Origin of the sequence: Streptomyces sp. NPDC058045, assembly GCF_042885635.1 — a bacterium.
Taxonomy (GTDB): domain Bacteria; phylum Actinomycetota; class Actinomycetes; order Streptomycetales; family Streptomycetaceae; genus Streptomyces.
Genome location: NZ_JBHVRR010000017.1, coordinates 1 through 56,648 on the forward strand (window position 1 = coordinate 1; position 56,648 = coordinate 56,648).

51 protein-coding genes and 2 pseudogenes (1 of these 53 running past the window's edge) are annotated in these 56,648 nt (G+C 71.1%); 38 read left to right on the plus strand and 15 right to left on the minus strand.

Annotated features, from left to right (window positions below; genetic code table 11):
* The first annotated feature begins 254 nt into the window (after positions 1 to 254).
* The 4 genes from ACFVST_RS13190 to ACFVST_RS13205 all read left to right on the plus strand — a co-directional run bounded on the left by ACFVST_RS13190 (position 255) and on the right by ACFVST_RS13205 (position 3,966).
* The gene (locus ACFVST_RS13190) at positions 255 to 1,253 is read left to right on the plus strand and encodes an ABC transporter ATP-binding protein (RefSeq protein WP_390149891.1); all 999 of its coding nucleotides are present in this window, start codon (positions 255 to 257) and stop codon (positions 1,251 to 1,253) included.
* A complete protein-coding gene (locus tag ACFVST_RS13195; protein ID WP_390149893.1) occupies positions 1,250 to 2,050 on the plus strand; it encodes a hypothetical protein in 801 nt (266 codons plus the stop codon). The genes ACFVST_RS13190 and ACFVST_RS13195 overlap by 4 nt, the downstream gene beginning before the upstream one ends.
* 84 nt (positions 2,051 to 2,134) lie before the next feature.
* On the plus strand, positions 2,135 to 3,358 hold the full coding sequence (locus ACFVST_RS13200) for a histidine kinase (protein WP_390149895.1): 1,224 nt from the start codon (positions 2,135 to 2,137) through the stop codon (positions 3,356 to 3,358).
* A complete protein-coding gene (locus tag ACFVST_RS13205; protein WP_390149896.1) occupies positions 3,355 to 3,966 on the plus strand; it encodes a response regulator in 612 nt (203 codons plus the stop codon). The genes ACFVST_RS13200 and ACFVST_RS13205 overlap by 4 nt, the downstream gene beginning before the upstream one ends.
* Before the next feature lie 31 nt (positions 3,967 to 3,997).
* Here ACFVST_RS13205 and ACFVST_RS13210 read toward each other — a convergent pair whose 3' ends face one another.
* Both ACFVST_RS13210 and ACFVST_RS13215 read right to left on the minus strand, forming a co-directional pair.
* Positions 3,998 to 4,885: an alpha/beta fold hydrolase gene (locus tag ACFVST_RS13210; protein ID WP_390150130.1), complete on the minus strand. Its 888-nt coding sequence runs from the start codon at positions 4,883 to 4,885 to the stop codon at positions 3,998 to 4,000.
* Between the two features lie 85 nt (positions 4,886 to 4,970).
* Complete coding sequence (locus tag ACFVST_RS13215; protein ID WP_390149897.1) at positions 4,971 to 5,237, minus strand: hypothetical protein; 267 nt, start codon at positions 5,235 to 5,237, stop codon at positions 4,971 to 4,973.
* A 248-nt stretch (positions 5,238 to 5,485) separates the two neighbouring features.
* On the opposite strand from ACFVST_RS13215, the gene ACFVST_RS13220 reads away from it, so the two are divergent.
* Together ACFVST_RS13220 and ACFVST_RS13225 are read left to right on the plus strand one after the other, a co-directional pair.
* On the plus strand, positions 5,486 to 6,181 hold the full coding sequence (locus ACFVST_RS13220; RefSeq protein ID WP_390149898.1) for a restriction endonuclease: 696 nt from the start codon (positions 5,486 to 5,488) through the stop codon (positions 6,179 to 6,181).
* 782 nt (positions 6,182 to 6,963) lie between these two features.
* Entirely contained in the window at positions 6,964 to 8,091 is a 1,128-nt protein-coding gene (locus ACFVST_RS13225) for a M23 family peptidase (protein WP_390149899.1), read from the plus strand.
* Positions 8,092 to 8,142: 51 nt separating this feature from the next.
* Here ACFVST_RS13225 and ACFVST_RS13230 read toward each other — a convergent pair whose 3' ends face one another.
* Positions 8,143 to 9,585 carry an amidase gene (locus tag ACFVST_RS13230; protein ID WP_390149900.1) on the minus strand — a complete coding sequence of 481 codons (1,443 nt, stop codon included), beginning with the start codon at positions 9,583 to 9,585 and terminating at the stop codon, positions 8,143 to 8,145.
* 89 nt (positions 9,586 to 9,674) lie between these two features.
* Here ACFVST_RS13230 and ACFVST_RS13235 point away from each other — a divergent pair, with 89 nt between their 5' ends.
* From ACFVST_RS13235 to ACFVST_RS13245, 3 genes are all read left to right on the plus strand, one after another.
* On the plus strand, positions 9,675 to 10,313 hold the full coding sequence (locus ACFVST_RS13235) for a TetR/AcrR family transcriptional regulator (protein WP_390149902.1): 639 nt from the start codon (positions 9,675 to 9,677) through the stop codon (positions 10,311 to 10,313).
* A 133-nt stretch (positions 10,314 to 10,446) separates the two neighbouring features.
* Positions 10,447 to 11,412, plus strand: a complete 966-nt coding sequence (locus tag ACFVST_RS13240; protein ID WP_390149904.1) for a hypothetical protein — start codon at positions 10,447 to 10,449, stop codon at positions 11,410 to 11,412.
* A 44-nt stretch (positions 11,413 to 11,456) separates the two neighbouring features.
* The gene (locus ACFVST_RS13245) at positions 11,457 to 13,748 is read left to right on the plus strand and encodes a heavy metal translocating P-type ATPase (RefSeq protein ID WP_390149906.1); all 2,292 of its coding nucleotides are present in this window, start codon (positions 11,457 to 11,459) and stop codon (positions 13,746 to 13,748) included.
* A gap of 31 nt (positions 13,749 to 13,779) precedes the next feature.
* Here the strand turns inward: ACFVST_RS13245 and ACFVST_RS13250 are convergent, their stop codons facing one another.
* Positions 13,780 to 14,388: a dihydrofolate reductase family protein gene (locus ACFVST_RS13250; protein WP_390149907.1), complete on the minus strand. Its 609-nt coding sequence runs from the start codon at positions 14,386 to 14,388 to the stop codon at positions 13,780 to 13,782.
* A 544-nt stretch (positions 14,389 to 14,932) separates the two neighbouring features.
* On the opposite strand from ACFVST_RS13250, the gene ACFVST_RS13255 reads away from it, so the two are divergent.
* From ACFVST_RS13255 to ACFVST_RS13265, 3 genes and pseudogenes are all read left to right on the plus strand, one after another.
* Positions 14,933 to 16,909 carry a GTP-binding protein gene (locus ACFVST_RS13255; protein WP_390150133.1) on the plus strand — a complete coding sequence of 659 codons (1,977 nt, stop codon included), beginning with the start codon at positions 14,933 to 14,935 and terminating at the stop codon, positions 16,907 to 16,909.
* Positions 16,910 to 16,955: 46 nt separating this feature from the next.
* The gene (locus ACFVST_RS13260; protein WP_390149908.1) at positions 16,956 to 17,375 is read left to right on the plus strand and encodes a hypothetical protein; all 420 of its coding nucleotides are present in this window, start codon (positions 16,956 to 16,958) and stop codon (positions 17,373 to 17,375) included.
* Positions 17,376 to 17,654: 279 nt separating this feature from the next.
* Positions 17,655 to 17,744: pseudogene (locus tag ACFVST_RS13265) on the plus strand (site-specific integrase); the annotation flags it as partial.
* Between the two features lie 20 nt (positions 17,745 to 17,764).
* Here ACFVST_RS13265 and ACFVST_RS13270 read toward each other — a convergent pair.
* The 4 genes from ACFVST_RS13270 to ACFVST_RS13285 are packed head-to-tail and all read right to left on the minus strand — an operon-like array spanning position 17,765 to position 19,840.
* Entirely contained in the window at positions 17,765 to 18,271 is a 507-nt protein-coding gene (locus ACFVST_RS13270) for a GNAT family N-acetyltransferase (RefSeq protein WP_390149910.1), read from the minus strand.
* Positions 18,268 to 18,687, minus strand: coding sequence for an arsenate reductase ArsC (locus ACFVST_RS13275; protein ID WP_390149912.1), 420 nt, complete (start codon positions 18,685 to 18,687; stop codon positions 18,268 to 18,270). Before ACFVST_RS13275 ends, ACFVST_RS13270 begins: the two co-directional genes overlap by 4 nt.
* On the minus strand, positions 18,687 to 19,457 hold the full coding sequence (locus ACFVST_RS13280; protein ID WP_390149914.1) for an aquaporin: 771 nt from the start codon (positions 19,455 to 19,457) through the stop codon (positions 18,687 to 18,689). The genes ACFVST_RS13275 and ACFVST_RS13280 overlap by 1 nt, the downstream gene beginning before the upstream one ends.
* Positions 19,454 to 19,840 (minus strand): ArsR/SmtB family transcription factor, encoded by a 387-nt coding sequence (locus ACFVST_RS13285; RefSeq protein WP_390149916.1) that lies wholly within the window; start codon positions 19,838 to 19,840, stop codon positions 19,454 to 19,456. Before ACFVST_RS13285 ends, ACFVST_RS13280 begins: the two co-directional genes overlap by 4 nt.
* An 82-nt stretch (positions 19,841 to 19,922) precedes the next feature.
* Between ACFVST_RS13285 and ACFVST_RS13290 the strand changes: the two genes are divergently transcribed.
* From ACFVST_RS13290 to ACFVST_RS13300, 3 genes are all read left to right on the plus strand, one after another.
* On the plus strand, positions 19,923 to 20,432 hold the full coding sequence (locus tag ACFVST_RS13290) for an ArsI/CadI family heavy metal resistance metalloenzyme (protein WP_390149918.1): 510 nt from the start codon (positions 19,923 to 19,925) through the stop codon (positions 20,430 to 20,432).
* Between the two features lie 170 nt (positions 20,433 to 20,602).
* A complete protein-coding gene (locus ACFVST_RS13295; protein ID WP_390149920.1) occupies positions 20,603 to 20,938 on the plus strand; it encodes a hypothetical protein in 336 nt (111 codons plus the stop codon).
* Positions 20,939 to 21,205: 267 nt separating this feature from the next.
* A complete protein-coding gene (locus ACFVST_RS13300; RefSeq protein WP_390150141.1) occupies positions 21,206 to 21,571 on the plus strand; it encodes a hypothetical protein in 366 nt (121 codons plus the stop codon).
* Between the two features lie 190 nt (positions 21,572 to 21,761).
* Here ACFVST_RS13300 and ACFVST_RS13305 read toward each other — a convergent pair whose 3' ends face one another.
* From ACFVST_RS13305 to ACFVST_RS13320, 4 genes are all read right to left on the minus strand, one after another.
* Complete coding sequence (locus ACFVST_RS13305) at positions 21,762 to 22,136, minus strand: DUF4158 domain-containing protein (protein ID WP_390149922.1); 375 nt, start codon at positions 22,134 to 22,136, stop codon at positions 21,762 to 21,764.
* A gap of 89 nt (positions 22,137 to 22,225) precedes the next feature.
* Positions 22,226 to 22,375 (minus strand): hypothetical protein, encoded by a 150-nt coding sequence (locus ACFVST_RS13310; protein WP_390149923.1) that lies wholly within the window; start codon positions 22,373 to 22,375, stop codon positions 22,226 to 22,228.
* A gap of 90 nt (positions 22,376 to 22,465) precedes the next feature.
* Positions 22,466 to 23,068: a TetR/AcrR family transcriptional regulator gene (locus ACFVST_RS13315; RefSeq protein ID WP_390149925.1), complete on the minus strand. Its 603-nt coding sequence runs from the start codon at positions 23,066 to 23,068 to the stop codon at positions 22,466 to 22,468.
* A gap of 30 nt (positions 23,069 to 23,098) precedes the next feature.
* Positions 23,099 to 23,536 (minus strand): winged helix-turn-helix transcriptional regulator, encoded by a 438-nt coding sequence (locus ACFVST_RS13320; protein WP_390149927.1) that lies wholly within the window; start codon positions 23,534 to 23,536, stop codon positions 23,099 to 23,101.
* Between the two features lie 25 nt (positions 23,537 to 23,561).
* On the opposite strand from ACFVST_RS13320, the gene ACFVST_RS13325 reads away from it, so the two are divergent.
* Positions 23,562 to 23,984: a YybH family protein gene (locus ACFVST_RS13325; protein ID WP_390149929.1), complete on the plus strand. Its 423-nt coding sequence runs from the start codon at positions 23,562 to 23,564 to the stop codon at positions 23,982 to 23,984.
* A 292-nt stretch (positions 23,985 to 24,276) separates the two neighbouring features.
* Here ACFVST_RS13325 and ACFVST_RS13330 read toward each other — a convergent pair whose 3' ends face one another.
* Positions 24,277 to 25,494, minus strand: a complete 1,218-nt coding sequence (locus ACFVST_RS13330) for an ROK family protein (protein ID WP_390149931.1) — start codon at positions 25,492 to 25,494, stop codon at positions 24,277 to 24,279.
* A gap of 133 nt (positions 25,495 to 25,627) precedes the next feature.
* On the opposite strand from ACFVST_RS13330, the gene ACFVST_RS13335 reads away from it, so the two are divergent.
* Genes ACFVST_RS13335 through ACFVST_RS13355 form a run of 5 tightly spaced genes read left to right on the plus strand, consistent with a single transcriptional unit; the run spans position 25,628 to position 30,067 of the window.
* Complete coding sequence (locus tag ACFVST_RS13335) at positions 25,628 to 26,695, plus strand: substrate-binding domain-containing protein (protein ID WP_390149933.1); 1,068 nt, start codon at positions 25,628 to 25,630, stop codon at positions 26,693 to 26,695.
* A gap of 34 nt (positions 26,696 to 26,729) precedes the next feature.
* A complete protein-coding gene (locus ACFVST_RS13340) occupies positions 26,730 to 27,731 on the plus strand; it encodes an ABC transporter permease (protein ID WP_390149935.1) in 1,002 nt (333 codons plus the stop codon).
* On the plus strand, positions 27,728 to 28,522 hold the full coding sequence (locus ACFVST_RS13345; protein ID WP_390149937.1) for an ATP-binding cassette domain-containing protein: 795 nt from the start codon (positions 27,728 to 27,730) through the stop codon (positions 28,520 to 28,522). Before ACFVST_RS13340 ends, ACFVST_RS13345 begins: the two co-directional genes overlap by 4 nt.
* Before the next feature lie 13 nt (positions 28,523 to 28,535).
* Positions 28,536 to 29,411, plus strand: coding sequence for a sugar phosphate isomerase/epimerase family protein (locus ACFVST_RS13350; protein WP_390149939.1), 876 nt, complete (start codon positions 28,536 to 28,538; stop codon positions 29,409 to 29,411).
* Positions 29,408 to 30,067 carry a nucleoside/nucleotide kinase family protein gene (locus ACFVST_RS13355; protein WP_390149941.1) on the plus strand — a complete coding sequence of 220 codons (660 nt, stop codon included), beginning with the start codon at positions 29,408 to 29,410 and terminating at the stop codon, positions 30,065 to 30,067. The genes ACFVST_RS13350 and ACFVST_RS13355 overlap by 4 nt, the downstream gene beginning before the upstream one ends.
* Positions 30,068 to 30,174: 107 nt before the next feature.
* Here the strand turns inward: ACFVST_RS13355 and ACFVST_RS13360 are convergent, their stop codons facing one another.
* Positions 30,175 to 33,684, minus strand: a complete 3,510-nt coding sequence (locus ACFVST_RS13360; RefSeq protein ID WP_390149943.1) for a S8 family serine peptidase — start codon at positions 33,682 to 33,684, stop codon at positions 30,175 to 30,177.
* A 1,294-nt stretch (positions 33,685 to 34,978) separates the two neighbouring features.
* Here ACFVST_RS13360 and ACFVST_RS13365 point away from each other — a divergent pair.
* From ACFVST_RS13365 to ACFVST_RS13380, 4 genes are read left to right on the plus strand one after another with little or no spacing between them, the layout of a single operon-like run.
* Positions 34,979 to 36,367, plus strand: coding sequence for a nitrate/nitrite transporter (locus tag ACFVST_RS13365; protein WP_390149944.1), 1,389 nt, complete (start codon positions 34,979 to 34,981; stop codon positions 36,365 to 36,367).
* The gene (locus ACFVST_RS13370; RefSeq protein ID WP_390149946.1) at positions 36,357 to 38,465 is read left to right on the plus strand and encodes a molybdopterin oxidoreductase family protein; all 2,109 of its coding nucleotides are present in this window, start codon (positions 36,357 to 36,359) and stop codon (positions 38,463 to 38,465) included. The genes ACFVST_RS13365 and ACFVST_RS13370 overlap by 11 nt, the downstream gene beginning before the upstream one ends.
* Positions 38,462 to 39,856, plus strand: a complete 1,395-nt coding sequence (locus ACFVST_RS13375) for an FAD-dependent oxidoreductase (RefSeq protein ID WP_390149947.1) — start codon at positions 38,462 to 38,464, stop codon at positions 39,854 to 39,856. Before ACFVST_RS13370 ends, ACFVST_RS13375 begins: the two co-directional genes overlap by 4 nt.
* Positions 39,853 to 41,082, plus strand: a complete 1,230-nt coding sequence (locus ACFVST_RS13380) for an NAD(P)/FAD-dependent oxidoreductase (protein ID WP_390149949.1) — start codon at positions 39,853 to 39,855, stop codon at positions 41,080 to 41,082. The genes ACFVST_RS13375 and ACFVST_RS13380 overlap by 4 nt, the downstream gene beginning before the upstream one ends.
* Before the next feature lie 172 nt (positions 41,083 to 41,254).
* On the opposite strand, the gene ACFVST_RS13385 is transcribed toward ACFVST_RS13380, so the two are convergent.
* On the minus strand, positions 41,255 to 41,851 hold the full coding sequence (locus ACFVST_RS13385; RefSeq protein WP_390149951.1) for a hypothetical protein: 597 nt from the start codon (positions 41,849 to 41,851) through the stop codon (positions 41,255 to 41,257).
* A gap of 437 nt (positions 41,852 to 42,288) precedes the next feature.
* Here ACFVST_RS13385 and ACFVST_RS13390 point away from each other — a divergent pair, with 437 nt between their 5' ends.
* The 13 genes and pseudogenes from ACFVST_RS13390 to fxlM (ACFVST_RS13450) form a co-directional block, all read left to right on the plus strand.
* Positions 42,289 to 43,701 carry a family 2B encapsulin nanocompartment shell protein gene (locus ACFVST_RS13390; RefSeq protein ID WP_390149953.1) on the plus strand — a complete coding sequence of 471 codons (1,413 nt, stop codon included), beginning with the start codon at positions 42,289 to 42,291 and terminating at the stop codon, positions 43,699 to 43,701.
* Positions 43,702 to 43,754: 53 nt separating this feature from the next.
* Positions 43,755 to 44,963 (plus strand): family 2 encapsulin nanocompartment cargo protein terpene cyclase, encoded by a 1,209-nt coding sequence (locus ACFVST_RS13395; protein WP_390149955.1) that lies wholly within the window; start codon positions 43,755 to 43,757, stop codon positions 44,961 to 44,963.
* On the plus strand, positions 44,960 to 45,853 hold the full coding sequence (locus tag ACFVST_RS13400) for a geranyl diphosphate 2-C-methyltransferase (RefSeq protein WP_390149956.1): 894 nt from the start codon (positions 44,960 to 44,962) through the stop codon (positions 45,851 to 45,853). The genes ACFVST_RS13395 and ACFVST_RS13400 overlap by 4 nt, the downstream gene beginning before the upstream one ends.
* Positions 45,854 to 46,109: 256 nt before the next feature.
* A complete protein-coding gene (locus tag ACFVST_RS13405) occupies positions 46,110 to 46,469 on the plus strand; it encodes a hypothetical protein (RefSeq protein WP_390149958.1) in 360 nt (119 codons plus the stop codon).
* 80 nt (positions 46,470 to 46,549) lie between these two features.
* A pseudogene (gene fxlM / locus ACFVST_RS13410) lies at positions 46,550 to 48,269 on the plus strand (methyltransferase, FxLD system); the annotation flags it as partial.
* Between the two features lie 113 nt (positions 48,270 to 48,382).
* On the plus strand, positions 48,383 to 49,435 hold the full coding sequence (locus tag ACFVST_RS13415; protein ID WP_390150135.1) for a hypothetical protein: 1,053 nt from the start codon (positions 48,383 to 48,385) through the stop codon (positions 49,433 to 49,435).
* 53 nt (positions 49,436 to 49,488) lie between these two features.
* A complete protein-coding gene (locus tag ACFVST_RS13420; RefSeq protein WP_390149960.1) occupies positions 49,489 to 49,818 on the plus strand; it encodes a hypothetical protein in 330 nt (109 codons plus the stop codon).
* 293 nt (positions 49,819 to 50,111) lie between these two features.
* The gene (locus ACFVST_RS13425; RefSeq protein WP_390149963.1) at positions 50,112 to 50,300 is read left to right on the plus strand and encodes a hypothetical protein; all 189 of its coding nucleotides are present in this window, start codon (positions 50,112 to 50,114) and stop codon (positions 50,298 to 50,300) included.
* Between the two features lie 107 nt (positions 50,301 to 50,407).
* Complete coding sequence (locus tag ACFVST_RS13430) at positions 50,408 to 50,539, plus strand: FxLD family lanthipeptide (RefSeq protein WP_390149965.1); 132 nt, start codon at positions 50,408 to 50,410, stop codon at positions 50,537 to 50,539.
* Positions 50,540 to 50,577: 38 nt separating this feature from the next.
* Positions 50,578 to 50,757, plus strand: coding sequence for an FxLD family lanthipeptide (locus tag ACFVST_RS13435; RefSeq protein WP_390149968.1), 180 nt, complete (start codon positions 50,578 to 50,580; stop codon positions 50,755 to 50,757).
* An 82-nt stretch (positions 50,758 to 50,839) separates the two neighbouring features.
* Entirely contained in the window at positions 50,840 to 53,941 is a 3,102-nt protein-coding gene (locus tag ACFVST_RS13440; protein WP_390149971.1) for a lantibiotic dehydratase, read from the plus strand.
* A complete protein-coding gene (locus tag ACFVST_RS13445; protein ID WP_390149973.1) occupies positions 53,928 to 55,184 on the plus strand; it encodes a lanthionine synthetase C family protein in 1,257 nt (418 codons plus the stop codon). The genes ACFVST_RS13440 and ACFVST_RS13445 overlap by 14 nt, the downstream gene beginning before the upstream one ends.
* A gap of 17 nt (positions 55,185 to 55,201) precedes the next feature.
* On the plus strand, positions 55,202 to 56,648 hold the 5' portion of the coding sequence (gene fxlM / locus ACFVST_RS13450) for a methyltransferase, FxLD system (protein WP_390149976.1). The gene runs 644 nt beyond the window's last position; only the first 1,447 of its 2,091 coding nucleotides appear in the window; the start codon lies at positions 55,202 to 55,204; its stop codon lies off the right edge, out of view.

Genomic DNA, 56,648 nt, shown 5'->3' on the forward strand with positions numbered 1-56,648 from the left:
TGCACAACCTCGCCCTCGCCGGATAGGCAAACGGCCCGCACCACGGCCAACCACGTCCGAGGCGACTCAGAGATCATTTACGGGACAGCCCTTAGGCCCGCTCGGCCTCCTCGATGCCGGGAGCCAGTACCGCGCAGGACGATCGTCGCAGCAGGGCGTACGGCGATGACAGGTGTCAGGCGATGACAGATGTCATGGGGGCTGGTGACAGGTGTGGCTGGCCGGGTCCGGCGCCGCCCGGAGATCGTCGGAGGGTGACTGATCACCTCGCGCGGGCCGGCGTCCCCGATGCCCGCGCCACCCCGCCCGCCGCCGCTGTCGTCGTGGAGGGGGTGTCGTGCGCGTACGGACAGTTCCTCGCCGTCGACGACGTCACCTTCTCCGTGGCGGCGGGGCGGATCCATGCGCTGCTCGGGACGAACGGGGCCGGCAAGACCACGCTGCTGGAGAGCATCCAGGGGTTCCGCCGCCCGACCGAAGGCACCCTGCTGGTGTTCGGCCAGGACCCGTGGCGGCACCGGGCGTCCGTCGCCGGGCGGACCGGCACCATGCTTCAGGAGTCCGGGCTGGTGGACGAGATGACGGTCGGCGGCCAGCTCGGCCTCTGGCAGGGACTCAGCGTCCGCGAGGACTCCGTCGAACGGGTCCTGGAGGTCGTGGGTCTTGACCATCGGCGGCGGACCCCGGTCTCGGTGCTGTCCGGCGGTGAACGCCGGCGGCTCGACTTCGCGATGGCGATCTGGGGCGCCCCGGAACTCATCGTGCTGGACGAGCCGACCACCGGTCTGGACCCGCAGTCCCGCCGGACGATGTGGTCGATCATCCGGGAGCTCAACGCCGCGGGTTCGGCGGTCCTCCTCACCACCCACTATCTGGACGAGGCACAGAACCTGGCCGAGCAGGTGACCATCCTCGACCGCGGCCGGGTCGCGGTCGAAGGCCCGATGACGGAGGTCCTGGCGTCGATCCCCGCCCGGATCGACTTCACGGCCCCGGCGACGGACGAGGCCGTCACCGAGCTCGCCGCCCTGATCCGCGGCGACCTGCACACCACGGACACCGGCGACGGGATCGCGGTGACGATCCGGACCCCGCAGCTCCAGACCGACGTGGGCGCCGTCACGGACTGGTCGCGGGCCCACGAGCTGGCGCTACGGCAGTTCCGCTGCGCACCGGCCTCACTGGAAGAGGTGTTCTTCGGAATGCCGACGGCCGGCACCTCCGCCGCGCCCCGCGGGAGGGCCGTCCGATGACCGATGCGACGCGGAACACGACGCGGAACACACTGACCCGCCCCGCGAGCCCCCTTCGCAAAAGCACAGCGCAGCTCATCCGTGCCCTGGTCGCGGCGGAGATCCGGGTGTTCCTGCGGCAGCCGGTGATGGTCGCGCTCGCGCTGCTGCTCCCGGCCGGGCTGATCGCGATCACCGCGCTCGCCGAGGTGTCCGGCAGCCCGGAGGCGTGGGCGCAGATCGCGGGCCGGAACATGGTCGCCACCCAGTGCATCACCGTCTACTTCGTCGCCCTCAACACGGTCACCGCCCGGCGCCACACCCTCGCCCTGAAGCGCCTGCGCACGACCGCCCTGCCGAGCCTGGGGATCGTCGCGGGGCTGCTCGCGCCGCCGCTGCTGGTGGGCGCGCTCCAGATCGTCGCGGTACTCGCGGGCCTCGTCGCCGTCGGCTCGCCCCCGCCGCAGCACCCCGTGCTCGTCATCGCCTCCGGTGTGCTCGGGATGGCGGTCGCGGCCCTGGCGGGGGTGGCCACGAGCGGGTTCACGGCCACACCGGAGAAGGCCCAGTGGACGATGCTGCCGCTGTTCGTGGCCGCGATGGGCGCCACGGCGATCCTGCCCACGGTCGACGCCGCGGCCGCCGGCGCCGTGCGCACCGTACCGTTGGTGGCCAATGCCCACCTGGCGACGGCAGGATGGCATTCGCGGACGCTGGACGCGGGGCCGGTCACCGTCGACCTGGTCCTCATGGTGGTCTGGATCGCCGTCTTCGCGGTGGTGAGCTGGCGCACCTTCCGATGGGAACGGCGGCACTAAGAGCGTCCGCCACCTACTGGCGGACGCTCTAAGCCGGGGAGCCGATCCACGGGCAGCAGGAAGACCAGGAAGGCAGGAGGGGATGTGAGGGGACGAGGGCCGCAGTCGGGCCGGGACCGTTTCCGCGCCATCGCGGCGTACGTCCACGCGACCCATGTGATCCTCGCGGCCGGGACGGTCATCGCCCCCGCCGTCGCCTTCGCCTTCCGGCCGTCCTCGCCGATCGTCGTCTCCGTGGCGATGCTCGCCGCGGTACTGGTCGGCGTCGGCGCTTCCCTCCTGGTGGCCGCCGAGTTCGCCCCGCACCACCGGCTCACCCGGCGGCTGCGCGGCTCGCGGTCCCGGGCCTGGGCGAGCGGCGGCACCCTGGTCGCCGCGCTGGTCGTCGCCGTGTCGGTCCCGGCCACCGGGCACCCCGTGACGGCGGCGGCGGTCCCGTTGGCCTGGGCGCTGCGGGCCGCGTCCGGCGGGTCGTTCTGGGCGGGCATCATCCGGCTGCTGGCCGCGACACTCGCCGGCGGTGTGGCGGTGTTCGCCGTCGACGCCGGCTGGGAACACGCCCGGGAACCGCTCACCCTGGTCGTCGCGGCCCTGCTCGCCCTGGGCGTCCTCGGCCAGGACTCCATCTACTCCCTGGCGATCGAGCTGGACGACCTGCGGTCCCGCGAGGCGGAGCGGGCCGTCCTCACCGAGCGGAAGCGGTTCGCGGGCGATCTGCACGACATCCAGGGCCAGCACCTCGGACTGATCACCGTCGAGGCCGAACTCGTCCGCAGGCTCATCGCCCGGGCCGACTACGCGGCCGCCACCCGGCACGCCGAACGCATCCAGGCCACCACCCTCGAAGCGCTGGACGAGATGCGCCGAGTCGTCCACGCCAACCGCGAGGTCCGCCTGGACGAGGAGATCGCGAACGCGGTCCGGGTGCTGCGGGCCGCCGGCATCACCGCGGAGCACGACCTGACGGGCCGGTCCGGGACCGACGCCGGGACCGACCGCCTTCTCGGCCTGACGGTGCGGGAGGCGATCACCAACATCCTCAAGCACACCCACGCCGACCGGTGCGCCATCACCACACGGCAGCGGGAACGCGCCGGCCGGGACGGCATCGCCCTGACCGTCACCGATTCCGGCCCGCCCGCCACCGCGCCCCGCGACCCCTCGGGCACCGGACTGAGCACGCTCGCCGAGCGCTATCGCCGACTGGGGGGCGAGCTCCACTTCACCGGCGGCGACGGCGACGGTGGCGGACGGCTCGCCGGCTGGCTCCCGGTGTCCGGCCCGAACGCGAACGGAGACACCGTATGAAGCCCATCCGAGTCGTCCTCGCCGACGACGAGTTGCTGCTGCGCGAGGCCATCGTCACCTTGCTCGGTCTGGAGGACGACCTCGACATCGTCGGCACGGCCCAGGACGGCGAGGAAGCCCTCGCGGTCATCGCACGGACCCGGCCCGATGTGGCCGTGCTCGACCTGGAGATGCCGAAACTCGACGGGCTCGAAGCCACCGCCGCCGTCCGCACCGCGTACGCCGGCACCCGCGTCGTCCTGCTCACCCGGCACGCGCGGCCCGCCGTACTGCGCCGCGCGCTCGACGCCGGCGCGCTGGCCTTCGTCACCAAGGCCACCTCGGTCAAGGAACTCCCGCACATCCTCCGCACCGTCCACGACGGCGGCCGCTACGTCGACGGCTCGGTCGCCACCGCGGCGCTGAGCGAGAGCGACTGCCCGCTCACCGACCGCGAGATCGAGGTCCTCAGGGAAGCCCTGGACGGAGCGACGATCCGCGTCATCGCGGAACGCACCCACCTCGCCCCCGGCACCGTACGGAACTACCTCTCCACCGCCATGACCAAGCTCAACGCCGAAACCCGGGTCGCCGCCGCCAGAACAGCCTGGAACGAAGGCTGGATCTGACGAGGGCTGGAACTGGTGCCGTCAGGAGGTGTCACTGGCCGGTGATGGTCTTCTCAAGGAGGCGGGTGAGGATCGACTCGGCATGAGTCCACAGCAGGGCACCGCCGATCCCCGGCACGACATGATGACGAGCACCGGGCACACGGGCAGCGAGCAGTGCTCCGTCATCGGGCGAGTGGCTGGTGTCCCGCTCGCCGTACCAGATGTCGACGGGGACAGCGATCGCGTCAAGGGCGAACGGCCACCGCCCCATCGCCAGGACCGTGTCACGGGCGTAGCCGGCGCCACCTTGAGTAAATCCCTCGCCCAAGGCCCTGCGGTAACCAGCCGCGAAACCAGGATCCTGGTACACGGCAAGGTCACACCCCGGGCTCCCGGCCATGACCATGTCCCACATCGCATCCGCGGTAAAGCCGGCGAAAAACTCCTCGGCGCCAGCCGGATCGCACTCGGTCCGCTCGACGAGACCACGCAGGTCCGCGTTCAGAGCCGAAGCGAACTCCGGCCTGGCGACCTCGTCCGCACCGGAGACGACCGCCAGTGCCGAGGCGACCCCCTCCGCAGCGCAGGCAAGAGCGAAGGGCGCGCCTTGCGAATTCCCGACCACGACAGGCCGCCCCAGCCCCCGCCGCACACAGAGCTGGCGCATATCTCCGGCGAAGTCGGAGAAGGTCCGCCCAGGGGCGGGCGTCGAGACACCGAGACCCGGACGATCCACAGAGACAAGACGCACGCCGAGCGCCTCGACAACGCCCGCGCCGAATCCGAGCCACCGGCTCGTGGCCGCACCAGGACATAACAGAACAGGCGCCCCGTCCAACGGCCCCCACTCCGCCCAGCCGAGCAGCCGCCCATCAGACAGAGCACTCTCACCCAGCCGGGCGGGAACGTCGGTGTATCCAGTCATGATCACCATCATGGCCATGGACCTGAAGTCCCGCACCCGACTTTCACCATGGCCTCGAACAGGGCGAACAGGGCGAACGCCGTCTGATACGGCCTGGTCACCGGCGGCGCCACTTCGGGATGCCGGCCGCGGTTCGGAACACGAAGTACGCGACCGTCGCGCCCACCACCATCCACCGCCAGCGCTCGGGGACCCGGTCGGGGAAGAGTACGAACACCAGCAGCGCGACCGCGCCGATCTGCGACACCGACGCGAGCAGCTCGCGCGCGGGAGTCGAAGCCGGCCCGACGCCCAACATGTCGACCGCCAGGCTCTGTTCACCCCGAGGTTCACGCGCCTGCTCGTCATCCGCCCATCTCGTCATGTGTGAACCGTCTCAACGCCGGGAGCGCCGGAACAGGCACAAGCGTCACTGGCTGGATGACATCTGTCATCGAACGAATCCCCTGAATCCCCTGAATCCCCCGAATCCCCCTGGCGGTGATCCCGCGGTATCCGGCCATGTCCGATGCCTTCATGCCATTCGCCGCCAACCCGCCCCCGACACCGCTGAGCCGCCGCTACACAGGAAGATCGGGGTGGCGTGCCGCCGCCCCTGGAAGCGGGGGAGCGATGGCAGTACGTCGACGGCGCCGGCGCTTGAAGAAGCGGACGCGCAGGCAACTTCAGGGCTGGGCCGCCGTGTTGGCGGTGGCTGCCGCGGTGTGGGTGACCACGCACTGGGCGGCGGTGTGGCCCGTTCTGGTGGCCGTGCTCGCCGTCGCCGTGGTGGTCGGAGCCGGCTGGGCGCTGCTGCGGAGGCACCGTGTCGCGGTCGCCCAGGACCGCGCGTGGCGGGCCCAAGAGGAGGCCAGAGCACGGGAGTTGTCGATGGCGGAGGTCGACGCCCTGTCGTGGCAGGAGTTCGAGACCTACGTCGCCGAGTTGTGCCGGCGGGACGGCTGCACCAAGGTCGTCGTCAGCGGAAAGAGCGGCGACCTGGGAGCGGATGTCGTCGGCTACCTGGCCGACGGCCGCAAGCTGGTCGTCCAGTGCAAGAAGTACGCGCCGCACCGGAGCGTGTCCTCGCAGGACATGCAGAAGTTCGTCGGCACCGCCCGTCTCGAACACGGCGCCGATGTCGCCCTGTTCGTCGCCACCTGCCGCACCTTCACCAAGGCCGCACAGGGCCTGGCGCTGCGCCAGGACATCGTGGCCCTGCATCGCGACCTGCTGGGCTCCTGGGTCAAGGGCGCCCACCTGGAATCCTTGATCCCGCTGAACGGCAGCGGTACCGGAACCAGAGGGCGCCCTTCTGCCCGACCGTGACAACTCCGGGCCGGGGCCGGGGAGTTCGCCCGGATCGTTCGAAGTTGGGGAAGTCGGCGAAGGGCAGGGCGGCGTCCGTCGCCCGCCGGTCGAACGGGCGGCGCCCCCGTGGTTGACGCGCGTAGCGGAATACCTCATTCTGAGCATCGGCCACCACTGGGTGAGCCGTGGTCGCTCCTTTCGGGCGGTGGTCGGGAGGCCGGAGTGCTCAGAGGTACGGCACGTAGGATCCGCTTAGATGTCATGGGCATGACTTCGCCCTCGCGCGCGGCTGGCCGCCGTCGTCACAACGGCCGTCGCCACACGGACGCGCAAGCTCGTCGCCCGGCACCGGTTGCCGTACCTCACCGCCCGCGCCGGCGCACACATCCCGCTCGTGCGCCCGGACCGCCGAGTCGGCCACGGGGCTGAGTCTCCCCGGCGATCTCTGGAATTCGCCGGGAATCACGCACGTATGGGGCATTCCCCCGGTTTGCTTTTCCTTCCCGGAGGAAACCGCGGTTCGAATTTCGGCGATGTCGTGCGCATAAACGGCAGGTGAATTGCTGACCGGGGTGTGCGGTGAGGGAATTCCGTACGCCTTGACTGCCGTTTGACCTGCGGAACTATCCACGCCAAACCTGCCTGGCGAGGAACCTGCCGGGGCAAATAGGACGTTCTCCCCGGCCGAATTCCCTCTACAATTCCTTTACCTGAGAATCTCGTGTGGCATGGCTTTGTTCTGTCACACTCCCACTATCTGTCCACCTGGCAGATCCTCTTGTACGGAAGGGGTATCACCCGTGCTTTCCAGACTGTCGATAAGAACCGCAGTCGCCGCTCTCGCTGTCACCGGGTTGCTCGCCACCGCGCCCACGGTGATGGCGTCCCCCGAGCAGTCGCCGGCAGCCGCGGCGGCGGCCGCCAAGTCACCGTCCGCCGGTGTCAGCGTGAAGATGGCGGACAAGGTCGCCGACCGCCTCGGTGGCAGTCGCCGAGCGCTGATAGACGCCGTCTCCGCCGACGTCCTCTCCCGCGCCCACGACGCCAAGGGCCTCGCCCCGAAGGCCGCTGTCAGCAAACTCGCCGACCAGGGCCGCAAGGTCGTCGTCGACGTGCGCACCGTCTCGTCCGGCTGGGCCCGCGGTGTCGCGTACGTCGAAGCGTCGCGCAAGCAGCACGGCTCGCCGGAAGGCTGGCTCTACATCGCCCACCGCACGAACGGGCGTTGGGTCGCCGGCCTCGAAGGCGACCGGGAGTTCGCCGGCTTCGTGGACAAGTCCCCGCTGGTCGGCAAGACGGAACGGCCGACGCTGTCCGCCTACGCGCATCACAAGGACACGCAGAAGCAGCCGTTGCCGCAGAACCAGGCGGCGACCGGGCAGAAGCAGGGGGCGCCGATCCGGACCCTGGCCAACACCAACGGGCTGCTGCTGCCGTGGATGCCCGACTACTACATGACCCTGACGGGCGGCCCGCACGCCGACAACGGTGCGACCGGCTACTGGAGCAGCCTCGACTTCGCCGGCGGCAACGCCAGCGGCCGCATCCGTTCCTCCCGTGAAGGTACGGCGACCTCGATGTGCGGTGCCGGCGGCGGCTGGACCCGGGTGATCCACCCGGGCGGCTTCTCGACGGACTACTACCACATGTGGAACGCGACGTACTACAACGGGACTTGGGTCCCCAGCAGCGCCCTGCTCGGCAACATCGGCACCGACACCTGCGCCGGCGGTTCCGCGAGCGGAGCCCATGTGCACTGGAGCCTGCGCACGTACGACGCCAACTACAACGGCCAGTTCACCTGGCTGAACGGCCGCACCATCGGCGGCTGGACCTGGTGGAACGGCAACAGCCAGTACAACGGCTGCGCCACCCGCGCCGGCTACACCGCCTGCCCCGGCACAGCGATCTACAACCGCACAAGCTGACCCCGCCCCACCCCTCCGCACCCGGCCCCCCAGCCGGGTGCGGAGCTGCAACTAGCGTGCGGTGGCCGGGAGTTCGGGGCGAGGGGTGATCGGTGTGAGCACACCGAGGCGGTCCTCGATCCGCTGAGCGGCGGCCAGGCACAGGTCCTCCCGGAACGCGCGCCCGATGATCTGCACACCGGACGGCAGCCCGTCGACGACTCCGGTCGGTACGGCGACCGCGGGTACGCCCACGAAGCTGGTCACCGTGCACAGGCGCATCCCCTGGGCCACTCGTTCCCGTCCCGCCGCGTCGCGTGACTCCAGGCCCGGCTCGACGGGCGGCTCGGTGAACACCGGCCCGAGCAGCAGCGGGTACTCGTCGAGGAACTCCGCCCAGGAGCGGCGGATGCCGAGCCAGATCCCCATCAGCTTCATCAGCTCCGCCGCACTCGCGGCCGGAGTCTTCTCCATGGCGGCCTGAAGATAGCGGTCGCCGCCTTCGCCGAGCAGCTTCCGCACCGCCGGCCAGGTCGGCGCGAATTCGGTCACGGTGATCCGGCCGTATGCCTCGATCGCCTCGTCCAGCCGCGGCACATCCGCCAACTCCCGTACGTCGTACCCCGCTTCGCGCAGCGCGTCCGCCGCCGCCGCGACGGCCCCGCGGACCGTGGGGTGGACGCCGTGGCCACCTGGGTCGGCGACCAGCGCGACCTTGATGGGCCCCGGCAGCGGTTCGCCGTAGCGGGGCACGGGTACCGCTCGCGGGTCCCGCGGATCGGTCCCGGCCAGCGCCTCGTACGCCAGCCGCAGGTCGGCGACCGTACGGGCCAGGGGGCCGTCGGTGACCAGCGTCTGTGCGGCCGGTCCCGGGTCGTCCGGGCCGAGGACGCGGTGGTCGGCGGGGAACCGCCCGGGGGTCGGCTTCAGCCCCGCCACCCCGCAGAACGAGGCCGGGATGCGTACGGATCCGCCGGAGTCGTTGCCGAGTCCGAGTGCGGCCATGCCGGTGGCGACGGCCACTCCGTCACCGCCGCTGCTGCCGCCCGGGGTCCGGCTCCGGTCCCACGGGTTGACGGTGTCGCCGAACAACTCGCTGCGGGTGTGCATCCCGGCCAGGACCAGGGTGGGCATATTGCTGTGGCCGATCGGTACGGCCCCCGCCGCGCGGAGCCGGGCCACCGGGGGCGCGTCGGCCGGGGCCACCAGGTCGCGGAAGCGTGCCGTGCCGAGGGTGGTCGGCACACCTTCGACGGCGGTGGTCTCCTTCACCGTGAAGGGCACCCCGGCCAGCGGCCCGAGCTCTTCGCCCGCTGCCCGCCGCCGGTCCGTGTGCGCGGCGGCCTCGCGGGCTCGCCCGGCCAACAGCTGGGTGACCGCGTTGACTTGTGGGTTGACCTCGGCGATGCGCTCCAGGTGGCTGTCGACCAGCTCGGCCGCCGATATCTCTCCGCCGCGGACCGCCTCCGCCTGGTCGGCGGCCGTCCATGCCCACAGGGCGTTCTGCCTGATCATCGCGCTTCCCCTCCACCTGCCGACGTCCTTGTGGCGGAACCATAGCCCGGAAGCGATACGATCGTATCGGAATAAGGAGCTGACCGATCATGCCCAAACAGGTCGACTACGAGAGCCGCCGCCGCCGGATCGCCGAGGCCGTCTGCCTCCTCGCCGACGCACACGGGCCGGAGGGGGTGAGTATGCGCGACGTCGCCGCCCGCGCGCAGGTCTCCCTGGGTGCCGTTCAGCGCTGCTTCCGCAGCAAGGGGGAGATGCTGCGCTTCGCTGTCGGCCATGTCGGTGACCGCGTCACCGAACGGGTGCGGGCCCGACTGGCCGCGAGCCCGGCGCAGTCGGCTGCCACGGCTCTGGGGTGCGCGGTCGACGAGATCGCGCTGCTCCGTGTGGAACACCGTGCCGAAGCGCGGATCTGGCTGGCGTTCGTCGCCCAGGCCGCCGTCAGCGAGCCACTGGCCGGCCCGCTGAGGAGCGGCTATGCGGCCCTCCAGGATCTCCTGGTGTGTCTCATCTCGGAGGCCGCCGAGGGCAGTTGGGCCGACGTGGGCGCCACGCCGCCCGACCCGCGGCGCGAGGCCCGTACCCTGCTCGCCCTCGCCGACGGACTCACCACTCAGGTACTCATCGGCCACCTGGCCGAAGGGCAAGCTGAGGAAGTCCTGGACGCGCATCTGTCCGGCCTCTGGGAACGCCTCGGCGCCACCACCGATCCCCGAAGGGTCGGCTGACGCTCACCTCGCCACAGCGCTACCCCCGCCGGGTATCCGAGGTGATCGCCGTTGACTAGATACCCCCATGGGGTATAGCTTCAGTTCATCGGTACCCCCAGGGGGTACGTGCGCGAGAGGGGATGCGTGTCTGATGAATGCCGCAGGACGACTGGCGCTCTACGGTGCGGGGCTGGCGATCGCGTTCACCGGAGCGCTCGGTATCTCCGCCGTGGCGGTGCCCGACAGTGTGGTCGCGGACTGGAAGAAGGACAGGGCCGAGGAGAGCCACGGCGGCCACGGTGACACGGCGGACAAGAAGCCGTCGATGCCGATGGGCACGCCCGCCGGGCTGTCGGTGTCCGCCGGCGGCTATGCGCTGACCTCCGTGAGAACGCCCCAAGAGGCAGGCCACAAGGGCGAGTTGAGCTTCCAAATCCAGAACAAGGCGGGTGCCCCGCTGCTCGGGTACGCGATCGCGCACGAGAAGCGGCTGCACCTCATCGTGGTGCGTTCCGACGGCACCCGGTTCCGTCATGTGCACCCCACGCTCGACCAGGCCACCGGCACCTGGTCGATCCCGTGGCAGTGGGACGCGGCGGGGACGTACCGGATCTACGCGGACTTCACCCCCGAGGGCGGCTCCGGCGGGCTGACGCTGACCAGCACGGTCGAGGTCGGCGGCCGGTTCACCCCGGACCCGGCCACGAAGGTGCGGGCGACCGACGAGGTCGACGGGTTCACGGCTTCCGTCGACGGTGAGCTCGTCGCCGGGCGGAGCAGTGAACTGACCGTCAAGATCACCCGCGATGGGAAGCCCGTCACCGCCTTGCAGCCCTACCTCGGGGCGTACGGACATCTGGTCGCGCTGCGTGCGGGGGACCTCGCCTATCTGCATGTACACGCGCAGGGCGAGGAGCCGTCGGCCGGGGAGACGACCGGTCCCGAGATCGCGTTCGGCGCCGAGACGCCCAGCGCGGGCCGCTATCTGCTGTACCTGGACTTCAAGGTGGACGGCAAGGTGCACACCGCCGGGTTCGTCCTCGACGCCACCCGCGGGGACGGCGACGGCGCCCATACCGACACCGGCACCCATGACACGGGCTCCCACGGCCACTGAACCGAACTGGTCTGCGCGCCGGACGAGTTGAGAGAAGGATTGCGATGAGCACAACAGCGCCGCCCGCCGGGGGGCCGAGCGTCGAGCTGGACATCGGTGGGATGACCTGCGCCTCCTGCGCGATGCGTATCGAGAAGAAGCTGAACAAGCTCGACGGCATCGCCGCGACGGTGAACTACGCCACCGAGAAGGCCAAGGTGACCGTCCCCGAGGGCTACGATCCGGCGCTGCTGATCGCCGTGGTCGAGAAGACCGGCTACACGGCCGCCCTGCCCCTCCCTAAGCCGACGCAGGAGCCTGACGTATCGGGCCAGGGCCAAGGCCAAGGCCCGGACGGGGCCGACAACCCCGAGCTGACCTCGCTGCGCAACCGTCTGATCGCCTCGGTCCTGCTGACGGTCCCCGTCATCGCCATGGCCATGATCCCGGCGCTGCAGTTCACCAACTGGCAGTGGGCGTCGCTGACGCTCGCGGCGCCGGTGATCGTATGGGCCGCGCTGCCGTTCCACCGGGCCGCGTGGACGAACCTCAAGCACGCCACCGCGACCATGGACACGCTGATATCCATGGGCACCATCGCGGCGTTCCTGTGGTCGCTGTACGCGCTGTTCTTCGGCACGGCCGGGACGCCGGGGATGAAGCACCCCTTCGAGTTGACGCTCGCGCCCTCCGACGGCGCCTCCAACATCTACCTCGAAGTGGCCGCGGGCGTCACGATGTTCATCCTCGCCGGCCGCTACTTCGAGAAGCGCTCCAAGCGGCAGGCCGGCGCCGCGCTGCGGGCCCTGCTCGAACTCGGCGCGAAGGAGGTGTCGGTGCTGCGCGGCGGCGCCGAGACGAAGATCCCGGTCGAAGACCTCGGCGCGGGCGACGAGTTCGTCGTCCGCCCCGGCGAGAAGATCGCCACCGACGGGATCGTGGTCTCGGGCACCTCCGCGGTCGACGTATCGATGCTCACGGGGGAGTCCGTCCCCGTCGAGGTCGGTGCGGGGGACCCGGTCACCGGCGCCACCGTGAACGCCGGCGGCCGCCTGGTGGTACGCGCCACCCGCGTCGGGGCGGACACCCAACTCGCCCAGATGGCAAGGCTCGTGGAGGACGCGCAGACCGGCAAGGCCGAGGTGCAGCGGCTCGCCGACAAGGTGTCCGGGGTGTTCGTCCCCGTCGTCATCGCCATCGCCGTCGCCGCCCTGGGCGCCTGGCTGGGCGCCGGTTTCCCGGTGACCGCCGCCTTCACCGCCGCCGTCGCGGTACTCGTCGTCGCCTGCCCCTGCGCACTGGGTCTGGCCACCCCGACCGCCCTGCTGGTCGGCACCGGCCGGGGCGCGCAGATGGGCGTCCTGATCAAGGGCCCGGAGGTCCTGGAATCCACCCGCAAGGTCGACACCGTCGTCCTCGACAAGACCGGCACCGTCACCACCGGGAAGATGACCCTGGTCGACGTGGTCGCCGAACAGGGCACCGACCGGGGCGAGTTGCTGCGCCTGGCCGGCGCGCTGGAGAACTCCTCCGAGCACCCCATCGCCCAGGCCGTCGCCCTCGCCGCCACTCAGGAGTCCGGCCCGCTGCCCGTACCGGAGGACTTCGCCAACGTCGAAGGCAACGGCGTGCAGGGCGTCGTGGACGGGCACGCCGTGCTCGTGGGCCGCGTATCACTGCTCGCCGAATGGTCCCTGCACCTCGGCCCGGAGACCGCCGCGGCCAAGACGCGCGCCGAGAACGAGGGCAGGACCGTCGTCGCGGTCGGCTGGGACGGCGAGGCCCGGGGCGTGCTGATGGTCGCCGACACCGTCAAGCCGACCAGCGCCGCGGCCGTCACCCGACTCAAGGACCTCGGTCTGACCCCGGTCCTGCTGACCGGCGACAACGAGGCCGTGGCCCGGCAGATCGCCACCGAGGTGGGCATCGACGAAGTGATCGCCGAGGTCCTCCCCAAGGACAAGGCCGACGTCGTCTCCCGCTTGCAAAGCGAGGGCAGGACCGTGGCGATGGTCGGTGACGGCGTCAACGACGCTCCGGCCCTCGCCCAGGCCGACCTGGGCCTCGCCATGGGAACGGGCACCGATGTGGCGATCGAGGCGTCCGACATCACCCTGGTCCGCGGCGACCTGCTCAGCGCGGTCGACGCGATCCGCCTGTCCCGCCAGACGCTCAGCACCATCAAGTCCAACCTCTTCTGGGCCTTCGCCTACAACGTCGCCGCGATCCCGGTCGCCGCACTCGGCCTGCTGAACCCGATGCTCGCCGGCGCCGCCATGGCCCTGTCCAGCGTCTTCGTCGTCGGCAACAGCCTGCGCCTGCGCCGGTTCAGGACCATCACCACCGAGACCGCCTGACTCCGCTGCGGGACCCGGCCGGGCGCCACGCTCACCCGAGCGTGGCGCCCGCGTCGGCCTCGTAGGTGAGGAAGACCGCGCCACTCTTGAGGACCGTGTGGTCGGTGAGGCTCCAGGCGCGCGGGTCGAAGGCGGCCCGGCGGGAGAACAGCGGGATGCCGTCACCGATGGTCAGCGGGCCGACCTTGAGGATCAGGGTGTCGATCTCGGTGTACAGGGAGCCCGCGAGCTCGGCGCCGCCCACCAGCCAAATGTCCTTGCCCGCTTGCTGCTTGAGCTCGCGCACGGTCGCCACCGGGTCGTCGGCGACCAGTTCGACGGCCGGGTCGGGGGCCTCCGTCAGAGTGCGGGAGAACACCAGGTGACGCAGGTGGGGGAAGGCGTCGGGCACTCCGGCCGCAAGCCCGATCTCATAGCTGCGCCGCCCCTCCAGCACGGTGTCGAAGCGCGTGCCCGCGGAGGTGACGGACAGTGCCTGCCGGGCCTGGACCGGCAGTGTCTCCGGGTACTCGGCCACGAGGTGGCGGATGTAGTCCTCCGGTATGGGCCAGAACCCGTTCGGGCCGGTGGGGTCGGCGCCGTCCGGGCCCGCGATGAAGCCGTCGAGCGTGGTGGCGACGTAGTGGACGAGTCTGCGCATATCGGGTCCTTCCCCTGGTCATGCTGTCGCGGTGCGGCCTCCCAGCCGCCGGACGGCGTGCCGGAGTACGAGGCCACGGAGTGATCATGGCACCCGACCGGCGACGCGAGCACCGTCTCGGGCGAGCTGGTCCTCGCCGAGACGGAGACTCAACCGTCACACCGCCGGACACCGCGAACGAGACGGGCTCGGCGGCCAACCTCTCCCAGAGACCACGGGCACGCACCAGCAACAGATCAACCCCCATGTCCCGAGCCTGCCGCAAGCCTGCCGTAAGAGACCGCGGACGGCGCGTGGTCGGGGGCGGCGTAATTCGATTGCGCCCCGGGGTCGTGTGCTGCATGGTGCGACGAGCAATCCGCGACGAGTAATCCGCAGGCCCCCGCGAGGAGACATCACATGCGCCGACTTTCCGAGTTCCCGAAGGTCCTTCCCACCTCTTCAGAGAACCGGAACGTCAGTGCACACCGAACCGCACACCTCGACGGGCGCCCGCACCCACGCCCGCACCGTCTCCGCGCCGACCGCGGCTGACTCCCTCAACCTGGGCATCCTCGCCCATGTCGACGCCGGCAAGACGAGCCTCACCGAACGGCTTCTGCACTTCGCCGGTGTCGTCGACGAGATCGGCAGCGTCGACGCGGGAAGCACCCGCACCGACAGCCTCGCGCTGGAACGCCGCCGCGGGATCACCATCAAGTCCGCCGTCGTGTCGTTCCCGCTCGGCGGCCGTACGGTCAACCTCATCGACACCCCCGGGCACCCCGACTTCATCGCCGAGGTGGAGCGGGTCCTCGGTGTGCTCGACGGTGCCGTGCTGGTGGTGTCGGCCGTCGAGGGCGTCCAGGCGCAGACCCGTGTCCTGATGCGGGCGCTGCGGCGCCTGCGTATCCCCACCCTGATCTTCGTCAACAAGATCGACCGCAGGGGAGCCGGGGACACCGACCTGCTCCGCTCCCTCGGCGACAAGCTCACCCCCGCCCTCGCCCCCCTGGGAACGGTGACCGACGCCGGCCTGCCCGCCGCCGCGTTCCACCCGTACCCAGACGGAGACGCGTCGCCCGACCGGGACGCGGGCTTCGCCGATCGCCTCGGGCAGTGCCTCGCGGAGCAGGACGACGCCGTGCTGTCGGCGTACCTGGACGCCCTGCCGCACCCCCTGCCCGCCGCCCGGCTGCGACGGGAACTCCTGCGTCAGACCCAACAGGCCCTGATCCACCCGGTGTTCTTCGGTTCCGCCATCACGGGCGCCGGTATCGACGCCCTCGCCCGCGGCGTCGGGGACCTGCTGCCGCGCGCCGGTGGAGACCCGGACGGTCCGGTGTCGGGCACGGTCTTCAAGGTCGAACGGGGCGCCCGCGGGGAACGGACCGCGTACCTCAGACTGTTCGACGGAACGGTGCGCGTACGCGACCAGGTGACCCTCCGGCAGGGTCAGGGGACGACCCGCGAGGGCAGGGTGACCGGGGTGCGGGTGTGCACGGACGGCACGGCCGCCCGCACCGGGAAGGTCGTGGCCGGGCAGATCGGCCGGCTCCACGGCCTCACCGACGTACGGGTGGGAGACACGCTCGGCGAGCCCGGACCGCGTACCACGGCGGGCCTCCACTTCGCCCCGCCCACCCTGGAGACCGTCGTCGAACCGGCCCGCCCCGGCGACCGCTCGGCCCTGCACACCGCGCTCGTCCAACTCGCCGAGCAGGACCCGCTGATCGGGCTGCGGCACGACGACATCCGCCGCGAGATCTCCCTCTCGCTGTACGGGGAGGTGCAGAAGGAGGTCATCGGGACGACGCTCGCCGAGGAATACGGGCTGCCCGTCTCGTTCTCCGCGACGACCACCATCCACCAGGAGCACGTCGACGGCGTCGGACAGGCACACGAAACGATGGGCGAGGACGGCAACCCCTTCTTCGCGACCGTCGGACTGCGCGTGGAACCGGGCCGGGCGGACGGCGGTGTGGACTACCGGCTCGACGTCGAACTCGGCTCGATGCCCTACGCGTTCATGCGCGCGGTGGAGGACACCGTCCGCGACACCCTCCGCCAGGGCCTGTACGGCTGGGAGGTGAGCGACTGCGCCGTCACGATGACGCATTCCGGATTCAACTCCATCCTGAGCACCGCCGGAGACTTCCGCCGCCTCACCCCGCTGGTCCTGATGACCGCCCTGCGCCGGGCCGGGACGACGGTACGGGAGCCGATGCACGACTTCCGCCTCGAAGTCCCCACCCGCGCACTCGGCCAGCTCCTGCCACTCCTGGCCCGACTGGGTGCGGTGCCCACCGCACCCCAGGCCGAGCGGTACGGCTACCTGCTGACCGGGGAGATCCCGGCGGCCTCCGTCCACACCCTGGAACGCCGGCTCCCCGGCCTCACCGGCGGCGAGGGGATGTGGGAATCCTGGTTCGCCCGCCACCGCCCGGTGACCACCACCCACCGCCCCCCGACCCGCCCCCGCACCGACCACAACCCCCTGCACCGCCGTGAGTACCTGCTCCACGTCGTACGCAGGGTGTGACCCCCGGGACCTTCAACTATCGGGCCGGGTCGGCATGGTCGCCGAGTTGGACCCCGACATCCAAGGCGCCCGCCGCCGCCAACACCCCAACGGCGCCGTCGACCTCGTCGAAGCCGTGCTCTGCGTCGCCGATGAGGAACTGACCATGATCCAGCGCCGGTACGCCACCTACCTCGGCCGGCCGGCACGGCCGCGGGGACCGGCCCGCGTCTTCGACCTCGACGGTGCCGCCCTGACCCTGGTCCCCGCGTCCGATCTCACCGCCCTCCTGCCAGGGGAGCGGCCCACCGCACTCCCGGCGCTCGTCGGCTACACCGTCGCGGTCCAACACCTCGCCCGCACACGGGACTTGCTGCACCGCAACGGCCTCCCGGCACAGGACACACCCACCGGCGACATCTTCGTACCGGCCGAAGCCGCACTCGGCACCGCCGTCGTCTTCCGCCAGGCGGTCCTTCCGTCTTGAGAGGCGCGTCAACTCCTGTGTAGCTGGCGGATCTTGGTGGTGTGGTCACTCGCGATGTCGGGTCGGCGTAGATGTGCACCGCGCTGATCCGGGTGCCTCGGAAGGTGAAGACGTTGCAGACACGGCCGGTGGAGGTCTGGCCGTCGGGCCAGGGGGTGCCGGGGGTTGAGGAACATCCGTGTCAGATCGTGCGCTAAGCCTTCGTCGGCCCTGGTGGGAGGCTGACGGGGCGTCGGTCCCGCGACGGGGGCTTTCCCACGGATAACACCCCAATATCTGCCTGAGAACGTCCGCCGGTACTTCAAGCCCTCCCCGGAGGCCATCGCTGAGCTGACCAGTCTGCTCGCCCCAGGGGATGCCCGGCGCTGATCTGGCCACGGGACAGCAGGTTAGGTGATGGTGGGGCTGCGGCGTTCGACGAGGACGACGTCGCGCCATGTTCCGTGGAGGCGGCCGATTCGTTCGCGGGTGCCGATGACGCGGAACCCGGCACGCTGGTGCAGGGCGAGGCTGGCGGTGTTCTCCGGGAAGATGCCGGACTGCACCGTCCATATCCCGGCGGCGTCGGTGGAGGCCAGCAAGGCGGTCAGCAGAGCCAGGCCCACCCCGCGGCCGCGGGCGTCAGGGTGGACGTAGACGGAGTGTTCGACGACTCCGGCGTACGCGCACCGGTCGGAGACCGGCACGGCGGCGGCCCACCCCAGCACCCGGCCGCCGTCGAGTGCGACCAGGCGGTGGTCCGGCAGCTTGGTGGTGTCGAACGCCTGCCAGGTCGGGGCGGTGGTCTCGAAGGTGGCGTTGCCCTCGTCGATGCCGAGCTGGTAGATCGCCAGGATCTGCTCGGAGTGCTCCGGCCGCAGGGGCGCGATGCGCACGCCGGTCTCGGTGGGCGTCATGCCGCGGCCTTGATGCCGAGTTCGGTGAGCAGGCCGCGGATGCGGCGTTCGATCTCGTCGCGGATCGGCCTGACCGCCGCGACGCCCTGTCCGGCGGGGTCTTCGAGCTGCCAGTCCAGGTACCGCTTGCCGGGGAAGTAGGGGCAGGCGTCGCCGCAGCCCATGGTGATCACCACGTCCGAGGATTGCACCGCCTCGGTGGTGAGGACCTTCGGGGTCTCTGCCGAGATGTCGATGCCGACCTCGCTCATGGCCTCCATAACGGCCGGGTTCACCGTGTGGGCGGGGGCGGAGCCGGCCGAGCGGACCTGGACGTGGCCCGCTCCGAGGTGGGTGAGGAAGGCGGCGGCCATCTGGGACCGGCCTGCGTTGTGCACGCAGACGAACAGGACGGAGGGAACGGAGGAGGGGCTCATCAGGCCAGGGCGCTTTCTTCGGTGGAACGGTCGGCGGCGGGCTGCTGCCTGTCGCGGGAGACGGTGGCTCCGCCCTCGCCCGCGGCAGCCGGGCGGCCGAAGCAGACGACGACCAGGCAGAGACCGGCAGCCGCGCCGAGCAGCTGCGCAGCGAGGAACGGCAGCACGGAGGTGGGGGCGATGCCAGCGAAGGTGTCGGTGAACGCCCGGCCGATGGTGACGGCCGGGTTGGCGAAGGACGTGGAGGAGGTGAACCAGTACGCCGAGCCGATGTAGGCGGCGACCAGCAGCGGCGCCAGGTGCGCGCGGCCGGCGCGGGCCAGGCCGAAGACGAGCCAGACCAGCCCGGCGGTGGCCACGACCTCCGCCAGCCACAGGTGCCCGGCCCACCGCTCGTGGGTGGAGAAGGCGACCAGCGGCCTGCCGAACATGGCGTCGGCCAGCACCGCGCCGGTGATCGCCCCGGCCACCTGGGCCGGTACGTACGCGGCGACGTCGCGCAGGGATGGGCCGTCGCCGGTGCGGCGGCCGGTAAACCAGGCGGCCAGGGTGACCGCCGGGTTGAAGTGCGCCCCGGACGCCGGGCCCAGGAAGGCGATGAGCACACCGAGGCCGAAGACCGTGGCCAGGGAGTTGGCCAGTAGCTGCGTCCCGACGTCGTGGGTCAGCTCGGTGGCCTGGATCCCGGAGCCGACCACCACCGCGACCAGCGCGGCCGTCCCCAGCCCCTCGACCGCCGCCCGCCGCATCAACGGCGCTGGCGCGCTCACGTCAGGGCCTTCGCAGACACGGCGGGAATCTCCAGCAGCGCGGACAGCTTCGTCAGGGCCTCGGGAAGCGCCCAGTAGTACACCCAGGTCCCGCGCCGTTCGGAGCCGACCAGCCCGGCCTCCCGCAGCACCTTCAGGTGGTGGGAGATCGTCGGCTGGGACACGTCGAAGGGGCCGATGAGGTCGCACACGCACGCCTCACCGCCCTCGTGCGAGGCGATCAGCGACAGCAGCCGCAGACGGACCGGGTCTGACAGCGACTTGAACATCCGCGACAGCTCCGCCGCGGCCTCCTCGCCCAGCGGCTCGCGGACCATCGGCGCGCAGCACGCCGCCGCTTCGTCGTCCTGTCCCAGCACCGGCAGACCAGCTTGTTTCGACATTTCTCTATGTTGACAGCCATCTAATCCGGTGGCAAGGTCGACTACATCGACAGACGTCGATACAAGTCGTTGGGAGACCGCCATGTCCCGTGTCCAGCTCGCCCTGCGCGTCGCAGACCTCGACGCCTCGATCGCCTTCTACTCCAAGCTGTTCAACGCCGAGCCGGCCAAGCGCCGCGAGGGCTACGCCAACTTCGCCATCACCGAGCCCCCGCTCAAGCTCGTCCTCATCGAGGGCGAGCCCGGCGAGGACACCCGCCTGGACCACCTCGGCGTCGAGGTTGCCTCCACCGAGCAGGTCAACACTGCCACCACCCGGTTGAAGGACGCCGGGCTGGCGACCTTCGAGGAGGACGACACCTCCTGCTGCTACGCCCTCCAGGGCAAGGTGTGGGTGACCGGCCCCGGCCAGGAGCCGTGGGAGGTCTACGTCGTCAAGGCCGACGCCGACACCCTCGGCAAGAGCGCCGGCAGCGCGCCGGATGCCTGCTGTGGCACCACCGCCTGCTGCACCCCCGAGGAGCAGACCGTCGCCCCGGCCCAGACCCCGGCCGAGGCCAAGGCGGCCGCCGGATGCGCCTGTGGCGGCTGACCCCTTCCCGGCCCGTCTCGGCCGCGGCTGCCGCCTTGGTGTGGTCCCTGCCGGCGGCCCGCCAACCATCAGTCAGTCGAGCACCCAGGCGCTTGCATCCGGTATCTAGGTACAGGTTTACCGTCGGAGGTGTCCCCACCACCGGGGACGTGACGACGGGAGTGAGCGCGATGAGTGATCTTGCGTGGGTGCCGCAGTCCTGCGCCCTGCCCACCGAGGAGCGGCCCCTGCGGGTCGCCGAGTGGGACGCGCTGTTCGCCGAGCGGCTGGCCTCGGTGTCCCGCCCGCAGCCGCTTCTCCTGCGCCTGGACCTGGCTGGCGGCGAGGGCGTGGAGGACCGGGTGCGTGACCTGGTGGAGCGCGAGAGCGGCTGCTGCTCGTTCTTCACCTTCACCACCACCCCCGGCCAGGACGCGATCCGGCTGGACATCTCGGTGGACCAGGCGCACGGGCCGGTCCTGGACGCCCTCGCCGCACGCACCTCTGCCGCCCGGGGGCAGCGGTGAGCACGGGTCTGCGCAGCGGGCAGGTCGCCGAGGCGGCCGGGGTGAATGTCCAGACGCTGCGCTACTACGAGCGGCGCGGACAGCACCAGCCGCCGCCACGAGCCGATCAGGAGGCCGGTGTCGATCTCATCGGGGCCAACCTTCTTGCGGCCCATCAGCTCCGGCAGCGAGCGCAGCGCGTTCAGAACCGGCAGTCCCTCCGGGGTGGCGCCGAAGTCGACCACGGTCACCAGCAGCTTCAGGAACGGCCGCACGACGGCGAACCGGGTGACCAGCTGGCTCCGCCATGCCTCGCCCGCGTCCGAGTCGAGCGGCGGGGTCAGCTCGAACAGCGCGGCGATCGCGGCCGCCAGCTCGTGCCGCGGCACCACCTGCTCGATCCGTGCCCACATCGCCTCCAGCGTCTCCACTTCGGGCGGGGTGATCTCCCCGGTGTCGGTGTCGACCTGCTCGCTCGTGGTGTCGAACACGATCTGGAACGCGGTGGCCAGCTTCGCCGAGGCCCGCTCCGCCCGCGGCAGGGTCTTCAGCTTCTCCTTCATCGTCTCCCGTTCGGCCCTGGCCAGCAGCTTCGTGGCGATGAGCACTTCGAGCAGGTCCAGGGCGTCATCGACCGCGCGGGACGTCAGATAGACGGCGGTGGCCAGCAGCGTGGCTAGGCGCCGGGAGTCGCCGTGCCGCCTGAGCAGCGACGCCTTGCCGTCGATCCCGTACCGCGACAGTTCCGCGAGGCGCCGCGGCGGTATCGCGGACACGTCCACCTCACCCATCCCGAAGGCCGTGATCTCCTCCGCCCGCTCCAGCGCCCCGTCCAGCCACTCGCTCAGCTCGTCCCGCACCTCGGCGAAGTCCCGCCAGCCCCCGGCCTCCTGGATCTCCCCGTCGTGCGTACGGGCCGTCCCGTCCCGCTCGCCGTACTCCTACAGACCGACGCATCGGCGATCCCCAGATGCTCGGCCAGGTACTCGGCCACCTCCGCCGGCACCTGCCGCGGGTCCGGCATGAACCGGCCCAGGCACCGCACACTCGTCAGCTGGACCGCGAACCCGAGCCGGTTGTGCGCACGCCGCTTGGCCTGCACCTTCTCCAGATCCGAGTCATCCAGGAAGGAGTACCGCTCCAGCTCCGCGCGAGACGGCGCTCCGTTGAACGCCGCGTACTGGGCCGCCTGTTGATCCGACAAGAACTCGACTGCCACCAGGGCCTCCGAAGATCGAAAACATCGACCCACGAAGGCTCCGCCGTACGATCAACCCAGGTCAAAGCGCCGATCAGAGCTGCGAAGGCTTAGCGCACGATCTGACACGGATGTTCCTCAACCCCCGTGCCGTCCGCGGTGGTGCCCCACTGCCCCGGGTCACCGTCGTCGACCATCTTGAAGTAGGTGCGGACGATCTCAACTCGCCGCGCGTCAAGGTCGATTCGAGTGTCAGTCATGGTCTTGTCACTCCTGTTCTTTCTGGACTTGAATATCCAAAATGAGGGCATGGGGAGGCAGCCGGTCGCCACTGCGCGTGGGTCGAGCGATCAGTGCAGGAGGGCTTGCAGTCCGGTGAGGGCGATCCTCCGGAGGGTCTCGGTGTCCGCCCTGGCCTGTGCGGTGACGCGCAGGCCGGAGATCACGGTGCTGACGAGCAGTGCCCCGTCGTCCGGGTCCGTGCCCTCGGTGATCGACCCGTCGACCCGGCCGGCCCGGATGGCTCCCGCCAGGAGGGACGTCCGCTCCCGCAGGTCGCGTTCGAGGATCCGGGTGACGCGCTCGTCGCGCTCGCGCAGATCAGGGCTCATCAAGCTGTTGACGACCATGCAGCCGGCGCCATGACCGTGCCCGGCTGCCTGCCGCTCTTCGTCCACGACCACGTCGATCAGGGCGCGCAGCCGCTGCGCGCCCGTCAGCGAGTCGTTGGTGAGGATCGACTTCTGGCGTGCCCCGGTGGTCGCGACGTAGTGCTCCAGCGCGCGCACGAACAACTCGTCCTTGGAGACGAAGGCGTTGTAGAGGCTGCTGCGCCGCACCCCGGCCGCCTCGCAGAGCTGCTCGGTCGTGGTCTCGGCGAAGCCGTGGACGCGGAACCGGGCGGCGACGGCATCGAGCACTGCGGTCTCGTCGAACATGCGCGGCCTTGCCATGGGAGCGACCCCACAGCATTCTGGATTCTGTTATCCAATACGTCCGGGCCGCCCGGACTCCCCGCGCCCGCCCTGTCGATCCGCTGCCCCGTGGCCCTGGAGCGCCAGGCCGGTGCGGTACAACTCGATGAGCAGGGGGCGCAGTTCGCGGCCGCGGTCGGTGATCCGGTACTCGGTCCGCCGGGGGAACCCCCGGGTGACGGTGCGTGCCACGAGGCCGGCGGAGACGAGCTGGCCGAGGCGGTCGGTCAGCACCTTGTCGCTGAGCTGCGGCAGCGACTCGGCCAGCTCGGTGTAGGAGCGGGCGTCGCCCGGCATGAGGTCGCGCAGTACGAGCGTCGTCCAGCGCCCCGCGATCGCCGTCAGGGACACCTCGACCGGGCAGTCCGGAGACGGGGCCCGCGTGCGTCCGCTGGGAGTCGGCACCAGTACCTCGTCCCAGCCGCCGCTTACCGCTTGGTGAGCCACGGGGCCTCCTGCTTCGGTGGACTACATGAGCGACCGCATTCTCCCAGCCACCAGCCCCGAGCAGCAGCCGCACGTCTTCGCCGCCGCCTTCAACACCGGCGACCCCGACGCCATCGAGCGCGTCTACGAGCAGGCGGGCGTCCTCGTCAGCAGCCCCGGCGTCCCGACGACCGGAGCGGACCGACGCGAGGCCAACGCCCGTATGGCAGCGCTCGGTCTGCCCATCGAGGTCGAGCCCCGCCACGTCTACGTCGCCGACGACATCGCCCTCCTCATCGTCGACTGGACCATCGCGGGCACCACCCCGGACGGCGAGGAGGTCGACATCCGGGGAACCGCCACCGACGTGGCCCGCCGCGGCGCGGACGGCACCTGGCACTACGTCATCGACAACCCGTTCGGGACCGCGACACAGGGGGCCGATTCGCCTGCGGCGTCATCTGGTTGAGACGCCTCCCCACCTCTTTCCGAAATGATCAGCCGGCTCTGCCACGAGGAGCAGGAGCGTCCCGGCTCGTTCGCGGCGCCCGGCGGCTCCGTCCCGTCCCCGGCCCTTCAGGAGCGCGGGGAGGCTTCGTCCCGATCGACTGCGGTTCCGGTGACCACCGGGCCGGAGCCCGACGCGGCACCCTGGGAATCCTGCGCCTCGCCGGCGAGTCGGCCGGTGGCCCGGGGTGCCGGGCGCCTGACGTGGCGTCAACTGCTGTGACAGGAAAGGCGGAAGAGTCGCGCCAGGCACGTCACGTGAGGGTCCGGCCCGCGTGGTCGATGAGTTGCTGGACCCGATGCGATCCGTAGATCCCGTCGACCAGGAGCTGTGAGAGACCCCTTACGGCGGCGTGCGGGTCGAGGGCGCTGCGGACGATCTGGAGTCTGCGGGTGGCGAGGGGCAGCGAGCGGCGGTAGACGACCTCACGGATACCGGCGAACAACTGCTCGTCGGTGTGGGCGAGTTGGCCGCCGATGACGATGACGCGCGGGTTGAGCATGTTGACCGCGTCGGCGAGGGCGCCTCCGAGTATCCGGGCGGCTCGGCGCGCGAGACGGACCGCGGTGAGGTCGCCGGAGCGGATGAGGCGGACGGCCTCGTCGACGCCGGTGATCTCGTACCCGGCCGCCCGCAGATCGCGGACCAGCGCCCAGCCGCCCGCATACGCCTCCACGCAGCCGGTGTTGCCGCACCGGCACAGCGGCGGCTCCTCGACGTCGTCCACGGTGACCTGGATGTGGCCCACGTCACCTGCCGCACCGTCGGCGCCGCGGTGGACCTTCCCTCCGGCGATCACTCCGGTACCGACACCGGTGCCGATCTTCACCATGAGCAGATGCTCGACGTCCGGGTAGCGCAGGCGGAGTTCACCGTACGCCATGGCGTTGACGTCCTTGTCGACCAGGACCGGGCAGCCGTAGCGGGGGGCGAGGTTGCCGGGGATGTCGTAGCGGTCCCAGCCGGTCATGATCGGTGGGCTCACGACGCGTCCGGTCGCGAAGTCGACGGGCCCGGGGACGTCGATACCGATCCCCAGCACGTCCGCCTCGGTGCGCCCGGCCTGGGCGAGCAGTTCCGCGAAGTGCGCGTCGACCAGGGCGAGTACGTCCGCCGGGCCCGCGGTCACGTCGGAGGCGGCCTCGCGTTCGGCCCGTACCTCGCCGGCCAGGTCGCACAGGGCGGTGCGCAGACCGGTCGCGCCGATGTCGGCGACCAGCAGGACTCCCTTGTCGCGGTTGACGACGAACCTTCCGGCGGGACGGCCCCGGGTGCGGGCGTCCTCGGGGGCGGGCACGAGCAGACCCGCCGTCAGCAGGCCCTCCAGGCGCTGGTTGACCGTCGTGCGGGACAGGCCGGTGTGCCGGACGACGTCGGTCTTGGTGAGGCCCTCGGTGACGTCGCGGAAGAGAGCCAGGACCTCGCCGGGGCCGGTTCCGCCCCGGGGCGAGGCTGCGTTGGTCGTATCCACCCGGGACACTCTAGCTATGACGGTGATCGGTCGGAAGTTAGCTGACTTACGTTAGAAAGAGTCGAAAGAGATATTGTCAGGCGCCATAACGAGGTCGTACTGTCTGCCTATCCAGCGGGAAAGGGACAGTCCCATGCAAATGATTCGCAGAGCCGCGAAGGGCCGTGACGGTGCGCGCGCAACCTCCAGGCGCCGCACCGCCGTCTACGCCATCGCCCTGGCCGTCACCGGCACGCTGGCGCTGAGCGCCTGCGGTTCCGGCGGTTCGGGCTCGGGCGGCGACAAGAACAAGGTCGCCGCCGTCGTCAAGGGGCTGGACAACCCCTTCTTCCAGAGCATGGAGAAGGGCATCCAGGCGCAGGCCAAGTCCGGAGACGTGTCGGTCAAGGTGCAGGCCGCCAACTCCATCACGGACACGACCGGACAGGCGGACAAGCTCACCGGCCTCGCCGGGCGGCCGTACGGCTGCTTCATCGTCAACCCGATCTCCGCCACCAACCTCGTACAGGGTCTGGCCAAGGTCGCCGCGGCGAAGAAGACCATCATCAACATCGACAGCCCGGTCGACCCCAAGGCCGCCAAGGCCGCGAAGGCGACGCCCGCCACGTACATCGGCACCGACAACGTCGACGCGGGCAAGACGGCCGGAGCCCAGATGGCGAAGCTGCTGCCGCAGGGCGGGAACGTCGCCGTGATCGGCGGCATCGCCGGTGGCGTCACCAGCGGCGCCCGTGTCGAGGGTTTCAAGCAGGGCGTCGGTCCGGACGTGAAGGTCGTCCAGACCGTGGCCGCCGACTGGGACCGGCAGACCGCGCTGACCGCGGCGACCGACGTGATGCGCGGCCACCCGGACCTCAAGGGCTTCTTCGTCGCCAACGACGACATGGGACTCGGTGTCTCCCGCGCCATAGCGAACGCGGGCAAGACCGGCAAGGTCAAGGTCATCAGCGTCGACGGCATCAAGGACGCGCTGAGCGCCGTCAAGGCCGGAAGGCTCGACGCGACCGTGGCCCAGTACCCGTACACCATCGGGCAGATGGGCGTGGAGGCTTGCCAGGCCGCCGCCGCAGGCAAGGAACTCCCCAAGAACGTCAAGGCTCCCGTGGAACTGGTCACCAAGGCCGACGCGGACAAGGCGCTGGCCAGTACGCCGAAGCCGTTCGGCAGCTATGACGACCCGTTCAAGAAGCTCGGCAAGTGACCCGGCAGCCGTCCCTCCGGGAGAACGGAACACCATGAGTGAGTCAACGCTCACGGCCAAGGAACCGCAGTCCGGCGCCCCGCGGTCCGGCGCCCGCGCCGTGACAGCCCGCCTGCGCGACGTCGGCTTCTGGGCCGAATGGGCCGCGCTCGCCGGACTCGTCGTCCTTGTGATCGTCTTCCAGAGCGCCGACTCCGCGTTCCTCAGCAGTGGGAACGTGCAGTCGATGCTCGTGGCCGCGGCCATCCTGATCATCCTGGCGGTCGGTCAGACCTTCGTCATCGCGACCGCCGGGATCGACCTCTCGATCGCCTCGACCATGACACTCGGCGCGGTCGCCTTCGGCCAGGCCTACCAGGCGGGTTGGGGCGTCGGACTGTCCTGTCTGCTGGCCGTCGTCGCCTCGGCGGCCGTGGGCGCGGCCAACGGCCTGATCGTGGCGCGCGGCAAGATCACCGACTTCATCGTCACCCTCGGCACCCTGTCGGCGGCGTCCGGGCTCGCCCTGATCCTTTCCAACGGCAAGCCCGTGACCGTCATCGAGCCCACCCTGCTCAACCTGTCCACCGGCGGCATCGGCATCCTCGGCTGGACCTTCCTGATCGCGGTGGGCGTCGCCGTGCTCGCCCATGTGGTGCTCTTCCACTCCCGCTTCGGCACCCACCTCCTCGCCACCGGCGGGGCGCCCGAGTCGGCGACCGCGATGGGCATCAGCACCGCCCGTATCAAGATCGCGGTGTACGTGGTCTCGGGTCTGCTCGCCGGTCTGGGCTCCATCCTGCTGGTGGCGCGGGTGGGTGCCGCCGAACCAGCCGCGAACACCTCGTTCCTGCTCAACTCGGTGGCCGCGGTGGTCCTCGGCGGTGTCAGCCTCTTCGGCGGCCGGGGCACCATCACCGGCCCGGTCATCGGCGCACTGCTGCTGACCGCCCTGGTCAACGGGCTGACCCTGCTCGGCGTCTCGCAGTTCTACCAGCCGCTGTCCGTCGGCATCGTCGTGGTGCTCGCGGCCTTCCTGACGAGGTTCCAGAAATGACGCGACCCCAGCCCTCCGGAAAGTCGTCCAAGCAGTCCGCCGCCGTGGCCGAACCCCTGATCAGCTGCGAGGACGTCTCGCTCTCCTTCGGCAGCGTACGGGCGCTGGTGGACGTGTCGGTCACCCTGCGGCCCGGTGAGATCACCGCCCTCGTGGGCGACAACGGCGCCGGCAAGTCCACCTTGGTGCGCTGCATCTCGGGGATCCACCGGCCGGACAGTGGCCGCATCGTCTTCGGCGGCGCCCCGACCGACTTCCACTCTCCCGAGGACGCCCGCACCTCGGGCATCGAGACGGTGCACCAGAACCTGGCGCTCGTCGAGGACCTGACGGTGTGGCAGAACCTGTTCCTCAACCGGGAGTTGGTGCGCCGTTTCGGGCCGCTGGCCTTCCTGGACCGGCGGGCCATGCGCAAGCGGGCCACGGAGATGGTGTCCACCCTCGCGGTCAACGTCCCCGCGGTCGGCTCCCGGGTGCGCCGGCTGTCCGGCGGACAGCGGCAGGCGGTCGCCATCTGCCGTGCGGCGGGCTTCAGTTCACGCCTGGTCATCATGGACGAGCCCACCGCCGCCCTCGGTGTCCAGGAGACCGCCAAGGTCGAGGAGCTGATCCTCAAGCTCCGCGACGACGGCCACACCGTGCTGCTGATCAGCCACAACTTCGCGCAGGTCATGCGGCTCAGCGACCAGGTGTGGATCATGCGCGCCGGCCGCTGTGTGGCCGGCCGGCGCACCGCCGAGACCAACGGCGACGAAATCGTCTCCCTCATCACGGGGGCCCGGAGTGACTGAGGAGTTCCGTTCCATGACCGTCGCGAACCCGATCGGTGTGCACGCTCTCGTCTGGGCGGGCGACACCTCGCCCGCCTCAGTGAGACACGCGATCGACCGCACCGCGGCAGCCGGATACGACCTGCTGGAACTGTCCCTGCACGACTCCGTCAGCCTCGACGTCGACGCGGCCCGCGCCCAACTCGCCGACGCCGGGCTGAAGGTGGCGTGCTCACGGGGCCTCGCCTTCGACGCCGACGTCTCCAGCAGCGACCCCGCCGTGGTCGAACGCGGCGAGAGACTCCTGCACGACTCGCTCGCCGTCACCCACGGCCTCGGCGGCACCCACTTCACCGGCGCCCTCTACAGCGCGCTCGGCAAGTACGGCGCACCGCTCGGCAGCGAGGGCCGGCGCAACGCGGTCTCCGTCATCCGAGGGCTCGCCCAGAAGGCCGGTGCCCTCGGTATGACCCTCGGCCTGGAGGTCTGCAACCGCTACGAGACCCATGTCATCAACACCGCCCGCGACGCCCTGCGCCTCGCGGACGACATCGGCGAGGACAACGTCCTGATCCACCTGGACACTTACCACATGAACATCGAGGAGGACGACCTGGTACGGCCGGTCCACGAGGTCGGCGACCGGCTCGGCTACGTCCACATAGGCGAGAACCACCGCGGCTACCTCGGCTCCGGCCACCTGGACTTCACGTCCTTCTTCCACGCCCTCGCCGACATCGGCTACCGCGGCCCGATCACCTTCGAGTCCTTCTCCTCCGCGGTGGTGGCGCCCGGCCTCTCCGCCGACCTCGCCATCTGGCGCAACCTCTGGTCCGACGGCGAGGACCTGGCCCGCCACGCGCGCGGCTTCATCGACCAGCACCTGACCGCGAGCAGCGTCCGCCCATGACCTTCGACGACCTCCTCAGGCGGGCCTCGTCCCTCACCCGTGCCGGACGCCGGGCGATCCTCGGCATCACCGGCAGCCCGGGGGCCGGCAAGACCACCCTCGCCGAACACCTGGTACGGGAACTCAACGGCGACGGCCCTCCCTGGGCCGCACACGTACCGATGGACGGCTTCCACCTCGCCGACGCCGAACTCGACCGGCTCGGCCTCAGCAGCCGCAAGGGCGCCCCGGACACCTTCGACGCGGCGGGCTACGCGGCACTCCTGCGGCGACTGCGCGCGCAGGAGCCCGGCAGCGACGAGACCGTGTACGCGCCCGGCTTCGAACGCACCCTGGAACAGCCCCTCGCGGGCGCCGTTCCGGTGGCGCCGACGGCCCGACTGATCGTGACCGAGGGCAACTACCTCCTGCTGGAGACAGGCGCCTGGCCCCGCGTCCGCCGTGAACTCGACGAGGTGTGGTTCTGCGACCTCGACCAAGCCGAGCGCAACCGCCGACTCGTCGCCCGCCACAAGGAATTCGGCAAGAACCACGACGCCGCGGTGGCCTGGGTACACGGCACCGACCAGCGGAACGCGGACCTCGTCGCGGCGTCGCGGGGGCGGGCGGATCTGGTGGTGTACGAGGCGCCACCGCGGCTGACCGGGGTTCGCTGAGCAGGAATCAGCCACCTCACCCGCACCAGCGACTTCGCAGCACTTCGCCCCGCCGGGCACCAGCTCGGCGGGGCGAAGTGATCACGGGCTCGAATCGACCAGCGGCGTCAGCCGGTCAGGTCGGGTCGGTGGGACACCCGCACCGCGTTGACCAGCGTCTTGCCGGTGATGTCGGACAGCCGGAGGTTGAGCTGGCCGTCCGTGACCCGCACGGTGAAGGTCTTGGTCAGCGCCGCGTAACCGCCCACGTCAGCGGCGATGTCCAGGTGCGGGACCTTCTCGACGCCCTCCGCGAGCACGGTGAAGACCCGCTGCGACGGCGACGCGCCGGTGAGCTCGGCGAAGCCCAACTCGACCTGGTAGACCCCGTCCGGCAGGCCGTCGAACCGGTACTCGTACGCCCCGGTGCGCGCGGTGCTGAACAGCGCCTGTTCCTCGGTGCCGGTCACCGTCTTGGTCGTCTGCTGGTGACCGGTGGTGCCCAGGTAGCCGTAGGAGCCGGTCCGGTACGCCTGGTCCGGGCCCCAGGTGTCTTCCAGCCGGTCGGTGTGCGACTTCTGCGCGCCGGCGTTCAGCGCCGTCTGGTAGGCGGGCACCGCCACCGTCACCGGGATCTCCAGCACCGGCTTGCGGCCGCTGCCCGACGCCACCTCGACGGTGCCGCGCAGCACCGTGCCCGGCTCCGCGCCGGTGGTGTCGAAGGTCAGCTTCACCTGTTTCCTGCCGTCCTTCTCCAGCGTGCCGGCGGCCGGTTGTGCGGTCAGCCAGCCCGCGCCGTCCTGCTCCTTGACCGTGAAGTCAGTGGCGCTGCCCGAGTTGGCGAGTTCGAGCGTGCGGTGCCTGGTCTGCTTCGCGGGGATCACCAGTTCCCAGCCCGCGTCCGGCGCCGCCTTCACCAGGCCGGTCCTCAGCGCTGTGCCGGCACGGGAGACGGAGCCCGCCGCCATCGTCGCGGTGCGGGTGGCCGTGCCGTAGTGCGTCTTGGTGATCTCGACCTGGTAGTCGGCGGAGGCGTCCGCCGGCACCTGGACGAGGTAGTGCCCGTCAGCCGTGGTGGTGGAGCGGCCCACCTCGGCGCCGTCGCGGCGGACGGTCACGGTCGCGCCCTCCACCGCGAGCCCGTCGTTCTCGTCGGTCACGGTGCCCGAGACGGTCGCGCTCCTACTGGGACGGAACGCCAGGGACAGGCCGTCCTTGACCGCCCCGGCGGTGTTGTAGGAGTACTGCAGCGCGTCCAGCCCGGTGTGGTTCTCGGCGCCGATGGTGGCGCCGGAGCCCTGCTCGTACGCGCCGTCGCCGATGTCCTTGTAGTGGAAGGAGTAGCCGCCGTCCTCACTGATCACCGCGGCGAAGCTGAGCCGTTGGCTCGTCGCGGCGGTCACGATCATGTCGCGCCACTCGACGATGTACTCGCGGTGCGGTGCCGTGCCCCGCGTCGCGGTGTAGACGCCGGAGTCGGCGTCCATCTGGAGGTTGTCCCAGAAGGGGTACAGCGCGCCGTTGGGCGCGCTCGTGGACGGCAGCGGGCCGTTGACGCTGGAGGTGCTGGAGGCGCCGAAGGCCATGACGCCCTCGACGGTCACGTTGGCCCGGTTGTACGTCTCGCCGTAGAAGCCCACGGGGAACGGCAGGTCCACGGTGACGCCGCCTGACGTGCCTTTCAGGGCGGTCTTGGTCTCACCGGCCGGGAACGCCGCGTCGCCGGGCCGGCAGGTGGTGCCGAACGCGTCGGTCCTGCTGGGCAGTTCGACGTCCTTGACGGAGGACCCCTCCGTCACCTCCAGCGCGACCGCGACGGCCGAGGCGCACCGGCTGTCGGGGGTGACCTCCATCTGGTAGCTGCCGACGGGTAGCGACAGCGCGTAGCCGCCGTCGGTGCCGGAGGTGGTGGAGACGTCTGTGCCCTGCACCGCGAGCCGGGCGCCCACCTCGATGCCGGCGCCGGTGCGTACGGTGCCGGTCACTCTGCCGGACGGAGCCGCGGTGAGAGTGAGGTCCTTGGTCGCCGTCTCGTTCTCGATGACGGTGACCGTGCCCTCGCCGGTGAGGTAGCCGAATTTCGTCACGGTGATCCGGTAGTCGCCGGTCATCACCTTGGGCACGGTGTAGGAGCCGTCCGGGCCCGTCCGCACGGTGGCCTCCATCGGGCCGTCGAAGGCGACCGTGGCGTCGGCGAGCGGCTGCCCGCCGGCGGTGACGGTGCCCTTCACGGCGCCCAGCGGGCCGCGCGGGGTGGCGCTCACCGCGTTGTAGGCTTCCAGCTTGCCTTCGCCCCACACGTTGTTCTTCGCCGCGGTGCCGCCGCAGGAGAGGTCGGCGGTGTCGACGGCGCTCTGGTCGAGCAGCGCCTCGGTGGCCGGGATGTCGCCGCGGATGGCGGGCGAGGCCGACCACATGAGCGCCACGGTGGCGGCGGTGTGCGGTGAGGCCATGGAGGTGCCGGACATGGACTGGTAGCCGCCGCCGGGGGCCGCGGAGCGGATGTTCACGCCGGGTGCGGCGAGGTTCGGCTTGATGGTGCCGTCCTCGCCGGTGCCTCGGGAGGAGAAGCTGGCGATGGCGCCGCTGCTGTCGAAGGCGCCGGACGCGTACGAGTTCGAGTAGTCGCCCGGGGAGCCGGCCGTTCTGCAGGCCGGTCCGCTGTTGCCGTTGGAGAACGCGGGGAAGATGCCCGCGTCGCGCCAGGTCTGGACGGTCTCCTTGAACCAGGCGTCGTGGCCGGTCGCGCCCCAGGAGTTGTTGACCACGTCGGGTGCGAGGTCAGGCCGCGGGTTCTGCCCGTTCGCGTCGGTGGGGGCCACGACCCACTGGCCCGACGCCATCAGCGACGTGCGGCTGCAGGAGCCGGACTCGCAGCCCTTGGCGGCGATCCACTGCGCGCCGGGGGCGACGCCGATCTGGTTGGCGGCGTGGTCGTCGCCGACCATGGTGCCCATGGTGTGGGTGCCGTGCCCGTGGTTGTCGCACGGGGCGCCGCCGGTGCAGACCTTCGCCGGGTCGAACCAGTTGTAGGCGTGGTCGTAGCTGCCGTCGGCCTTCAGGCCGCGGTAGCGGCCCATCAGTGCCGGGTGCCGGTAGTCCACGCCGGTGTCGATGTTGGCGACGACGATGCCGTCACCGCGTGCGCCCAGTTCGTTCCAGGCACGGGGCGCGTTGATCCGGTCGACGTTCCACTCGACGGAGTCGACCTTCTCCTCCGTCCTGCCCGGCCGCGGGTCCGGGAGCTTGATCGGGTCGTCCGCCTCGATCGAGGCGACCTCCGGGCGGGCGGCTATCTCCTCGGCCAGTGCCCGGCCGCCGGTCACCTTGAGCGAGTTACTGATCCAGAACGACCGGTACGGGGCGTCGGCCCGCTTCAGCAGGCCGCGCAGCCCCGCCTGGGTGCGTTCGGCGTATCCGGCCTTGGCCTTGAGCACCGCACGGCCTCGGCCGGTCTTGGTCTTCTCCTTCCTCGCCGCCGAGGTGTCGGCTTCCGAGTCCAACTGGACCCAGAACGTGACCTTGTCCTTGGCGGTGAGCTGACGCTGCACCTTGCCGTCGGCCTTCATCGCCAGACCGGTGTTCTCCGGCGGTGGCGCGGCCATGGCGGGCACAGCCGCCACTAGTGGCAGAGACATGACAATCGATCCCAAGCCGGCGAGCACGCCCCGCCATCTCGGGAACCCCGGCTGTCTCAGTCGAGAATGCCCCACTACGAACTCTCCTTCACGGTCGGCGGGGATCGCCCGCCCTGATGAGAAGTGCGGTCACACTCACATCCGGCAGCTCAGACCGCAGATGCCCGTGAGGCTTGTGGGGGTGTGTGGGGGGTGCAGCAGCGTCGACTGGAGCCCGGATGAGGCGAGTATCCAGCAGGCGTGTGGGCGTGGGATAGACAGTGCTGACAGGTTGGCAGAAAACCCACGGAAGAACTATTTTGCACAGCCAGCATCCGGGCTTGGTTGAGGATCTACCGCCCCCCGCCGCGCCGAGTCCGCGAACCCGAGGTATCCATGTGCGCGTCCCTCCCGGAGCTTGTCACACACCCCACAGGACGCCCCGGACAAGGCGCACCTCCGCCGTCACCCCTCCCGTCAGGCGCCACACTGAAACGGCGCTTTCTCGCCAACTTCCCCCACGGGCCGCCCCCGACCCTCCGCCCGGCGCCGGCCACTTCACTCCCGACGTCCCCTTCACGGCACCGAGATCGCCGACTACATTCGCCCTGTCGGCTACGGCCTGGTGCTCCGGTCTCCGAACAGCGCGCTGGAGAAGAACGTCGTGGTCCGCGCCGAGCGGTTCAGGTCGTTCCGCTCCGGGGCCGGCTCCGTCGAACCGCAGCACCTGTAAGCCGTATCGCCCAACCAACACCCGTGCGTGCACAGCTACTTGGTCGAGCACCTCCACCATCCCGGGTTCAACACCATGGGGGCCCCGAACTGTCCGTGAAGAAGTCCGGCGACATCACCACCACCCCGCAGGCCGGCACCGTCCCGGGCGATCCGGCGTTCACCGGGGGCCGGCCCCACGACGAACAGCGCGCGCACGCCGAGCTGTTCACGGACGGGTTCCTCCTGGAGCGGCGGTGCCTCGCCGGGTTCACGCTCAGGGACCCGGCCCCGTTCCGCGCTCCCGCCGACCACACCGGCCGGCCCGAGCCGACCGGGGCATCCGGCCCCCGGCGTCCGGCCGGCTCGGCAGCGACGGCGAGTTCCACACGGCCCCGCGCGGCCTCGGCCCGGACGCCGGAAGCGGCCTGCTCGCGCCGCGTGCGGCCGGCGGCATCGTGTCCCCCGCCGCGCACCTCGCCGCCGGCACCGGCCGCTGGTCCGCCTTCGCGCGGACCACTCGCCGCCGTGTGACCTTCCGGTGCCGCCCCCACTCGCCCGCTGCCCGCGGACAACTGACACCGACACTGAAAGCCGAGGACAGTTGACAACCCCACGCTCCGTCTCCGGACGGTGGATCGAGGACTGGGATCCGGAGAACGAGGAGTACTGGCACCGCACCGGACAGCGCGTGGCGCGCCGCAACCTCGTCCTGTCGATCGCGTCCGAGCACATCGGATTCTCCGTATGGAGCCTGTGGTCCGTCCTGGTGCTGTTCCTGTCACCGGACATCGGCTTCACCTTCGCCCCCGGCGAGAAGTTCCTGCTGGTGATCGTGCCCACGCTGGTCGGCGCGCTGCTGCGGCTCCCGTACACCGCCGCGGTCGCCCGCTTCGGCGGGCGGAACTGGACCGTGTTCGCGTCCGCCGTGCTGCTGGTGCCCGCGTCGCTGGCCGCGGTCTTCGTCCAGCGCCCCGGCACTCCGCTGTGGGCGTTCCTGCTCATCGGCGCCACGGCCGGGATGGGGGGCGCGAACTTCGCCTCGTCGATGACGAACATCACCGCCTTCTACCCTCGCCGCCACCAGGGCTGGGCTCTGGGCCTGAACGCCGGCGGCGGCAACCTGGGCGTGGCCCTGGTCCAGATGCTCGGCCTGCTGGTGATCACGACGGCGGGCGACCTGCATCCCTCGTACGTGGCGGCGTTCTATCTGCCGCTGATCGTGCTGGTGTCCGTCCTGGCAGCCCTGCGCATGGACAACATCGCCGCGGTGCGCACCGAACCGGGAGCACAGCGGGAGGCCGTCGCCGACCCGCACACCTGGTGGATATCCCTGCTGTACATCGGCACGTTCGGCTCGTTCATCGGCTACGGCTTCGCCTTCGGCCTCGTCCTGCAGACCGAGTTCGGCTCGACCCCGCTACAGGCCGCGTCGGTCACCTTCCTCGGGCCACTGCTCGGTTCCGTGGCCCGCCCACTCGGCGGCAGGATGGCGGACAGATGGGGCGGGGCAGGAGTGACCCTGATCGGCTTCAGCGGGCTCGCCCTGGGCACGGCGGCCCTGCTCGTCGCCGCCTCCACCTCCTTCTTCCCCCTGTTCGTCGGCGCGTTCACCTTCCTGTTCGTCCTCAGCGGCATCGGCAACGGATCGACGTACAAGCTGATACCGGCCGTCTTCGCCCGGCAGGCGGAGGAAGCCATCACCTCCGGCCGGGACGCCACCGGGGCCTTCGCCCGGGCCCGCCGCCTGTCCGGCGCGGTCATCGGAATCGCGGGCGCGGTCGGAGCCCTCGGCGGGGTCGCCATCAACGCCGCCTTCCGCGCCTCGTACAGCGGCCCGCACGGCAGCATCACCCCCGCCCTCTACTCCTTCCTCGCCTTCTACGCCCTGTGCTTCGCGGTCACCTGGCGGGTCTATCTGCGCCACGAGAGCCGCACCGCCGCGGCGGCTCCCCGCTCCGCCCACAACGTGGAGGCAGGACATGCCGGCTGACCACCCGGCCGCGGGCCGCTCCGCGGACACGCACTGCCCGTACTGCGCCCTTCAGTGCGCGACCCGCCTGACCTCGACGGCCGGTGAAGTGGCCGTGTCCTCCCGCGACTTCCCCGTCAACCAGGGCGGCCTGTGCCAGAAGGGCTGGACCGCTCCGGCCGTCCTCGCCGCTCCGGACCGGCTGCGCACCCCGCTGGTCCGCGGCACGGACGGCGAACTCGCCCCGGCCGACTGGGACATGGCCCTCGACCTGATCGCCGAGCGGCTCAGCGCGCTGCGCGCGGACCACGGCCCGGACTCCGTGGCGGTGTTCGGCGGCGGCGGCCTCACCAACGAAAAGGCATACGCCCTGGGCAAGTTCGCCCGCACGGTGCTGCGGACCAGCCAAATCGACTACAACGGCCGGTTCTGCATGTCCTCGGCGGCGGCCGCCGCGAGCGCCGCGTTCGGCCTCGACCGGGGGCTGCCCTTCCCGGTGACCGATCTCGGCGAGGCGGACGCCATCCTGCTCGCCGGGGCGAACCCGGCGGAGACCATGCCGCCGCTGATGCGGCACCTGACCCGCACGGCCGAGCTCGTCGTGATCGACCCCCGGCGCACCCCGACCGCCCAGCGAGCCGCCCTGCACCTGCAACCGATGCCGGGCACCGACCTGGCGCTCGCGCTCGGCCTGCTGCACCTGGCGGTCACCGAGGGGTACGCCGACAAGGACTATCTGGAGAACCGCACCAGCGGATTCGACGAGGCGTGGGCGCAGGCCGTCACCTGGTGGCCGGAGCGGGTCGAGCACGTCACCGGGGTGCCCGTGGAGGAACAGCGGGCGGCAGTGAGGACGCTGGGCGAGGCCGGCAACGCGTACGTCCTCACGGGTCGCGGTGCCGAACAGCACAGCAAGGGCACGGACACCGCCGCCGCCTTCATCAACCTCGCCCTCGCCCTCGGCCTGCCGGGCACGAAGGGCAGCGGCTACGGCACTCTGACCGGGCAGGGCAACGGTCAAGGCGGTCGCGAACACGGCCAGAAGGCCGACCAACTGCCCGGCTACCGGTCGATCAGCGACCCCGCGGCCCGGGCGCACCTCGCCGAGGTCTGGGGGGTGGCACCGGACAGCCTGCCCGGCCCCGGCCGTAGCGCCTACGAACTGCTGGCCGCTCTCGGGACGCGGGACGGGCCGCGCGCGCTGCTCGTCTTCGGGTCCAACCCGGTGGTGTCCGCCCCGCACGCCGCCCACGTCACCCGCCGGCTGTCAGCCCTCGACCTGCTGGTCGTCGCGGACTTCGTGCCGTCCGAGACGGCGGCCCTCGCCGATGTGGTCCTGCCGGTGACCCAGTGGGCGGAGGAGGACGGCACGGTCACCAATCTGGAGGGCCGCGTGCTGCGCCGCCGTGCGGCCGTCGACGCACCTGCCGGGGTCCGCACCGACCTGGAGGTCCTGCACGGCCTCGCCGTCCGGGCCGGCACTCCGGCCGGGCGATTCCCGGCCCGGCCGCGCGAGGTCTTCGAGGAGCTGCGCCGCGCCTCCCGGGGTGGACGGGCCGACTACTCGGGCATCTCCTACGACCGGCTCGAAGCGGGCGAGGCCCTGCACTGGCCGTGCCCCGAGGCCCCTGCGGGACAGGAGCGCCACCCGGGCACACCACGGCTCTTCCTCGACCGGTTCGCGTACCCCGACGGCCGCGCCCGCCTCGCCCCCGTCACCCACCGGGCCGCGGACGAGTCGCCGGGCGAGGACTTCCCGTTGTTCGCGACGACCGGGCGGGTGCAGGCCCAGTACCAGTCCGGCGCGCAGACCCGCCGGGTGCCGGAGCTGGTGGCCGCCGCCGGGGAACCACAGGTGGAGATGCACCCGGACACCGCGCGCCGGGCCCGTCTCACCGACGGCGCCATGGCCGTCGTACGGTCGGCGCGTGGCCGGACGCTGGCCCGGGTCAAGGTGACCGACACGGCCCGTATCGACACCGTGTTCCTGCCGTTCCACTTCCAGGGCGCGGGGCGGGCCAACCTGATCACGAACCCGGCGCTCGACCCGGTCAGCCACATGCCCGAGTTCAAGGTCAGCGCGGTGACCGTGACCCCGGCGACGGAGGAACCGACATGACCGCGGTGGTCATCGCCGGCGGGGGACCGGCGGCCCACCGGCTCGCCGAGCGCCTCACCCGTCACGGCCACCGCGGCAGCGTCACGGTGCTCGGAGCGGAGCCGCGGCCCGCGTACCACCGTTCCCTGCTCGGCTCCGTCCTCGACGGCACCCTCGGCGCCGACCGGCTCACCCTGCCGCCGCTGCCGCCGGACGTGGCCGTGCACACCGGTGTGACGGTCACTCACATCGACCGGGAACCGCGCCGTGTCCACACCGGCGACGGCCGCGGATTCCCCTACGACGTCCTGGTCCTGGCCACCGGCGCCCGGCCGGTCCTGCCGGACGTGCCGGGTCTGGCCGGGTCCGGCCGTCCGGCCGCCGGGGTGCGCACCCTGCGCACCCCGGACGACGCGAGGCCGCTGCCGCCCGGCCCGGCAGCCGTACTGGGCGGCGGGGTGCTGGGCGTGGAGACGGCGTTCGCACTGCGCCGAGCGGGACGCGACGCCACCCTGGCGCACCCCGGCCGGTACGTCATGGACGGCTGGCTGGACAGGACCGCGGGCGAGCTGCTCACCGAGCGGCTACGGGCCGCGGGCGTCACGGTCCACACCGGCGTCCGGGCCGTGCGCCGTACCCCGAAAGCCCTGCTGCTCGACGACGGCGCGGAGATCCCGGCCCGGTACGTCCTCGTCGCCACGGGCGCGGTGCCCGACGCCGGTCTCGCGCGGGCCGCGGGTCTGCTCGTCGACCACGGTGTCCTGATCGACGACCGGATGTGTACCAGCGACCCGCACATCCGCGCCATCGGCGACTGCGCCCAGCACCCGGGGCGTCCCCCGGCCACGATCGGCTCCGCCTGGGACCAGGCCGACGCCCTCGCGGCGCTGCTCACCGGTGGCACCGAACCGTACCGGCCCACACCGCGGTTGCTGCGCCCGCGCATACACGGCACAGACCTGGCCGTCACCCCGCCTTCCCCGATGTCCGCCGGTGACCGCGCGGTGTCCCTCTCGGACCCGGCCCGGGGCCGCTACGCGCGTCTGGTCCTGCGTGCCGGGCGCGTCCACTCCGCCGTGCTGATCGGCTTTCCGCGGGCCATCGCCGCCGTGAGCCGGCTCTACGAGCGCTCGGCCGAGGTGCCCGGCGACCGGCTGGCCCTGCTCCTGGGGACCGCCGGTGGATATCCGGCCGAGGCGCCGGAGCGGGCCGACCTCGTGGTGTGCGACTGCAACAACGTCACCGGGAGCGCCCTGGCTCACGCCTGGCACGAAGGCGCCCGCGAGCTGCCCGCCCTGGCCCGCCGTACCCGTGCCACCACGGGCTGCGGCGACTGCACCTCCCACGTACAGGCGGTCTGCGACCGTCTGCGCGCGGATTCGACGGCGACCACGAGGGGCGATGCCGCATGACCCGCACCCTGGTGATCGCCGGCCACGGCATGGCGGGACACCGCCTGGCCGAGGAAGTGCTCGCGCGGGACGCGGCGCGCACGTGGCGGCTCGTGATCCTCGCCGAGGAGGACCGGCCCGCCTACGACCGGGTCGCCCTGTCCACACTGTTCGACGGCAAGTCGCCCGAGGACCTCGCCCTAACCGGCCACGACTTCCTGACCCACCCGCGCGTCCGGCTGCGCCTGCGGACCACGGTGACCGCGATCGACCGCGGCCGTACCGCCGTGATCTGCCAGGACGGCACCGAGGTCCGCTACGACGCCCTGGTGCTCGCCACCGGTTCCCGGCCGTTCGTACCACCCGTGCCGGGCGCGGCGCTTCCCGGGAGCTTCGTCTACCGGACGGTGGCGGACATCGACGCGATCCGTGCGGCCGCCGGGGAGCCGGGCCGGCCGGCCGTGGTGATCGGCGGGGGCCTGCTGGGCCTTGAGGCGGCGAACGGGCTGCGCTCCCTCGGCCTGCGCCCCCACATCGTGGAAACGGCCCCGCGGCTGATGGCCCTCCAGCTCGACGAGGGCGCCGGCCGCGTCCTGGCCCGGCTCATCGGTGCCCTCGGTGTGACCGCGCACTGCTCTTCCACCACCGCTTCGGTCGAGGCGGGGCCCGACGGGCGGGTGGCCTCCGTCCGCCTGTCCGGCGGCACCGAACTCCCCGCATCCGTCGTGGTGTTCGCGGCCGGGGTGCGCCCGCGCGACGAGCTGGCCGAGCCGGCGGGCCTGGCCCGGGGGGAACGCGGCGGCTTCCTCGTCGACGAACTGTGCCGTACGGGCGGCGGTCCGATCTGGGCCATCGGCGAATGCGCGGCGGTCTCCGGCCGGACCTACGGTCTCGCGGCCCCCGGCTACCGAATGGCGCGGAGCGTCGCCGACCAGTTGACGAACGGCGGCGGGGTCCCGTTCACCGGTGCGGACATGTCCACCAGGCTGAAGCTGATAGGCGTCGACGTCGCCTCGTTCGGCGACGCGTTCGCGCGTACCGAGGGCGCCATGGAATACGTGGTCCAGAACGACGCCGCGGCGACCTACGCCAAACTGGTCCTCGGCCCGGACGGGCGCACTCTGCTCGGTGGCGTACTCGCGGGGGACGCTCGCGCCTACCCGGGGCTGCGTTCCCTGACGGGGCTGCCCTTCGGCGTGCCGCCCGATGAACTGCTCGCACCGGGCCGTTCACGAAACGGCCCGTGACGGGCATGGCACAGGAGACGCCGGGGCCGGCACCCCGGACAGGAGTCCCGTCGGCCAACCGGTAAGCAGCGTCCGCCACCTGCTGGCGGACACTCCGAGTAGCGGCGGCCCGTACCTGGGTGAGTGGCGGTGGCCCGTTCCGCCTCCGCTCGCCCCGGACGCGCCGAGGAGCTCACACCGGGTGCACGGCCGTGTCGTTCCACGAGGGCGCACGGCGCCGGCGCCGCCAGTAGGCCACGGTCAGCACCGCCAGCATCGGCCCCCACAGCACCAGCGGTGTGTAGCAGGAGTAGAACCACACGCTCGCGATGCCGGTGCCCTGCCCGGGCGCGGCGGGCGGGAGTTCGTCGCCGCGGACGGTCAGCCCCATGACCGTCGTGACCGGAAGCAACAGCGAGAACAGCGCGGTCAGCACCGTCGCCCCCACCGCCGCGGGCACGACGGCGGACCCGACCGGCACCCGGCGCCCGCGCAGGCCGGGCAGCCACCCGGGGAACACCTCGCCCCACCGCGCGACCAGCCCGACCGCGGTGAACGCCAGCAGTTCGGACACCACCGACAGCATCACCACGTACAACCGCTCACCGGCGCCCGACCCGCTGTCGAACGCCGCCGGCAACCGCCAGACGCCGGACGGCAGCACGACCAGCGGAACGGAGTACGCGAGCCGCCGTGTCCACACCGGGACCCCGGGCACCGGCTCGTGCGCGGCCTTCCACATGGTGCGGAGCCGTCCGGGACCCGGCGTGCCCAGGGAGCCGCAGGACATGTGTGCCTCCTCGATCCGGCGAGCCCGCTGGCCCGTCCCGCATCGAAGATCGCAGCTCACCGACCGCGGGCGGATCGCCCTGCGGACGTATCCTCCTCCGCCTCCAGGCGGAGCACGCCGGCCCTCTCAGGGCTTAGAGCGTCCGCCAGTAGGTGGCGCGGCGTCGCGGGCCGGCTCAAGACTCATGTCGCCCGCGGAGCACGGGAGTTGAGCGAGGAACGCGAGTGGCCGCCCGGGCACGACCCGTCCGCGCGGGCGGGGCCTGCTGGCGGACGCTCCAAACACGTACCGGAGCAAGATCACTCGATCGGGGGTAAGAGCGGCGGCCGACCGCAGGATCTGATCCTCGCTCCTGCTTGAGTGATCCCCGGGAGGAGCGACCGCCCTCCCGCCTCCCCTCGCCGCCTGGCTCGCGCCTCGTGAAGGAGAACGTGCAGATGACCGCCCTGTCCGAACCGGAAGCGCCGGTGGAACCCCCGCAGCAGACCAGTCTCAGTACCCGGGCCGCCCGCAACCTCGCCTCCACCACCAAGTCCGCCCCGCAGATGCAGGAGATCACCTCCCGCTGGCTGCTGCGCACACTTCCCTGGGTGGAGACGAAGGGCGGCACCTACCGGGTCAACCGCCGCCTGAGCTACACCGTCGGCGACGGCACCATCGAGTTCGTCCAGGACGGCGCCGACGTCCGGGTCGTGCCCCGCGAACTCGGCGAACTCGCCCTGCTGCGCGACTTCGACGACGTCGAGGTGCTGAACGCCCTCGCCGGCCGATGCGTCCAGCGCGACTTCGCCGCCGGCGAGGTACTCGTCGAACGCGGCACCCCCGCCGGCGCGATCCACCTGATCGCCCACGGCCGCATCAAGCAGACCACCGCCGGCAAGTACGGCGACGAGGCGGCCGTCGCCGTGCTCGCGGACGGCGGCCACTTCGGCGAGCAGGCCCTCCTGGACCCCGACGCCCGGTGGGACAGCACGGCCACCGCCGAGACCGCGGGCACCCTGCTCACCCTGTCCCGAGCGGACTTCGACGCCGTCCTGGCCTCGGCGGCGCCCCTGCGGGCCCACGTGGAGCAGTTCCGCACCCTGCCCCACCAGCGGCAGAACCGGCACGGCGAGGCCGAGATCAAGATGTCGGCCGGTCACAACGGAGAGCCCGAACTGCCCGGCGCCTTCGTCGACTACGAGCTCAGGCCGCGCGAATACGAACTCTCCATCGCGCAGACCGTCCTGAAGGTCCACACCAGGGTCGCCGACCTCTACAACGGGCCGATGGACCAGACCGAGGAGCAACTGAGGCTCACCATCGAGGCGTTGCGCGAACGCCAGGAGTACGAGCTCGTCAACAACCGTGAGTTCGGCCTGCTCCACAACGCCGACTTCAAGCAGCGCATCCAGAGCCACTCCGGGCTGCCCACCCCCGACGACCTGGACGAACTGCTCTGCCGCCGACGCGGCACCAAGTTCCTGTTCGCCCACCCGAAGGCGATCGCGGCGATCGGCCGCGAGTTCAACGCCCGCGGACTCTACCCGGACCACGTCGACCTCGGCGGCCAGCAGGTCCCGGCCTGGCGCGGGGTGCCGATCCTTCCCTGCGGGAAGATCCCCGTCACCGCGGACAACACCAGCTCGATCATCGCCATGCGCACCGGGGAGGAGAACCAGGGCGTCATCGGACTGCGCCAGACCGGCCTCCCGGACGAGTACGAGCCCGGCCTGTCCGTGCGCTTCATGGGGATCAGCGAACAGGCGATCATCTCCTACCTGGTCACCACGTACTACTCCGCCGCCGTCCTGGTACCGGACGCGCTCGGCGTCCTGGAGAACGTGCAGATCGCCCACCGGCGGGGGTGAGCCCACCCGCTCGGTATCCGGTAACGGCCCACCCCACCCCCAAGGAGCCAAGGATGCCCGACCCCGGGCCGGCCCCCTCCTCCCCGCCGTCGAAACCACCCGCCCCGCCGGACCCACCCGGCGTCATCGGAACAGAGACGGCTCCGAACCCCGCCCTGGCCCGGGTGCTGCGCGGCCCGCACGGCCTGGGCACGACCGGTCTCCGGCTGGCCCGGCCCACGGGCCCCCCGGCTGCCGCCGCCCCCGCAGCCCCCGCGGAGGGCACGCCGGTCCCCGGCCTCTACCACCACCTCGTGCCACCACCGGACCCGGCGCGCGTGGCGGAGGTCAGCCGCCGGATCAAGACCTGGGCCGTGGACGAGGCCCAGGTCTTCCCGCCGGAATGGGAGGACCAGTTCGACGGCTTCTCCGTGGGCCGCTACATGGTCGCCTGCCATCCCGACGCACCGACCGTCGACCACCTGATGATCGCCGCGCGCCTGATGGTGGCCGAGAACGCGGTGGACGACTGCTACTGCGAGGACCACGGCGGCTCCCCCGTCGGCCTGGGCAGCCGCCTCCTGCTCGCCCACACCGCACTCGACCCGCTCCACACCACGCGGGAGTACGAACCGGCCTGGCAGGAGTCCCTCCAGTCGGACGCGCCCCGGCGCGCCTACCGCTCCGCCATGGAGTACTTCGTCCGGCAGGCCACGCCCTCGCAGGCGGACCGGTACCGGCACGACATGGCGCGGCTGCACCTGGGATACCTCGCCGAGGCGGCCTGGGACCAGCTCGACCACCTTCCCGAGGTGTGGGAGTACCTGGCGATGCGCCAGTTCAACAACTTCCGCCCCTGTCCCACCATCACGGACACCATCGGCGGCTACGAGCTGCCGGCCGACCTGCACGCCCTGCCGCGGACACAGAAGGTCATCGCCCTCGCGGGAAACGCCACCACCCTCGTCAACGACCTGTACTCGTACACCAAGGAGCTCAAGAGCCCGGGGCGGCACCTGAACCTGCCCGTGGTGCTCGCCGAGCGCGAGGGTCTGACAGAGCGCGAGGGCTACCTCAGGGCGATCGAGGTCCACAACGAACTCATGCGCCGCTTCGAAGCCGAAGCCGCCTCCCTGGCCGCGGCCTGCCCGGTGCCGACCCTGCTCCGCTTCCTGCGCGGCGTGGCCGCCTGGGTCGACGGCAACCACCACTGGCACCAGACCAACACCTACCGCTACAGCCTGCCCGACTTCTGGCAAGAACAAGAAACGGACTCAGTGTGACCAGCACCGACCTCACCGCCACCCCGACCCTCTCGGCCGCCCCGGGACTCATCCCCTCTCCCGCCTCCCCCTACCAGGGCGACATCGCCCGCTACTGGGACCAGGAGGCCCGGCCCGTGAACCTGCGGCTCGGCGACGTCGACGGCCTCTACCACCACCACTACGGCATCGGTGCGGTCGACCGCACCGCCCTCGGCGACGCCGGGGACGACGAGCGCGAGAAGAAGCTGATCAGCGAGCTCCACCGCCTTGAGTCGGCACAGGCCGAACTGCTGCTCGGCCACCTCGGGGACATCGCCCCGGACGACACCCTGGTCGACGCCGGCTGCGGCCGCGGCGGCTCGATGGTCATGGCGCACCAGCGCTTCGGCTGCCGGGTCGAGGGCGTCACCCTGTCGGCCAAGCAGGCCGACTTCGCCAACCATCGCGCCCGTGAACTGCGGATCGAGGACCATGTCCGCGCCCGGGTCTGCAACATGCTGGACACGCCCTTCGAGACGGGGCGGGCCGCCGCCTCGTGGAACAACGAGTCGACCATGTACGTCGACCTGCACGACCTGTTCGCCGAACACTCCCGCATCCTGGAGGTCGGCGGCCGCTACGTGACCATCACCGGCTGCTGGAACCCGCGGTACGGCCAGCCCTCCAAGTGGGTCTCCCAGATCAACGCGCACTTCGAGTGCAACATCCACTCGCGCCGCGAGTACCTGCGGGCCATGGCCGACAACCGCCTCGTGCCGCAGGCCGTCATCGACCTCACACCCGACACGCTCCCCTACTGGAAGCTGCGGGCCACGTCGTCCCTGGTGACCGGTATCGAGGAGGCGTTCGTCAAGTCGTACGAGGACAGGTCGTTCCAGTACGTCCTGATCGCCGCCGACCGCGTGTGACCGCCGAACTTCCCTGCCCCTGACGTGCGTTGGGAAGGGGGGCGGACTGCTCCCAGGAGCGGCCCCTCCTCTTCCCGCGCCGTCCACGATCGGGACGCCGCCGATCCCACGCGACGCCGGTGAGGTCGCGGGCAGTCGCCCACCCACCCGGAGAGCCCCTGGCGGGCTCCCGGGAACAAGAGTGAGCCGGGCGGCGAGGGACACCTCACACTCTCAAGTGCCCCTCGCCGCCCGGCTGTTCAGTCTGCCGTACGGAATGACCGCCGGTCTTCAGTTCCGGATCCCCCTCGCCACCACCGGCAGCTCAGCCAGCGTCCTCCTCCCACGCATGGTCTCCTCCACCAGCGCCCCGGCCCGTACGAATGACAAGCGCAGCGCAGAAGTCACCACCCGGGTCTTCGTGACCTCGGACGAGGAGCGCTACCCCGACCTGTTCGGCTTCACCGACGGAAACAACGCCGGAAGGCCCAAAGCCCGTCTTGAAGTCCTTCGGCGCCTGACCAGCCTGCCGCGACATGCAGTCGACCTGAGCCATGACCAGGCAGCCAACACACGGCTGCTCAACGCCCTCACAGCATCTATGCGGACTGAAGCTCTACCTGGACTGGACCTCTGACGGCGCGTGGATCGCCTGGCTGGCGATCTGACGAGGCATAACTGCTCACTAGCCGACCTGACGCCGGGATCCGTGTGCCGAGGCGCGGCACGCGCGTTGCTGTCCAGGTGTCGTTGGCCTGCGGGGCGGGCGTGCTGGTACGAGCAGGGAGACGTCTGGGACAAGGTCTCCCATCTGCGCCCGGCTGTGTCGGCTCCCGGACCGACGTGGGGTACGGGCACGGTCACGGCGATGCGCCGGCTGATGACGGTCAACGCCGCGACGCTCTGCGACCCGTCGAACAAGGGACCGCTCGCCGGACACGACACCTGGGTGAGCGCCTTCGAGGAAGCCGGACACGCACTGGCCCACCTCGCCCGGCGAGGTCAGCTCGAACGCGGCCTGCGGGCGGTCGTCGCCCACCACTTCATCTTCCACGCCAACCGCGCCGGCCTCTCCACCGAGGACCAAAGCGCCATGTCAGCACTAGTGAAAGAGATCGTCATGGGTTCGAGCGACCACACTGAGACCGCCCCGGCAACGGCCGGCGAGGACACTAGCCTGACCGCCGTGAGCACCGACACCATCGAAGCCGACGACACCGCCGCCGAACGCCTCCGCAACGCTCTGGTCGACCAGATCATCTCCGAGGACCGGATCAGGACCCCGCGCGTCATCGAGACGATGCGTACCGTGCCCCGCCACACGTTCGTGCCCGAAGCGTCGCTGGAAGACGCCTACGCGAACTCGATCGTCCCCATCAAGTACAACGAGGACGGCCAGTCGATCAGTTGCGCCTCCCAGCCGGGCGTCGTCGGGGTGATGCTGGAGCAACTCCAGCCGCAGCCCGGCGAACGCATCCTGGAGCTGGGCGCCGGCACCGGCTACAACGCCGCGCTGCTGGCCCACCTCGTCGGCGAGAGCGGTCATGTCACCACCATCGACGTGGACGAGGACCTGGTGGAAGGCGCCCGCGCGCACCTGGCCGCGGCAGGGGTCGAGAACGTGACGGTCGTCCTCGGCGACGGCGCGGTCGGGCACGCCGACGGCGCACCCTACGACCGGATCATCGCCACCGTGGGAGCACACGGCATCCCGCACGCCTGGCTGGAGCAGTTGGCCCAGGGCGGACGCCTCCTCGTCCCCCAGCGGCTGCGCGGCAGCGTCAACCGGTCCATCGCCTACGAGCGCCGCGGCGACCAATTCGGCTCCGTCAGCAGCGAGATGAACACCTTCATGCCCCTGCGGCGAGGTGTCGCCGACGACGACCGGCCGCTCATCCCGGTCACCGCCACCGGGGCGGTCCACCTCCAGACCAACACGGACCAGGCGATCGACGCCGCCGCTCTGGCCGACGTCCTCGACCAGCCCTCCGTGCAGGAATGGACCGGTGTCCTGGTGCGGGGTGGGGAGTCCCCGGAGTGGATGGAGCTGTGGGTGACCCTCGCCCTGCCCAGCGGTCTGAACTGGATGTCCTTCGACAGGGCGAAGACCGCCGGGACGCTGCTGACCGACGACCCGTACCCGAGTTCCACCGCGGTCTTCGACAAGAGCGCGCTCACCTACCTGGCCCGCCGGGTGTCCGACCAGAAGACCCCCGAAGGCGGCAAGCTCTGGGAGTTCGGCGTCATCGGGCACGGGCCCGGCAGCGCCGAGCTTGCCACCCGCGTCGCTGAAGCGATCAGGGAGTGGGACCGCGACTACCGCGGCCGCGAAGCGGACTTCGAACTGCGCCCGCTCGACGTGGCCCCCGCCGAGCCCCAGCCCGGACAGTTCACCATCAGCACGCCGCTCAACCAGATCGTCGTCAAGTGGCAGTAGGCGACAGGTAGTTGCTGCCTCGTGTCCCCGCCCACGCCGGGCGGGGACACGCCCCTTCGCCTCTTGGAGGACGCACGGACCGCAATGGCCCGATAGCCCGGCGCTTCCCGCTCATCGCACGCTTCCGGCCGGCCTGCCTGCCTCTCCCGGAGCGCGTCCAAGCCCTCACCGCCCTCGCTGACCAGAGCGAGCAGGACCACGACCAGGGCGTGGCCTCGTCCGTCCACAACCAGGCCGCCCTCCTCGCCTCCGACGTGGGGCTGCCCGAACTCGCCCGCGAGATGTGCCACGCCCACGCGCACGCCTACTTGCAGGCGTGCCCCCTTCCCGCGATGAGCGCCATCCGAGGACTGGAGCCACTGGTCAACCTCGCCCGCCTGGAGATCCGCGCCGGGCACGCAGACGCGGGCCGGAACGGCCTCACCGCGTTGTTCGAGGCCGTCACCGACGGAACAGGTCTCGAATACGACGGCATCACCGTCCCGGAGGAACTCGTCGCAACCGCGGAGGACCGGCAACAAGTGCGCGGCTGGCTGTGGCGCGTGCTCCTCGCCGACGGCACGCGGACACTCACCTCCGCCGGACGCTGGAGCGAGGCCGAAGCCCACATCGAACGGCACCGCGGTGTGGGGCGACGGATGCTCGACGGACGCCAAGTCGCCGTCGTCGCCGCCCTCGTCGACGACGATCACGCGCGGGCTGCCCGACTCGTTGCCGAAACGGCCCCCGGTGACCCCTGGGAGCGCAACGTCACCCTGAGCCTCGCCACCGCGGGCAAGATACAGAGCGGGACGGCGCGCGAAGCCGACCTCGCCGCCTTGACGACCGCCTACCTTGAGTCCGCGCGGGAGCCGGGCCGGACAGTCTTCGACACACGCCTGGGCCTGACCGTCCTGGACCTCTCACACCTCGCGGAACATCCAGCGGACGCCGTAGCCCACGCTTTGGTGTCGCGGGCGGTTGAAGCGGCAGACGGCTACGCCGCTCGTGAACTCCTCACCCACGGCCCGTGCTTGAACCTCCTCAACGAACAGCAGACCTCCCACTGCCGCGAACTCGTGAATGCCTGCGCGCTCGCAGCGCAACGTCTGCCCGAGGGCGTACTCGGCGAGCTGAAGCACGCACTCCACAAGGCCGACCGGGTACTCCGGCAGGGCTTCGTATAAGGGCCTGCTGGGCGGCGCTCGGGATGTCCGACACCAGCCATAGCGTCGGCTGAATGGACCAGACGAACGCCACGGCACCCGCTCGGCGAGTGGAGATCACCACGCGGGGCGGCCGGGCCGACATCGAGATCGACGGCAGGAGCATCGAGCCGAGCGCCGTGAAGGCGTACTCCGTCAGCCACCTCGCCGGGGAACACCCCGAGGTGCTGCTGCACGTCGCGGACCGGAACGACACCCAGTGGTCAGGGATCGCCCGCGTCGCGGTGGCCGACCTCCCGCCCCTGGCCCGGCCGCGGCCGTGTTCCTCGACGCCCTCGACCCGGAGGCGCTGGAGGGCGCCGCGCTTTCCCGTCCCGACCTCGGCACGGAGCCGTACTCCCTGACGAAGGCCATGCTCACCCAGCTCGGAGAGTGGGCTCGTGGCCTTTGACGTGGACGGCGCCCGTCGAATCGTCGCCCGCATCCTTGACGACAAGCTGGAGGTCTGGCGCGACAGCGCGGGCCGTACGGACGACGTGCTCGACGAGAGCACCGGAAGGCTGGTGACGCCGTCGCTGCACCGCACGGTTCTCCGCCAACTCCTCTCGCGGGCACCGACTTCGGTGACCTGGAGAGGTGGCCGAGAACAGCTTGACCGGGGCAGCCGCCCCGCTACCGTCCGGAGGGTAGAACCGCCGTGCAGCAACACCCTGAATCGACCAGTTCCACCGCACCGATGCAGGAGGATGCCGATGACTCCCAGGGTGACCGATCAGTGCGCGGGGACGGCCCCGGCTGTGCCGTGCAGGACCCGTTCGACCTTGACATCAGCGTCATCGAGTCCGACGGCGGCTGCGGCAACTCCTCCATTCCCAGCGGTTTTTGACCGCATCAGAACACCGGCACGGCACCCATGCCGCGCCGGCCCCGCCACGCGGCACGTACCCCGTGCCCTTCGATCCGAGCCGCACACGACTACGGAGGAAACAGCACATGGAGAACGACGATTTCGACCTCGACATCAGCGTCCTGGAGTCCGGTGACGGACAGGCCGCGCTGATCAACCTCACCGACGACGGCTGCGGCAGCACCTGCTCCAGCCCGTGCGCCACCAACGTGGCGTGAACACTTCCACCGCACGACGAGTAGGAAGAGAGATCCGCATGAACGCGAACGCGATCAAGAGCCAGGTGCAGCCCCCCAAGGCCACGGCGGACGGTGACGCATTCGATCTGGACGTCAGCGTCCTGGAGTCCGGCGACGGTTCCGCCTCGCTGATCAACCTGACGGACGACGGCTGTAGGCCCAGTTGCCATGAGTCCTGCGCCACCAACGTCGCCTGACTCCGAGCACGGGACGTGCCAGCCCGAGCGGTCATCCGCCGCACGGGCTGGCACCCCGCCACGCCACGAACAGGGAGGGCGCATGGATTCCAGGAAGGGTGAACCGCTGTACCGATGTGCGGACATGGCACTCGTGCGCGCCGCCCGTTACCCAAGGCTGCCGCTGCCCGCGTGGCCGGACCTGACCGACGGCACCCCAGCCGGGCAGGTTGGGTGGCTGGCGTGGCTGCGAGACGTCTGGTCGATGACGGAGGCCGCCGACGCCATCGAGCAGGCCAGCCCCTTGCTCGCAGAGCAGGTCGAGACCCTGTGCTCGGCGGCTCGGCCTGAGACCCGTCAGTTACGCCGCGCTGTGCTGTCCGTCATGCGGTACCTGCTGCGGATGACGGGCCGAGCGACACCCAACGGCCTGTTCGCCGGCATCGCTCCTGCCTCCTTCGGAGCACGGCCGGGATGGACCTGGGGCGAGTGGCACCGCGCAGTTGTACGGGCCGACGGCGGCTGGATCGCTGACTTGATCGCTCGTCTGGAAGCGATCCCCGAACTCCTTCGGCACCTGAACGTGGTGGCCAACAACACCGCCTACATACGCGGCGGCCGGCTGATCGTGCCCTATCCGCCTCGCTCACACCGCACCGAGGCCAGCCCTGCCGCGGAAGTGTCCCTCCGATACACCTCCGCTGTACGGATCGCCATCGATGTTGCGGCCTCGCCCGTTCCATTCTCCGCGATCGTGGGACAGGTGAAGACCGAGTTCCCCGACGTAGCCCGTGACCGGGTGGAAGGACTCGTCACCAGTCTGATCCAGCGCGGCGTGCTCATCACCAGCCTGCACGCACCCTCCGCCACCCTGGACGCCCTCGATCACCTGGTCCAGCAAGCTGAGGCTGCTGACGCACCGCCCACCGCGGACCTCGTGGCCGACCTGCGAGCGGTCCGAGACGCCATCCGACAGCACAACCAGGTCCTCGCCCCGGCGGATGGCCGGCGCCTGCGTACCGCCCTGCGCCATACGATGACGACTTTGAGCACCGTCAAGTCCCAGCCCCTCACGCTGGACCTGCGCCTGGACTGCTCCCTCACTCTGCCCCCGCAGGTTGCCCGCGAGGCGGAGGAGGCCGTCACCGTGCTGGCCCGGCTGACCCCGTATCCCTTCGGCACTCCGGCGTGGAAGGACTTCCACAACCGGTTCTTCGAGCGGTACGGCATCAACTCGCTCGTCCCTGTCCGGGACGTCGTGGACCCGGACGTCGGTCTCGGCTTCCCGGCCGGATACCGGGACGCGGAACCTGAACAGCGTGAGCCCCTGACCTTCCGTGAGCGGCAGTTGCTCTCCCTCGCCCAGGCGGCTGCGCTCGATGGACGGGACGAGATCTGCCTGGACGAGAGGCTGATCCGCACGCTGAGGGTCGGAGACCACGACGCTCCGCAGGTACCGGCCCACACGGAACTGCGCTTCCAGGTTCGGGCCACGTCCCAAGCCGCCCTCGAAGACGGGGACTTCACCATTCACGGCGTCGCACCCTCCCGTGGCATCGGCACGACGTTCGGGCGAAGCCTCGGGCTGCTCAGACGAGAGGACCAGGCCCGCGTCACCGCCGTGCTGAAGAAGCTGCCCGTCAACGCGCCCGGCTCGCTGCCGACGCAGGTCGCCTTCGCTCCGCTCGACCGTGGCGACGCCAACGTCACCCGCGTTGCCGAACTCCTGCCGGCCGTGATCAGCCTGGCGGAGCACCGTCCGGCGGACGAACGCACCATCACGCTCGATGACCTCGCTGTGGGCTGCGACCGCCGCGGGCTCTACCTCGTCTCCCTCTCCCGCGCGTGCCTGCTGGACCCTACTATGACGCTGCACGCGCTGGACCTGCGCCGCCACACGCCGCCGCTCGCACGCTTCCTCACTGAGATCAGCCGGGCCCAGGCCGCGGTCCTGACCGTCTTCCCGTGGGCGTCCGCCGCCGCCCTGCCGTACCTGCCGCGCGTCCGCTACGGGCGCACGATCCTCTCTCCGGCCAGGTGGCGGCTGGACCGGACAGAACTTCCGGGGCGCCGTGCCTCCTGGGAGGAATGGCGCATGGCCGCCGACGAGTGGCGCTCACGCCGCCGCGTTCCGGACGAGGTCGCGCTGACCGAAGGCGACCAGCTCCTACCGTTGGACCTCTCCGAGAGCGCGCACCTCGCGCTGCTGCGTGCCCACTTGGACACCAACGAGTCGGCGGTCTTGACCGAAGTGGAGTCTGACGGGGGCTGGTTCGACGGACGGGCCCACGAGATCATCGCCCCGATGACGGCCGCTCGCTCTGCGCAGTGGCCGACCGCGCCGCCCGTGACCGCCGACCGGCTTCTCACCCGCGACCATGGTCACCTCCCGGGCACCACTCCGTGGCTGCTGGTCAAGTTGTACGGGCACGTCGAGCGACAGCCCGAGATCCTGGCCAACCACCTTCCCGAACTCCTGGCCCAGTGGAACGAGCCGCCTACCTGGTGGTACATGCGCTACCACGACCCGCGAAGGCACCTGCGCCTGCGCATCGCGGTCCCCGATCCGCAGGACTTCGCACCCACCGCGCAGCGGGTGGGTGCCTGGGCGGCCGGACTGCGCCGCGCCGGACTGCTCACCGACATGCAGTTCGCCACCTCCTATCCGGAAACCGGCCGGTGGGGCACCGGGGCGTTGATGAGCCTGGCCGAAGACGTCTTCGCCGCCGACTCCCGTGCCCTGGCAGTCCAGTTCGCCCAAAACCCGCGCCCTCACCAACAGGCCCTGACCGCTGCGAACTTCGTCGCTCTCGCTGCCGCCTTCACCGGCAGCACCGCCCGCGGCATGGACTGGCTGATCACCCACGGCCGGATCAGCGACCCGCGCCCCCTGGACCGCACCGTGCTCGGTGAGGCGGTACGCCTGGCCGATCCGGAAAACGACTGGGCGACCCTGCGCGCCACCCCCGGCGGCGCAGCCGTCGCTGCCGCCTGGAGCGAACGCGACGAAGCCCTGGCCCGCTACCGGAAGTTGCTTGACGAGTCCGGCCGCATCGACCCGAACCTCGTTCTTGACTCGCTGCTGCACGCCCACCACATCCGCGCCGCAGGCATCGACAAGGACGACGAGCGCACGTGCGTACGGCTGGCCCACGCCGCCGCAATGGCCTGGACCCACCGAGGAGATCACCATGAACCTGCGTGAGAACGCGCGGGTTGCCGCCGACACCATCGCTGAGCGGCTCGCCGCACCGCAGGAGGTGCGGGCGCTGCATCACCGCCAGGGCTGGTGGCCGCAGTCCCTCGCGCACGGCGCGGTCGGTGTCGCGCTGCTGCACATCGAACGGGCCCGCACCGACCAGGGGCCATGGCAGCGCGCCCACGACTGGCTCGCCTGCGCCGCAGCCGAACCCGCCGTCGGGGGCGCGGACAGCCACCTCTACTACGGAGCACCCGCCCTCGCCTTCGCCCTGCACGCCGCCGCCGACCGCCCCGGACGCTACGCCCGCGCCCTGAACACCCTCGACCAGTACGTCACGACGGCGATCCGCGACCGCCTCGTCAGCGCCCACACGCGCATGGACCGGGGCGAGATGCCCGCGCTGGCCGAGTTCGACACGATCCGGGGCCTGAGCGGGATGGGCGCGCTCCTGCTGCACCGCGACCGTCACACCGATGTGCTCCGCGAGATCCTGACGTACCTGGTCCGGCTGACCGAGCCGGTCGAGCACGACGGGGAACTCCTGCCTGGCTGGTGGAGCCACCTCGCCCCCTCCGGCAAGACCTCCCCGGACTATCCGGACGGGCACGCCAACAACGGCGCCGCCCACGGCATCGGCGGCCCCCTCGCCGTGCTCTCCCTCGCGGCCCGCCGCGGCATCACCGTCGACGGCCACCTCGACACGATCAACCGCATCCTGGCCTGGCTCGACCACTGGGAGCAGGAGGGTCCCGCAGGCCCGTGGTGGCCGTACTGGATCACCCGTGAGCACATGCGATCCGACACGCCCGGCCCCGGGCCCTCCCGGCCGTCCTGGTGCTACGGCACCGCAGGATTCGCCCGCACTCAGCAGCTCGCCGCTCTCGCCCTCAACGATCCCGTACGCCAACGCACGGCTGAGACCGCCCTCCTGCGCGCGATGACGGACCCCGGCCAGCTCGCCGCGACCGTGGACGTCTCCCTGTGTCACGGCTTCGCGGGTCTGGCGCACATCACGCAGCTCGTCGCCGCCGACGCCCTCACCCCCGGCCTCACCGAGTGCCTGCCCCGGCTCCTGGCCCCGATCACCGACACCGAGCCCGGCACGCCGGCCGACTCCCTGCTCACCCCTTCCGGCGGCGACATCGGGCTCCTCGAAGGCGCCGCAGGAACCGCCCTCGCCCTCCACGCCTTCCACACGGGGCCGCCGTCCGCGTCCGGGTGGGACACCTGCTTCCTGACCAACTAGCCTTGAGAAGAGGGAACATGACAGCGGACGAATGGCCACAACGCCTCATCCGTTTCACCGACTGGAGCCGCGCGGAGGCCACCGCCACCGAGCATCTGCTCCCGGTGCTGACCACTCAGCAGTCGGAACTGGCCCAGTGGTCCTTCCTGCGGAAGTACCCGTGGTGGCGGTTGCGGTACCGCCCCGCGGGCCCGGACTCCGCGAAGGGTCTGGACGCCGCCCTGGACGAGCTGGTCGACGCCGGCGTCCTCGCCTCCTGGACACCGGCCCTCTATGAGCCGGAAGAGACGGCCTTCGGCGGTCCGGCCGCCATGAAGATCGCGCACACCCTGTTCCACCACGACAGCCGTCACGTGCTGGAGGAACTGGCCCGCCAGCAGGCGGCGAACAGCCCCCCACTCGGCCGCCGCGAGCTGGGGGTGCTCCTGCTCAGCGTGGCGATGCGTGCGGCGGGACTCGACTGGTACGAGCAGGGCGACGTCTGGGCGAGGATCGCGGCCGAACGCCCCGGCGACGAGATCCGCAACCCGCAACGGCACCAGCCCGCCACCCACCGGTTGATGACAGCCGACGTCAGTACCACCAGCCGCAGCGTCACGGAAGGCCAACTCGCGCCGCTGGCCGAGTGGATAGCCACCTTCGAGTGGTTCGGCCAGCAGCTCGCAGACCTCAACCGCCAGGGCCACCTGGAACGAGGACTGCGGGCCGTGATCGCCCACCACGGCATCTTCCACTGGAACCGGCTGGGCCTCCCCGCGGAGGAGCAGCACACCTTGTCAACACTTGCGAAAGAAGTAGTCATGGGAACCAGCGACCACGCCGCGTCCACCCGAACCGAGGGGACGCCGAGCACAACGGTCACCGGGGTGAACGGCGACACCATCGAAGCCCCTTCCGCCGACCGCCTGCGCTCCCAACTGATCGACCATCTGGTCGAGGAGGGATGCGTGCGCACGCCTCGCGTGGAGGAGGCCATGCGGACTGTCCCCCGCCACCTCTTCGTCCCGAACGCCCCGCTGGCGAAGGCGTACGGCAACAAGCCCGTGGACACGAAGTTCGACGCATCCGGGGCTTCCATCAGCTGCGCCTCCCAGCCCGACATCGTCGGCATGATGCTGGAACAGCTCGACATCCAGCCCGGCCAGAAAATCCTGGAGCTGGGGGCGGGCACCGGCTTCAACGCCGGTCTCCTCGGCTACCTCGTCGGCGAGCAGGGCCACGTCACCACGATCGATGTGGACGAGGACATCGTGGACGGAGCGCGTGCCGGACTGGCCGCCGCCGACATCCACAACGTGGACGTGATCCTCGGCGACGGAGCCGTGGGCTATGCCCCCAACGGGCCGTACGACCGCATCGAAGCCACCGTCGGCGCCCACGCGGTGCCCCACGCCTGGCTCGACCAACTCGCCCCCGGCGGACGGCTTCTCACCCCGCTGCGCCTGCGTGGCAGCGTCTCCCGCT

What these genes read in the sequence shown, in the direction of transcription:
- ACFVST_RS13430 (WP_390149965.1), top strand. Translation starts at nt 50,408, where the DNA reads ATGGAGAACGACGATTTCGACCTCGACATCAGCGTCCTGGAGTCCGGT.
- ACFVST_RS13270 (WP_390149910.1), bottom strand. Translation starts at nt 18,271, where the DNA reads ATGACGCCCACCGAGACCGGCGTGCGCATCGCGCCCCTGCGGCCGGAG.
- ACFVST_RS13395 (WP_390149955.1), top strand. Translation starts at nt 43,755, where the DNA reads ATGCCCGACCCCGGGCCGGCCCCCTCCTCCCCGCCGTCGAAACCACCC.
- ACFVST_RS13420 (WP_390149960.1), top strand. Translation starts at nt 49,489, where the DNA reads ATGGACCAGACGAACGCCACGGCACCCGCTCGGCGAGTGGAGATCACC.
- ACFVST_RS13230 (WP_390149900.1), bottom strand. Translation starts at nt 9,585, where the DNA reads ATGATCAGGCAGAACGCCCTGTGGGCATGGACGGCCGCCGACCAGGCG.
- ACFVST_RS13310 (WP_390149923.1), bottom strand. Translation starts at nt 22,375, where the DNA reads ATGACTGACACTCGAATCGACCTTGACGCGCGGCGAGTTGAGATCGTC.
- ACFVST_RS13220 (WP_390149898.1), top strand. Translation starts at nt 5,486, where the DNA reads ATGGCAGTACGTCGACGGCGCCGGCGCTTGAAGAAGCGGACGCGCAGG.
- ACFVST_RS13435 (WP_390149968.1), top strand. Translation starts at nt 50,578, where the DNA reads ATGAACGCGAACGCGATCAAGAGCCAGGTGCAGCCCCCCAAGGCCACG.
- ACFVST_RS13405 (WP_390149958.1), top strand. Translation starts at nt 46,110, where the DNA reads ATGACCGCCGGTCTTCAGTTCCGGATCCCCCTCGCCACCACCGGCAGC.
- ACFVST_RS13390 (WP_390149953.1), top strand. Translation starts at nt 42,289, where the DNA reads ATGACCGCCCTGTCCGAACCGGAAGCGCCGGTGGAACCCCCGCAGCAG.
- ACFVST_RS13250 (WP_390149907.1), bottom strand. Translation starts at nt 14,388, where the DNA reads ATGCGCAGACTCGTCCACTACGTCGCCACCACGCTCGACGGCTTCATC.
- ACFVST_RS13380 (WP_390149949.1), top strand. Translation starts at nt 39,853, where the DNA reads ATGACCCGCACCCTGGTGATCGCCGGCCACGGCATGGCGGGACACCGC.
- ACFVST_RS13370 (WP_390149946.1), top strand. Translation starts at nt 36,357, where the DNA reads ATGCCGGCTGACCACCCGGCCGCGGGCCGCTCCGCGGACACGCACTGC.
- ACFVST_RS13210 (WP_390150130.1), bottom strand. Translation starts at nt 4,885, where the DNA reads ATGATGGTGATCATGACTGGATACACCGACGTTCCCGCCCGGCTGGGT.
- ACFVST_RS13235 (WP_390149902.1), top strand. Translation starts at nt 9,675, where the DNA reads ATGCCCAAACAGGTCGACTACGAGAGCCGCCGCCGCCGGATCGCCGAG.
- ACFVST_RS13385 (WP_390149951.1), bottom strand. Translation starts at nt 41,851, where the DNA reads ATGTCCTGCGGCTCCCTGGGCACGCCGGGTCCCGGACGGCTCCGCACC.
- ACFVST_RS13295 (WP_390149920.1), top strand. Translation starts at nt 20,603, where the DNA reads ATGAGTGATCTTGCGTGGGTGCCGCAGTCCTGCGCCCTGCCCACCGAG.
- ACFVST_RS13215 (WP_390149897.1), bottom strand. Translation starts at nt 5,237, where the DNA reads ATGACGAGATGGGCGGATGACGAGCAGGCGCGTGAACCTCGGGGTGAA.
- ACFVST_RS13440 (WP_390149971.1), top strand. Translation starts at nt 50,840, where the DNA reads ATGGATTCCAGGAAGGGTGAACCGCTGTACCGATGTGCGGACATGGCA.
- ACFVST_RS13350 (WP_390149939.1), top strand. Translation starts at nt 28,536, where the DNA reads ATGACCGTCGCGAACCCGATCGGTGTGCACGCTCTCGTCTGGGCGGGC.
- ACFVST_RS13245 (WP_390149906.1), top strand. Translation starts at nt 11,457, where the DNA reads ATGAGCACAACAGCGCCGCCCGCCGGGGGGCCGAGCGTCGAGCTGGAC.
- ACFVST_RS13375 (WP_390149947.1), top strand. Translation starts at nt 38,462, where the DNA reads ATGACCGCGGTGGTCATCGCCGGCGGGGGACCGGCGGCCCACCGGCTC.
- ACFVST_RS13325 (WP_390149929.1), top strand. Translation starts at nt 23,562, where the DNA reads ATGAGCGACCGCATTCTCCCAGCCACCAGCCCCGAGCAGCAGCCGCAC.
- ACFVST_RS13445 (WP_390149973.1), top strand. Translation starts at nt 53,928, where the DNA reads ATGAACCTGCGTGAGAACGCGCGGGTTGCCGCCGACACCATCGCTGAG.
- ACFVST_RS13285 (WP_390149916.1), bottom strand. Translation starts at nt 19,840, where the DNA reads ATGTCGAAACAAGCTGGTCTGCCGGTGCTGGGACAGGACGACGAAGCG.
- ACFVST_RS13345 (WP_390149937.1), top strand. Translation starts at nt 27,728, where the DNA reads ATGACGCGACCCCAGCCCTCCGGAAAGTCGTCCAAGCAGTCCGCCGCC.
- ACFVST_RS13290 (WP_390149918.1), top strand. Translation starts at nt 19,923, where the DNA reads ATGTCCCGTGTCCAGCTCGCCCTGCGCGTCGCAGACCTCGACGCCTCG.
- ACFVST_RS13205 (WP_390149896.1), top strand. Translation starts at nt 3,355, where the DNA reads ATGAAGCCCATCCGAGTCGTCCTCGCCGACGACGAGTTGCTGCTGCGC.
- ACFVST_RS13340 (WP_390149935.1), top strand. Translation starts at nt 26,730, where the DNA reads ATGAGTGAGTCAACGCTCACGGCCAAGGAACCGCAGTCCGGCGCCCCG.
- ACFVST_RS13335 (WP_390149933.1), top strand. Translation starts at nt 25,628, where the DNA reads ATGCAAATGATTCGCAGAGCCGCGAAGGGCCGTGACGGTGCGCGCGCA.
- ACFVST_RS13315 (WP_390149925.1), bottom strand. Translation starts at nt 23,068, where the DNA reads ATGGCAAGGCCGCGCATGTTCGACGAGACCGCAGTGCTCGATGCCGTC.
- ACFVST_RS13355 (WP_390149941.1), top strand. Translation starts at nt 29,408, where the DNA reads ATGACCTTCGACGACCTCCTCAGGCGGGCCTCGTCCCTCACCCGTGCC.
- ACFVST_RS13275 (WP_390149912.1), bottom strand. Translation starts at nt 18,687, where the DNA reads ATGAGCCCCTCCTCCGTTCCCTCCGTCCTGTTCGTCTGCGTGCACAAC.
- ACFVST_RS13360 (WP_390149943.1), bottom strand. Translation starts at nt 33,684, where the DNA reads ATGTCTCTGCCACTAGTGGCGGCTGTGCCCGCCATGGCCGCGCCACCG.
- ACFVST_RS13240 (WP_390149904.1), top strand. Translation starts at nt 10,447, where the DNA reads ATGAATGCCGCAGGACGACTGGCGCTCTACGGTGCGGGGCTGGCGATC.
- ACFVST_RS13195 (WP_390149893.1), top strand. Translation starts at nt 1,250, where the DNA reads ATGACCGATGCGACGCGGAACACGACGCGGAACACACTGACCCGCCCC.